This window comes from Pseudomonas sp. ARP3, from assembly GCF_001029595.1.
Taxonomy (GTDB): Bacteria; Pseudomonadota; Gammaproteobacteria; order Pseudomonadales; family Pseudomonadaceae; genus Aquipseudomonas; species Aquipseudomonas rhodesiae.
In genome coordinates this window covers 1-56,178 of record NZ_LEKF01000003.1, presented here as the reverse complement: position 1 = coordinate 56,178, position 56,178 = coordinate 1, and the positions used below count along the sequence as shown (strand labels likewise).

General features: G+C 61.0%; 54 protein-coding genes and 1 pseudogene (1 of these 55 only partly in view). 26 read left to right on the top strand and 29 right to left on the bottom strand.

Annotated elements, in window-relative coordinates:
* The 5 genes from ABX75_RS04570 to ABX75_RS04550 all read right to left on the bottom strand — a co-directional run.
* Nucleotides 1-1,250, bottom strand: the 5' portion of a protein-coding gene (locus ABX75_RS04570) for a penicillin acylase family protein (protein WP_047881532.1). It extends 1,192 nt beyond the left edge of the window; the window shows 1,250 of its 2,442 coding nt (coding positions 1-1,250); its start codon is at nt 1,248-1,250; its stop codon lies off the left edge, out of view.
* A 162-nt stretch (nt 1,251-1,412) separates the two neighbouring features.
* A complete protein-coding gene (locus ABX75_RS28265) occupies nt 1,413-1,613 on the bottom strand; it encodes an SEC-C metal-binding domain-containing protein (protein WP_003189235.1) in 201 nt (66 codons plus the stop codon).
* A complete protein-coding gene (locus tag ABX75_RS04560; protein ID WP_047881531.1) occupies nt 1,610-2,092 on the bottom strand; it encodes an LEA type 2 family protein in 483 nt (160 codons plus the stop codon). The genes ABX75_RS28265 and ABX75_RS04560 overlap by 4 nt, the downstream gene beginning before the upstream one ends.
* Before the next feature lie 19 nt (nt 2,093-2,111).
* Nucleotides 2,112-2,582, bottom strand: coding sequence for a YchJ family protein (locus ABX75_RS04555; protein ID WP_034137478.1), 471 nt, complete (start codon nt 2,580-2,582; stop codon nt 2,112-2,114).
* A gap of 5 nt (nt 2,583-2,587) precedes the next feature.
* On the bottom strand, nt 2,588-3,085 hold the full coding sequence (locus tag ABX75_RS04550) for a DUF6231 family protein (protein ID WP_034096276.1): 498 nt from the start codon (nt 3,083-3,085) through the stop codon (nt 2,588-2,590).
* 190 nt (nt 3,086-3,275) lie between these two features.
* Here ABX75_RS04550 and ABX75_RS04545 point away from each other — a divergent pair, with 190 nt between their 5' ends.
* Both ABX75_RS04545 and ABX75_RS04540 read left to right on the top strand, forming a co-directional pair.
* A complete protein-coding gene (locus tag ABX75_RS04545; RefSeq protein ID WP_034096277.1) occupies nt 3,276-3,971 on the top strand; it encodes an OmpA family protein in 696 nt (231 codons plus the stop codon).
* 147 nt (nt 3,972-4,118) lie between these two features.
* A complete protein-coding gene (locus ABX75_RS04540) occupies nt 4,119-4,877 on the top strand; it encodes a collagen-like triple helix repeat-containing protein (RefSeq protein ID WP_047881530.1) in 759 nt (252 codons plus the stop codon).
* A gap of 38 nt (nt 4,878-4,915) precedes the next feature.
* Here ABX75_RS04540 and ABX75_RS04535 read toward each other — a convergent pair whose 3' ends face one another.
* Complete coding sequence (locus ABX75_RS04535; protein ID WP_034137267.1) at nt 4,916-5,380, bottom strand: CopD family protein; 465 nt, start codon at nt 5,378-5,380, stop codon at nt 4,916-4,918.
* A gap of 99 nt (nt 5,381-5,479) precedes the next feature.
* On the opposite strand from ABX75_RS04535, the gene dinG reads away from it, so the two are divergent.
* From dinG to pdxH, 5 genes are all read left to right on the top strand, one after another.
* Nucleotides 5,480-7,624 carry an ATP-dependent DNA helicase DinG gene (dinG, locus tag ABX75_RS04530; protein WP_047881529.1) on the top strand — a complete coding sequence of 715 codons (2,145 nt, stop codon included), beginning with the start codon at nt 5,480-5,482 and terminating at the stop codon, nt 7,622-7,624.
* A 90-nt stretch (nt 7,625-7,714) separates the two neighbouring features.
* Nucleotides 7,715-10,012 (top strand): beta-galactosidase, encoded by a 2,298-nt coding sequence (locus tag ABX75_RS04525; RefSeq protein ID WP_047881528.1) that lies wholly within the window; start codon nt 7,715-7,717, stop codon nt 10,010-10,012.
* 82 nt (nt 10,013-10,094) lie between these two features.
* Nucleotides 10,095-11,240 (top strand): EstA family serine hydrolase, encoded by a 1,146-nt coding sequence (locus tag ABX75_RS04520; RefSeq protein ID WP_034096282.1) that lies wholly within the window; start codon nt 10,095-10,097, stop codon nt 11,238-11,240.
* A 142-nt stretch (nt 11,241-11,382) separates the two neighbouring features.
* A complete protein-coding gene (locus tag ABX75_RS04515) occupies nt 11,383-12,531 on the top strand; it encodes an OmpA family protein (protein WP_047881527.1) in 1,149 nt (382 codons plus the stop codon).
* A gap of 27 nt (nt 12,532-12,558) precedes the next feature.
* On the top strand, nt 12,559-13,206 hold the full coding sequence (gene pdxH, locus ABX75_RS04510; RefSeq protein ID WP_034112207.1) for a pyridoxamine 5'-phosphate oxidase: 648 nt from the start codon (nt 12,559-12,561) through the stop codon (nt 13,204-13,206).
* A gap of 36 nt (nt 13,207-13,242) precedes the next feature.
* Here the strand turns inward: pdxH and ABX75_RS04505 are convergent, their stop codons facing one another.
* Nucleotides 13,243-13,503, bottom strand: coding sequence for a hypothetical protein (locus ABX75_RS04505; RefSeq protein ID WP_034112208.1), 261 nt, complete (start codon nt 13,501-13,503; stop codon nt 13,243-13,245).
* Nucleotides 13,504-13,660: 157 nt separating this feature from the next.
* Here ABX75_RS04505 and ABX75_RS04500 point away from each other — a divergent pair, with 157 nt between their 5' ends.
* Complete coding sequence (locus tag ABX75_RS04500) at nt 13,661-14,125, top strand: glycine zipper 2TM domain-containing protein (protein WP_003189251.1); 465 nt, start codon at nt 13,661-13,663, stop codon at nt 14,123-14,125.
* A 77-nt stretch (nt 14,126-14,202) separates the two neighbouring features.
* Here the strand turns inward: ABX75_RS04500 and nhaA are convergent, their stop codons facing one another.
* Nucleotides 14,203-15,378, bottom strand: coding sequence for a Na+/H+ antiporter NhaA (nhaA, locus tag ABX75_RS04495; RefSeq protein WP_034096286.1), 1,176 nt, complete (start codon nt 15,376-15,378; stop codon nt 14,203-14,205).
* 218 nt (nt 15,379-15,596) lie between these two features.
* Between nhaA and ABX75_RS04490 the strand changes: the two genes are divergently transcribed.
* Nucleotides 15,597-16,691: a PLP-dependent cysteine synthase family protein gene (locus ABX75_RS04490; RefSeq protein WP_034112209.1), complete on the top strand. Its 1,095-nt coding sequence runs from the start codon at nt 15,597-15,599 to the stop codon at nt 16,689-16,691.
* A 52-nt stretch (nt 16,692-16,743) separates the two neighbouring features.
* On the opposite strand, the gene ABX75_RS04485 is transcribed toward ABX75_RS04490, so the two are convergent.
* The 3 genes from ABX75_RS04485 to ABX75_RS04475 all read right to left on the bottom strand — a co-directional run bounded on the left by ABX75_RS04485 (nt 16,744) and on the right by ABX75_RS04475 (nt 19,833).
* A complete protein-coding gene (locus ABX75_RS04485; protein ID WP_047881526.1) occupies nt 16,744-18,360 on the bottom strand; it encodes an NAD(P)/FAD-dependent oxidoreductase in 1,617 nt (538 codons plus the stop codon).
* A gap of 106 nt (nt 18,361-18,466) precedes the next feature.
* Nucleotides 18,467-19,138, bottom strand: coding sequence for a COG3650 family protein (locus ABX75_RS04480; protein ID WP_047881525.1), 672 nt, complete (start codon nt 19,136-19,138; stop codon nt 18,467-18,469).
* Between the two features lie 95 nt (nt 19,139-19,233).
* Nucleotides 19,234-19,833 carry a short chain dehydrogenase gene (locus ABX75_RS04475; RefSeq protein WP_034112210.1) on the bottom strand — a complete coding sequence of 200 codons (600 nt, stop codon included), beginning with the start codon at nt 19,831-19,833 and terminating at the stop codon, nt 19,234-19,236.
* 104 nt (nt 19,834-19,937) lie between these two features.
* Here ABX75_RS04475 and ABX75_RS04470 point away from each other — a divergent pair, with 104 nt between their 5' ends.
* Complete coding sequence (locus tag ABX75_RS04470) at nt 19,938-20,846, top strand: LysR family transcriptional regulator (protein WP_034096291.1); 909 nt, start codon at nt 19,938-19,940, stop codon at nt 20,844-20,846.
* Here the strand turns inward: ABX75_RS04470 and ABX75_RS04465 are convergent.
* The 9 genes from ABX75_RS04465 to ABX75_RS04425 all read right to left on the bottom strand — a co-directional run bounded on the left by ABX75_RS04465 (nt 20,843) and on the right by ABX75_RS04425 (nt 28,467).
* Nucleotides 20,843-21,328 carry a DoxX family protein gene (locus ABX75_RS04465; RefSeq protein ID WP_034096292.1) on the bottom strand — a complete coding sequence of 162 codons (486 nt, stop codon included), beginning with the start codon at nt 21,326-21,328 and terminating at the stop codon, nt 20,843-20,845. The genes ABX75_RS04470 and ABX75_RS04465 overlap by 4 nt on opposite strands.
* Entirely contained in the window at nt 21,325-22,101 is a 777-nt protein-coding gene (locus tag ABX75_RS04460; protein ID WP_047881524.1) for a DNA-binding domain-containing protein, read from the bottom strand. The genes ABX75_RS04465 and ABX75_RS04460 overlap by 4 nt, the downstream gene beginning before the upstream one ends.
* Nucleotides 22,098-22,973 carry a DUF692 domain-containing protein gene (locus tag ABX75_RS04455; RefSeq protein ID WP_034112213.1) on the bottom strand — a complete coding sequence of 292 codons (876 nt, stop codon included), beginning with the start codon at nt 22,971-22,973 and terminating at the stop codon, nt 22,098-22,100. Before ABX75_RS04455 ends, ABX75_RS04460 begins: the two co-directional genes overlap by 4 nt.
* 26 nt (nt 22,974-22,999) lie before the next feature.
* On the bottom strand, nt 23,000-23,293 hold the full coding sequence (locus ABX75_RS04450; RefSeq protein WP_034112215.1) for a DUF2282 domain-containing protein: 294 nt from the start codon (nt 23,291-23,293) through the stop codon (nt 23,000-23,002).
* A 176-nt stretch (nt 23,294-23,469) separates the two neighbouring features.
* Nucleotides 23,470-24,171 carry an ABC transporter ATP-binding protein gene (locus ABX75_RS04445; protein WP_034096296.1) on the bottom strand — a complete coding sequence of 234 codons (702 nt, stop codon included), beginning with the start codon at nt 24,169-24,171 and terminating at the stop codon, nt 23,470-23,472.
* A 1-nt stretch (nt 24,172) separates the two neighbouring features.
* Nucleotides 24,173-24,940, bottom strand: coding sequence for a high-affinity branched-chain amino acid ABC transporter ATP-binding protein LivG (livG, locus tag ABX75_RS04440; protein WP_034096297.1), 768 nt, complete (start codon nt 24,938-24,940; stop codon nt 24,173-24,175).
* On the bottom strand, nt 24,937-26,190 hold the full coding sequence (locus tag ABX75_RS04435) for a high-affinity branched-chain amino acid ABC transporter permease LivM (protein ID WP_034096298.1): 1,254 nt from the start codon (nt 26,188-26,190) through the stop codon (nt 24,937-24,939). The genes livG and ABX75_RS04435 overlap by 4 nt, the downstream gene beginning before the upstream one ends.
* Entirely contained in the window at nt 26,187-27,110 is a 924-nt protein-coding gene (livH, locus tag ABX75_RS04430) for a high-affinity branched-chain amino acid ABC transporter permease LivH (RefSeq protein ID WP_034096299.1), read from the bottom strand. Before livH ends, ABX75_RS04435 begins: the two co-directional genes overlap by 4 nt.
* 229 nt (nt 27,111-27,339) lie before the next feature.
* Complete coding sequence (locus ABX75_RS04425; protein WP_034096300.1) at nt 27,340-28,467, bottom strand: branched-chain amino acid ABC transporter substrate-binding protein; 1,128 nt, start codon at nt 28,465-28,467, stop codon at nt 27,340-27,342.
* Nucleotides 28,468-28,809: 342 nt separating this feature from the next.
* Between ABX75_RS04425 and ABX75_RS04420 the strand changes: the two genes are divergently transcribed.
* Nucleotides 28,810-29,112 (top strand): DUF2288 domain-containing protein, encoded by a 303-nt coding sequence (locus tag ABX75_RS04420; RefSeq protein WP_034096301.1) that lies wholly within the window; start codon nt 28,810-28,812, stop codon nt 29,110-29,112.
* 241 nt (nt 29,113-29,353) lie between these two features.
* On the opposite strand, the gene ABX75_RS04415 is transcribed toward ABX75_RS04420, so the two are convergent.
* The 3 genes from ABX75_RS04415 to ABX75_RS04405 form a co-directional block, all read right to left on the bottom strand.
* Nucleotides 29,354-31,531: a hypothetical protein gene (locus tag ABX75_RS04415; RefSeq protein ID WP_034096302.1), complete on the bottom strand. Its 2,178-nt coding sequence runs from the start codon at nt 31,529-31,531 to the stop codon at nt 29,354-29,356.
* Between the two features lie 205 nt (nt 31,532-31,736).
* Nucleotides 31,737-34,001 carry a bifunctional diguanylate cyclase/phosphodiesterase gene (locus ABX75_RS04410; protein ID WP_047881523.1) on the bottom strand — a complete coding sequence of 755 codons (2,265 nt, stop codon included), beginning with the start codon at nt 33,999-34,001 and terminating at the stop codon, nt 31,737-31,739.
* Nucleotides 34,002-34,139: 138 nt separating this feature from the next.
* Nucleotides 34,140-34,505, bottom strand: a complete 366-nt coding sequence (locus ABX75_RS04405) for a YkgJ family cysteine cluster protein (RefSeq protein WP_034096304.1) — start codon at nt 34,503-34,505, stop codon at nt 34,140-34,142.
* Between the two features lie 254 nt (nt 34,506-34,759).
* Between ABX75_RS04405 and ABX75_RS04400 the strand changes: the two genes are divergently transcribed.
* Nucleotides 34,760-36,106 (top strand): MFS transporter, encoded by a 1,347-nt coding sequence (locus ABX75_RS04400; RefSeq protein WP_034096305.1) that lies wholly within the window; start codon nt 34,760-34,762, stop codon nt 36,104-36,106.
* 120 nt (nt 36,107-36,226) lie between these two features.
* Here the strand turns inward: ABX75_RS04400 and rapA are convergent, their stop codons facing one another.
* Nucleotides 36,227-39,073 (bottom strand): RNA polymerase-associated protein RapA, encoded by a 2,847-nt coding sequence (rapA, locus tag ABX75_RS04395; RefSeq protein ID WP_047881522.1) that lies wholly within the window; start codon nt 39,071-39,073, stop codon nt 36,227-36,229.
* A gap of 218 nt (nt 39,074-39,291) precedes the next feature.
* Here rapA and ABX75_RS04390 point away from each other — a divergent pair, with 218 nt between their 5' ends.
* Nucleotides 39,292-39,633, top strand: a complete 342-nt coding sequence (locus ABX75_RS04390) for a hypothetical protein (RefSeq protein WP_034096307.1) — start codon at nt 39,292-39,294, stop codon at nt 39,631-39,633.
* 50 nt (nt 39,634-39,683) lie between these two features.
* On the opposite strand, the pseudogene ABX75_RS29610 reads toward ABX75_RS04390, so the two are convergent.
* Nucleotides 39,684-39,868 (bottom strand): annotated as a pseudogene (locus ABX75_RS29610) (aminotransferase); the annotation flags it as partial.
* A gap of 201 nt (nt 39,869-40,069) precedes the next feature.
* On the opposite strand from ABX75_RS29610, the gene ABX75_RS29335 reads away from it, so the two are divergent.
* The gene (locus tag ABX75_RS29335; RefSeq protein WP_094064713.1) at nt 40,070-40,231 is read left to right on the top strand and encodes a hypothetical protein; all 162 of its coding nucleotides are present in this window, start codon (nt 40,070-40,072) and stop codon (nt 40,229-40,231) included.
* A gap of 143 nt (nt 40,232-40,374) precedes the next feature.
* Complete coding sequence (ccoM, locus tag ABX75_RS29845) at nt 40,375-40,491, top strand: cytochrome c oxidase subunit CcoM (RefSeq protein WP_034096309.1); 117 nt, start codon at nt 40,375-40,377, stop codon at nt 40,489-40,491.
* Between the two features lie 154 nt (nt 40,492-40,645).
* Here ccoM and ABX75_RS04375 read toward each other — a convergent pair whose 3' ends face one another.
* Nucleotides 40,646-42,121: an inorganic phosphate transporter gene (locus ABX75_RS04375; protein WP_034096310.1), complete on the bottom strand. Its 1,476-nt coding sequence runs from the start codon at nt 42,119-42,121 to the stop codon at nt 40,646-40,648.
* Between the two features lie 311 nt (nt 42,122-42,432).
* Nucleotides 42,433-42,633, bottom strand: coding sequence for a hypothetical protein (locus ABX75_RS04370; protein ID WP_003172389.1), 201 nt, complete (start codon nt 42,631-42,633; stop codon nt 42,433-42,435).
* A gap of 557 nt (nt 42,634-43,190) precedes the next feature.
* On the opposite strand from ABX75_RS04370, the gene pcaR reads away from it, so the two are divergent.
* From pcaR to pcaC, 11 genes are all read left to right on the top strand, one after another.
* Nucleotides 43,191-44,033: a pca regulon transcriptional regulator PcaR gene (pcaR, locus tag ABX75_RS04365; RefSeq protein ID WP_034112318.1), complete on the top strand. Its 843-nt coding sequence runs from the start codon at nt 43,191-43,193 to the stop codon at nt 44,031-44,033.
* Nucleotides 44,034-44,178: 145 nt separating this feature from the next.
* The gene (locus ABX75_RS04360; protein ID WP_047881521.1) at nt 44,179-45,519 is read left to right on the top strand and encodes an MFS transporter; all 1,341 of its coding nucleotides are present in this window, start codon (nt 44,179-44,181) and stop codon (nt 45,517-45,519) included.
* 141 nt (nt 45,520-45,660) lie between these two features.
* Entirely contained in the window at nt 45,661-46,518 is an 858-nt protein-coding gene (locus tag ABX75_RS04355) for a CoA transferase subunit A (RefSeq protein ID WP_047881520.1), read from the top strand.
* Nucleotides 46,518-47,297, top strand: a complete 780-nt coding sequence (locus tag ABX75_RS04350) for a CoA-transferase subunit beta (RefSeq protein WP_047881519.1) — start codon at nt 46,518-46,520, stop codon at nt 47,295-47,297. Before ABX75_RS04355 ends, ABX75_RS04350 begins: the two co-directional genes overlap by 1 nt.
* A complete protein-coding gene (pcaF, locus tag ABX75_RS04345) occupies nt 47,294-48,496 on the top strand; it encodes a 3-oxoadipyl-CoA thiolase (protein ID WP_173603576.1) in 1,203 nt (400 codons plus the stop codon). The genes ABX75_RS04350 and pcaF overlap by 4 nt, the downstream gene beginning before the upstream one ends.
* A gap of 23 nt (nt 48,497-48,519) precedes the next feature.
* Nucleotides 48,520-49,224, top strand: coding sequence for a protocatechuate 3,4-dioxygenase subunit beta (gene pcaH / locus ABX75_RS04340; RefSeq protein ID WP_034096316.1), 705 nt, complete (start codon nt 48,520-48,522; stop codon nt 49,222-49,224).
* Nucleotide 49,225: 1 nt separating this feature from the next.
* Nucleotides 49,226-49,792, top strand: coding sequence for a protocatechuate 3,4-dioxygenase subunit alpha (gene pcaG / locus ABX75_RS04335; RefSeq protein WP_047881518.1), 567 nt, complete (start codon nt 49,226-49,228; stop codon nt 49,790-49,792).
* Nucleotides 49,793-49,965: 173 nt separating this feature from the next.
* Entirely contained in the window at nt 49,966-51,261 is a 1,296-nt protein-coding gene (locus tag ABX75_RS04330) for an MFS family transporter (RefSeq protein ID WP_034096318.1), read from the top strand.
* Between the two features lie 10 nt (nt 51,262-51,271).
* On the top strand, nt 51,272-52,636 hold the full coding sequence (locus ABX75_RS04325; protein ID WP_034112327.1) for a 3-carboxy-cis,cis-muconate cycloisomerase: 1,365 nt from the start codon (nt 51,272-51,274) through the stop codon (nt 52,634-52,636).
* Between the two features lie 10 nt (nt 52,637-52,646).
* Complete coding sequence (gene pcaD / locus ABX75_RS04320; protein ID WP_034096320.1) at nt 52,647-53,438, top strand: 3-oxoadipate enol-lactonase; 792 nt, start codon at nt 52,647-52,649, stop codon at nt 53,436-53,438.
* Nucleotides 53,439-53,448: 10 nt separating this feature from the next.
* Complete coding sequence (gene pcaC, locus ABX75_RS04315) at nt 53,449-53,844, top strand: 4-carboxymuconolactone decarboxylase (protein WP_034096321.1); 396 nt, start codon at nt 53,449-53,451, stop codon at nt 53,842-53,844.
* A gap of 20 nt (nt 53,845-53,864) precedes the next feature.
* On the opposite strand, the gene ABX75_RS04310 is transcribed toward pcaC, so the two are convergent.
* A complete protein-coding gene (locus tag ABX75_RS04310) occupies nt 53,865-54,764 on the bottom strand; it encodes a polysaccharide deacetylase family protein (RefSeq protein ID WP_047881517.1) in 900 nt (299 codons plus the stop codon).
* A gap of 84 nt (nt 54,765-54,848) precedes the next feature.
* Nucleotides 54,849-56,099 (bottom strand): OprD family porin, encoded by a 1,251-nt coding sequence (locus ABX75_RS04305; RefSeq protein ID WP_047881620.1) that lies wholly within the window; start codon nt 56,097-56,099, stop codon nt 54,849-54,851.
* Nucleotides 56,100-56,178 lie beyond the last annotated feature (79 nt).

Sequence of the window (56,178 nt, the reverse complement as noted above, 5' to 3'; positions counted from 1 at the left end):
AAGAAGGCGTCCAGGCTCTTGTCGTCTTTGAAGTCGGCGCTTTGCAAGGCCAGGCCCAAACCGCTGGTCAAGGCCTGGCTGCTATTGAGCAGGGCACCGTGGCGGGTTTCGTAGACGACTTCGCGAATCGAGCGTTGGCCCTTGATGAAGAAGGTTTCGTTACGCACCCCGGCAGGTAGCCATTTTCCGTTGTTTTCGTAGTAAAGCGCGCTGCCCTGGCGTTTGACCTTTTCCAGGAACAGGTCCTGGGTGTCGCCCTTGACCGCGCTCATGCTCCACGCCACTTTGCCGTTGAACCCGGACAGCAGCGTAGGCAGGCCGGCAATCGAGACACCCACGGCCTGGTACTTAGGTGCGCGGATCTGCACGTAGCTCCATGGCGACGGTGCCTGTGGCTGCGCCGCCAAGTCGTTGGCCAGCAGGCTTTTGCCGGCGCGGCTGCGTTGCGGGCCGATGGCCCAGTTGCTTGAAGTGGTGACCGCCAGTGCATTGAGGCTGTTCAACTGCTGACTGACCGCATCCAGCCCCGCCAGACCGGTGATCTGGCCCAGGTTGATGCCCTTGAGTTTGTCGGCTTCGGCCAGTGGGATCGGCTCGTCGGGCGCGCTTGGCGTGAGCCAGGCAAGTTTATCGACGCCGACTTTTTGCCCCAGCACCAAGGAGCCCAGTTCTTCCTGCAGGTTGGCCGACTCGCTGAAATTGAGCAGGCAGAACAGCAGCGCGGAATCTTCCGGTTTCCAGTACTCGGGCTTGTAGCCGGTGTGGGCCAGGTCCGGCGGCAGCTTGTCGCGATAACGGAACAGATAGGCGTTGACGCCGCGGGCGTACACCTCGAAGAAGCGCTTGAGGCGCGGCGATGAGGCGTTATACAACTCGCCGGCGCTTTTTTTCAGGTTGACCGCTCGCATAAAGCGGTCGACGTCCAGCACCTCAGCCCCCGACATTTCCGCCAGACGGCCCTGGGCCAGCAGGCGCAGGGTGACCATCTGCTGGATGCGGTCGCTGGCATGCACGTAACCGAGGCTGAACAGCGCATCGTGGAAGGTGTTGCTTTCGATCAGCGGCATACCTTGGGCATTGCGGCGCACCGACACATTCTGCGCCAGGCCCTTGATGGGCTGCACGCCGGCCACCGGCGGCAAGGTGTCTTGGGTGCTTTGGAGCTGGCAACCGGCCAGGCTCAATGCACTGGCAACTGCCGCGGCAACGCCGAACCGGGGAAGAAAATGTGAGAGGGCTGGCGAGGCCATGGCAAAGCTCCTGCGGGGGGTAGCGTCAGTAAAGGCGCTACGTTAGTGAGCGCGGTGAAACGACGCAAGCAGGAGTTGTGTAATTGCGTAAGCCTGGGGCAAAACAGTGTGGGAGGCGCTGGGCGTCCTCCCACAGGGTCAAGCGAATGTCATGCGTCGCGATCAGGCGCCGTGGCACTTCTTGAATTTTTTCTCGCTGCCGCACGGGCAAGGATCGTTGCGACCAACGTCCTTCAGGGCATTGCGCACCGGCTCTTGGTGAGCGTGGCCGCAGTTCGGGCCGTGGACATGGCCGTGGTCGTGATCATGGTGATCGTGATCGTGGTTGCAGTCAGGACCATGGACATGGGGTTGCTGAGTCATTGATGTCGCTCCGGAATAAAATCGCCGGGGATTATCTCGCCATTGTGGTTCACCTGCACGTCATAACCGATGAATAATCCGGTTTTCAGTTCGCCTTCGAGGCGGTAGGGCACAGGTCTGTCCGGGTTTTTCAGCATCTGCACCACATCGCGGATCTGCGGCCAGAGGTTGGTGCGCACCGTGACTTTGAACACCGCATGGCTGCGCGGCGGCACCGTCAACCATTCATTGGATTCGCCCTCGGTCAGCACAAAATCACTCAAGGTCACCTTGTAGATCAGGCCGCGCACGGTCAGGTCGTCGTCATCGCGGTTGTCCACGCGAAAGAACAGCTTGAATTTCTGCTCAAGCAGTTTGGCGCGCACCACCTCCACCTTCACCAGGGAAACATGAGGCGGTGGAGAATCGTCTTCGAACCACGATGCGCAACCGCTCAGGCCGAGGGTCAACGCCAGCATCAAGCTGTATATCCGGAGCATGGCGTCAGTCCTGTAAGGGTTAGAGGTAGCTGGAACAACACTTCTTGAATTTCTGCCCGCTGCCGCACAGGCAGGCGTCGTTGCGACTGGCTTTGATTTGCACCGTAGGATCGATGAAGTACCAGCGCCCGTCATTCTGTACGAAAGAAGACTGCTCGCGGTGGCTATGTTCGCCGGTGCTGTCGTGCCAGCGTGCGGTAAAGGTCACGAACGCGTGTTCCGGCTGGCCGCCGAACACTTCGGAGCTTTCCACTTCAAGGCCCAGCCAGGTGCTTTGGGCGCTCCACGCGGCGATGGCTTCGCGGTCCAGGCCGGCCTGTTGCGCAGGCAGAGTGGTGGCCACCAGATAGTCCACCAGGCCCAGGACGTAGGCGCTGTAGCGCGAACGCATCAACGCGGTGGCGCAAGGTGCCGGGTGGCCGGCGTGATAATGGCCGCAGCAGGCATCCAGCAGGTTGCCGCTACCGCAGGGGCAAATGGATGTACTCATCGGGATCACCACCAATACTTTCCGAAATTTTCCGGGTTGGCCCAGAACCGGGCGTTGAGCCAGTCGGGCACCTGTTTATAGTCAAGCAGATCGTAGGTGAACAGGGTCAACACCTGCTCGTCGCGCTGGAAACGCTCGCCGGCCTGTAGTGCCAGGGAGAAGAAGTCAGTGTCCTTCCAGTCGCAGGCGGCCAGGTCCACCAGCACGGCGATGCGGCTGGCATTGAGGTTGCGGATGCCGCCGAGCAGGGTCAGCCCTTGCGGTTTTGACAGGTGCTCCAGGCAATCGACCACCAGCGCCAGGTCAAAACGCTGGGCGGCCAGGTCTGCGGGCAGCGCGCCGGGCGCGGCGAAGGACACCTGGCTCTGCGGATGCGCCTTTTCAAAAGCGTCCAGTGCCGGGAACCGGCTGGCGCCCAGCACCAGCAGGCGTTGGGGCGAGTGCAGGTCGAGCAAGGCAGCCAGGGCTTGCTGGGGTGTACGGTCAGAATTACCAGCGGTCATCACAGATCCTCACATCAGAACCCTAGAGACTAGCGCGGCTGAACGTGCGGGCCTAGAGCGGGTGGTGGAGAAAAGTCCCGGCTGAGCCCTCATCCTTAATAAATACGGGGGTGTGACGCAGTGGCGCAGTTGAAAAGAGCGGTCTTAACTGCATCCATCGGCCTTCGCCGATCCCCTCAGGAGAAATCAGATGAGCATCATGCGGACAGCTCTACCCTTGGTTCTGCTAACCGGAGTATTGACAGGTTGCGCAGGCTTGCAAAAAACCGACTGGCCCACCTGTGCCGCCGTAGGCGGTGTGACAGGCGCGGCGTTGGGCGCCACCGAAAGTTCGTCATGGGCCGGCGGCGGTGCGTTGCTGGTCGGTGGTCTGGCCGGCGCCTATTGCTGGGTGCATGGCGATGGCGACGAGGATGGCGACGGCGTGCCGGACAGCCGCGACAAGTGCCCAGGCACCCCTAAAGGCGTGCAGGTCGATGCCAATGGCTGCCCGCCCGCGCCGCAAGCAGCAGTGGTCGAGGAAGTGGTGGTGGTCAAGGAAGAAACCATCGTGATTCGCGACGTACACTTCCAATTCGATTCGGCCAAGTTGACGGCAGCGGATAAAACCAAGCTCGACACCATTGCCACGCGCCTTAAACAGGAAGCACCTAACGCCCAGTTGCGTGTCAGCGGGCACACCGACAGTGTCGGTAAAGATGCCTACAACCAGAAACTCTCGGAACAACGCGCCCATTCGGTCACCGAATACCTGATCAGTGCCGGCGTGCCGCGCAGCAGTTTTGTCTCGGTCGCCGGGGCGGGCGAGAGCCATCCAGTCGCCGACAATAAAACGGCCGAAGGTCGTGCGCTGAATCGCCGTACGGAAATCCAAATCAACCGCTGACAGCCCTTGCCCCTGTGGGACCCACAGGGGCATTGCCGATCTGCATCGCTCCGTTCTCAAGTTTTTTGATCCTTCACTGGCAAAGCGCCGGTAGAAGTCGTTACTGTGCGTCCAAAGAAAAATTTGAAAACACTCAGGAGCCCCATGATGCGTAAGGTTTTTCTGTTGGCCCTGTTGGTCAGCCCCATTGCCCTGGCCCAGAGCGTTAGTGTGGAAACCAACTCATTGATGCGCCTGCCCAGCAGCACCAGTGTGTTGCAGTTGGAGCGCCTGGACGTGGCGGACTATGGCACCTTGCTGGTTCCGGCCACCATCAGCCAAGTCAGCGTGGACGAGCTGCACCTGGGCCGCGACGCGCGCATCGCCATTGTGCCCGGCAGCACCGCGCTGCAATTGCAGGTGCGCCATGCGCAATTGGATCACGGCAGTCAGATCACCTCGCGCGGCGCTCCCGGCACTCACGAAAAACCTGCTAAGCCCGGACGTGACCTGAATTTGCGCATCAATGCCCTGACGGCTGAAGAGCTCTCGGTGGATGCCCGTGGCGGTGCCGGAGCCCAAGGCTACGCCGGTCTGGATGGCGCCAACGGCGAAGACCCCGGCTGCACCTGGGGCGCGGCTGGGCGCGGCGCCAATGGCGATAACGGCGGCGATGGCTTGCCAGGCGCGGCAGGTGCGCAGGTGCGAGTGGAGGTGCCGAAAGACTTTCCGGCCCAGCAGATCAAGGTATGGGTCGACGGCGGCCCGGGCGGCCTGGCGGGCACGGCAGGCAAACCGGGTAAGGGCGGGCAATCCAAGGGCTGTTTGGTGTACCGCGCCGATGGTGGCGAAAAAGGCCGCCCAGGCTTGGAAGGGCAGCCAGGGCCGGCCGGGCCGGCGGGTGCCGTCACTATTGAACGGCTCTGACGTGCCCCCACCTCAATCGGCAAGCCCAGGCTTGCCGTTTAGAACATCGGTCGCGCTGAAGCAATCGCCACCACCAGCAGCCCCACGATCAAGTTGATCCCCACCAACGTGCGAATTTGCCCCAGGGCCGTGGCGCCCGCCGGCCAGTCCTCGGCCGCCACCGCCGTGCGCAGCGCCGGGAATTTCAACGCCTGGATGCGGATAAACAATGCGGTCATCACCAGATACAGGCCCATCATCACCTGCACATAACGTGGCGCGGTTTCAAACCCATTGAAGCGCAGATGCAACAGGCCGACACCGCTGATCGGCAAAATCAGCACCGCCACCCAGACCCACACGAAAAAACGTTGAAACACATTCGCCCACAACTTGAGCCGGGCAGGGCCTTCAAGTGCCGCCACAGCGGCGGGGCGCAGGATCATCCAGGCGAAAAACATACCGCCGACCCACACCAGGGCGGCCAGGACATGCAGGGTGTAAGCGAGGCTAAAGACGGTCATTGCGGTACTCCGTTCTGCGCGGGATTAATTAGCGGGGTATGATAGCCGCCGATCCGAACCACTGAAAATTTATCCAGCGTTTTTTGCGCCCGACTATTCATGATCAGCACTGAACTCAAAACCACGATCCAGGGCGCCTACACGCGTTTTCTCGAAGCCAAGAGCTTGAAACCGCGCTACGGCCAACGCCTGATGATCGCCGAAGTGGCAAAAGTCCTCGGGGATATCGACACCGACGACGAAGGCCGCCGCGAAGGCGAACCGGCGGTCGTGGCCGTCGAGGCCGGCACCGGCACCGGCAAGACCGTGGCCTACAGCTTGGCCGCGATCCCTACTGCCAAGGCCGCCGGTAAACGCCTGGTAATCGCTACCGCCACGGTCGCCCTGCAAGAGCAAATCGTCTACAAGGACCTGCCCGACCTGATGCGCAACAGCGGCCTGAACTTCACGTTCGCCCTGGCCAAAGGGCGTGGCCGCTATATGTGCCTGTCCAAGCTCGACGTGCTGTTGCAGGAAGGTCACGCGCAAACCGCCACCGCGCAGCTGTTCGAAGAAGAAGGCTTCAAGACCGAAGTCGATGAGGCCAGCCAGAAGCTATTTACCAGCATGATCGAAAAACTGGCCGGCAATAAGTGGGACGGCGACCGCGACAGTTGGCCCACTGCCCTGGAGGATGCCGATTGGGCACGCCTGACCACCGATCACAGCCAGTGCACCAACCGTCATTGCCCGAACTTCGGTCAATGCGCCTTCTATAAGGCTCGCGAGGGCATGGGCAAGGTCGACGTGATCGTCACCAACCACGACATGGTGCTGGCCGACCTGGCATTGGGCGGCGGTGCGGTGTTGCCCGATCCGCGCGACACGCTGTACGTCTTCGACGAAGGCCACCACCTGCCCGACAAGGCCATCGGCCACTTCGCCCATTACACGCGGCTGCGTTCCACTGCCGATTGGCTGGAATCCACCGCCAAGAACCTCACCAAGCTGCTGGCCCAACACCCGCTGCCCGGCGACCTGGGCAAGCTGATCGAACAGGTGCCGGAGCTGGCGCGGGAGATCAAGACCCAGCAGCAGTTCATGTTCAGCGCCTGCGAACAGGTGGCCGACTTCAAGCCCGGCGAAGACGTGGAAGGCCGCGAGCGGCCACGCCACCGCTTCGTCGGCGGTCTGATTCCCGAGCACATGCGCGAAATGGGCATCGAGTTGAAGAAGGGCTTTTCACGCCTGACCGATCTGTTCACCCGACTCACCGACCTGCTCAAGGAGGGCATGGATGGCGAGGTCAATATCGGCATCGCCAGCAACCAGGCCGAGGAGTGGTACCCGTTGTTCGGCAGCCTGCTGTCCCGTGCCCAGGGCAACTGGGAGTTGTGGACCGCCTTCACCGTCGAAGACCCGGAAGACAACCCGCCCATGGCGCGTTGGCTGACCCTGGCCGAAAGCGGCGCCCTGTTCGATATCGAGGTCAACGCCAGCCCGATCCTGGCGGCCGAGATGCTGCGGCGCAACCTGTGGAATGTGGCCTACGGTGCCTTGGTGACATCGGCCACCCTGACTGCGCTGGGCACGTTCGATCGTTTCCGCATGCGCGCCGGTTTGCCGAAAAAGGCCGTGACTGCCGTGGTGCCGAGCCCGTTCCACCATGCCGACGCCGGCGTGCTGCGGGTGCCGGACCTCAGGGCCGACCCACGGGACGCGGCGGCCCACACCGCGGCGATCATCCGCGACCTGCCGGAGCTGGTCGAAGGCTCCCGGGGCACCCTGGTGCTGTTTTCATCGCGCAAGCAGATGCAGGACGTGTTCGACGGCCTGGACCGCGACTGGCGCAAGCAGGTGTTTATCCAGGGCAACCTGTCCAAGCAGGAAACCCTCAACAAGCACAAGGCGCGGGTGGACGGTGGTGATTCCAGCGTGTTGTTCGGCCTGGCGAGTTTCGCCGAGGGTGTGGACTTGCCGGGGGCCTATTGCGAGCACGTCGTGATCGCCAAGATCCCGTTCTCGGTGCCGGACGATCCGGTCGAAGCGGCGCTGGCCGAGTGGATCGAAGCGCGGGGCGGCAACCCGTTCATGGAGATCTCGGTGCCGGATGCCTCGCTGAAGTTGGTGCAGGCCTGCGGTCGTCTGCTGCGAACCGAACAGGACCGGGGCACCATCACCTTGCTCGACCGGCGTTTGGTCACCCAACGCTATGGCAAGGCTATCCTCAATGCGTTGCCGCCGTTCCGGCGCGAAATTTCTTAAGCCACTGTGGGCGAATTCGCCCACTTTGTGGTCTATCTCGTCACCGTCATCACAGGCCATTCATCGGCCGTCAGGGAGAACCTTGCTCGTATGATTCGCACGCTGCCCGCTCTTTTTGCCTTGCTGTTCGCGGCGCCTTTAATGGCCGCGCCAGATGGGCAACAAACACTGTTCAACTTCGTCCGGCCTGCCGATGTGGTCAAGGTGGCGACCCAGGACGCCAGCCTGCCCCAATACAATGCCGAGCAAACGCCCGAAGGCGAGGTGCTGCGCCGCGTCACCTTCAACCCCGCGGCCGAACCGAGCCTGGTGCTCAGCCCGCAAAGCGGAGCCTGGGATTGGTCGCAGTCCGGAGCCTTGAGCCTGCGTATCCAGAGCGCCATGGACTGGGCGTTGACCCTGTACGTCAAGGTGCAAAGCAATGATGGGCGCACGTTGACCAGCCGCATCGACCTGCCGGCCGGCCCTGCCCAGACCTTGCTGATCCCGCTGCAAGCCAATTCCCCACTGAGCCAGGGCATGAAGGCCGGCCCACCGATGCCGATCAGTGTGAACGGCCAACGCGTGCTGCTGGCCAGCAGCGCCGGCGAAATCGACCGCAGCCAGGTGGTCTCTGTGACCGTGTCGATGCACAACCCCAACGTGGCTCAGAGCATCCTGGTGGAGCGCTTCGGCGTGCAGGATGTGGAGCCGGTGATCAAAGCGGCCTACAGCGAACTGGTGGATGCCTATGGTCAGTCCACCCGTGCGCGCTGGCCGGAAAAGGTCAGCGGCGACGAACAGCTCAAGGCTGCCGCCGTCAAGGAGCAGCAACAATTGCAGGGTTGGCTGGCCATCCGGGACAAATCCGCACTGGACCCTTACGGCGGCTGGAACAAAGGCCCGGCTTTCACCGCCAGCGGCTTTTTCCGCACCGAAAAACGCGACGGCCGCTGGTACCTGGTGACGCCCCAGGGGCATCCGTTCTATTCCCTCGGTGTGAACACCGTAGCCCCGGATAACAGCCAGACTTACGTGGCCGGCCGCGAATGGATGTTCGCCGCCTTGCCCAAGGCCGGCGAGCCTTTCGACAAGTATTACGGCAGCGCGGATCACCGCACCGGCAACGGCTCGGGCGAGGGTCGCAGTTTCGGCGCTGGGCGTTGGTACGATTTTTATGGCGCCAACCTGGAACGCGCCTACGGCACGGCAGGGTTCGACCAGAAACGCTGGGTCAGCCATACCCTAGACCGACTGCAGGCCTGGGGCTTTAACACCGTAGGCAACTGGAGCGACCCGGACCTGGCCACCGCCGACCGTGTGCCGTACACCTTGCCGCTGTCCATCGTCGGCGACTACACCAGTATCAGTACTGGCACCGACTGGTGGGGCGGCATGCCCGATCCGTTCGACCCGCGCTTTGCCATGGCCACCGAACGTGCCGTGGCCATCGCAGCCCGCGACCATCGCGACGACCCCTGGCTGATTGGCTTCTTCGCCGATAACGAACTGGCCTGGGCCGGCCCCGGTGACGATCCGAAGGCCCGCTATGCCCTGGCCTACGGCACCTTGCGCATGACCACCGATGTGCCGGCCAAGCGGGCGTTCCTAAAGCAATTGCGCGACAAATACCGCAACGAGCAAGGCCTCTCGAAAGCCTGGGGGATCGAACTGGCCGGTTGGGAGCTGATGGAAGACCCTGGCTTCGAGCCGCCGATGCCCAACCCAGCGCATCCCGAAATCAAGGCCGACTTCAAATACTTCCAGAAAACCTTCGCCGATGCGTACTTCAAGACCATCTCCGACTCGCTGAAATGGCACGCCCCCAATCAACTGTTGCTGGGCGGTCGCTTTGCGGTCAGTACGCCGGAGGCCGTGGCGTCCTGCGCCCAGTATTGCGATGTGTTGAGTTTCAATATGTACACCCTCAAACCCCAGGACGGTTACGACTTCGCCGCCTTGCGTGCGCTGGATAAACCGGTGCTGATCACCGAATTCAACTTCGGCTCGGCCGATCGCGGGCCGTTCTGGGGCGGTGTGACGCAACTGACCAGGGAAGAGGATCGCGGCGCGGCGTATGCCAACTTCCTCAAGCATGCCATCGCCGAGCCGTCGATTGTCGGCGTGCATTGGTTTCAGTACCTGGACCAACCCGTGACTGGGCGTTTGCTGGACGGTGAAAACGGCCATTTCGGTCTGGTGGGTATCACCGATATGCCGTTCCAGGGCTTTGTCGAGAGCGTGCGCAAGAGCAACCTGGCGGCGGTCGAGCAACTGGGCAAGGAAGCGGAAAAGGCCTCTGCCGCCGCAAGTGCTCAGGAGAAGGGGGGCGGGCGCTCGGGGCATGAAGGCAAAGGCCCGGGGCAGGGCGCCGGGCATGCCGGCGGTCATGCTGGAAACGGTCATTGATTCGAGGCTGACGGGTTCACAAACCCCACAAGGGCTGGAACAATGTCGGCCACTTTTTATGGCGCTTTACGAGGGGACTTAGGTGCAGATTCAGGGTCATTACGAGCTCCAGTTCGAAGCGGTACGTGAAGCCTTTGCCGCACTGTTCGATGACCCGCAAGAGCGTGGCGCGGCGCTGTGCATTCAGATCGGCGGAGAGAGCGTCGTCGACCTGTGGGCCGGTACCGCCGACAAGGATGGGGCTGAGGCTTGGCACAGCGACACGCTCGTCAACCTGTTCTCCTGCACCAAAACCTTTACCGCCGTCACGGCCCTGCAATTGGTGGCCGAGGGCAAGTTGCAATTGGACGTACCGGTCGCCCGGTACTGGCCGGAGTTCGCGGCGGCCGGCAAAGAAAGCATCACCCTGCGCCAACTGCTCTGCCATCAGGCCGGGCTGCCGGCGATCCGCGACATGCTGCCGGCCGAAGCGCTGTATGACTGGAACCTGATGGTCGACACCCTGGCCGCCGAGGCCCCTTGGTGGACACCGGGCCAGGGCCATGGCTATGCGGCAATTACCTACGGCTGGCTGGTGGGCGAACTGCTGCGCCGTGCCGATGGCCGTGGGCCGGGCGAGTCCATTGTGGCGCGGGTCGCGCAGCCGCTGGGGCTGGACTTTCATGTGGGGCTGGCCGATGACCAGTTTCACCGTGTTGCCCATATAGCGCGTAGCAAAGGCAATATGGGCGATGAAGCCGCGCAACGTTTACTGCAAGTAATGATGCGTGAACCTACCTCCATGACCGCGCGGGCATTTGCCAACCCACCGTCTATTCTGACCAGCACTAATAAACCCGAATGGCGGCGAATGCAGCAACCAGCGGCAAATGGTCACGGTAATGCACGTAGCCTGGCTGGTTTTTATAGTGGTTTGTTGGACGGTAGTTTATTGGAAGCCGATATGCTCGAACAATTGACTCGCGAACACAGTATCGGACCGGATAAAACTTTATTGACCCAAACCCGCTTCGGCCTGGGCTGCATGTTGGATCAACCCCAACTGCCCAATGCTACATTCGGCCTTGGCGCTCATGCTTTTGGTCATCCTGGGGCTGGCGGCTCGGTGGGTTTTGCCGATCCGGAACATGATGTAGCGTTTGGTTTCGTGACTAATACACTCGGCCCTTATGTACTTATGGACCCGCGTGCCCAGAAGTTGGTCAGAATATTGGCCGGTTGTCTGTAAAACCCTTGCCGTTTCACAATTTTTTGTTACAAAGGCAACTATAAAAGGCGCTGAACGAAATCATGTAACTTTAATGTTCTGTAAGCGTCTGTTTAACGGGTCACCCAGACCCCCGTTTCTTTTCTCATTTTGTGGATATCTCATGTTATCGAACAAGTCCTTGGCTCTGGCGCTCTGCCTCACTATTACCGGATGTGCACAAACTCCACAAAATGATGCCGAAGGCGGGCATTGGTGGTCATTTGGATCGGATAAGACGGCTGCCAAGGACGCAGTAAGCCAGACCGATGCCAAACCGGACGCTAAACCCGCCGCCGGCGCCAAGCCTGCCGCTCCAGCTACCGCGGCTGCCCCTGCGCCGGCACCTGCCACTGCGGCACCGGTTGCCAAGGCCGACACCGGTTCCAGCTGGTGGCCATTTTCGTCGAAGAACGCTGATGCCAAGGCCGACTTGAAAGCCGATCTCAAAGCCGCAGATCCGGCCCCGGCGCCAGCCGTCGCCAAGACCGACACCGAAACTCACTGGTGGTGGCCGTTCGAAAGCAAGCCCAAGCCACTGGCCAAGGTCGATGTGACCAACGTGCAGATGCCCGATCCGAAAATCACCCAGGCTTGGTTGGACGACTATGAGCCGCGCCTGCGTGCCGCCATCAAGGACAGCAACCTGCAACTGGAACGTCGCGACAACGTGCTGGTGGTCATTGCCCCGGTGGATGGTTCCTACAATCCTAAACGCCCGGCGATGTTGTTGCCGGTGACCCTGGGGCCTTTTACCCGTGTGGCCAAAGCGGTTGAATCCGATCCCAAAACCGCCGTTCTGGTGCTGGGTCACGTTGATGCTACCGGCAGCGCCCCGGCCAGCCAGGCATTGACCAAGGAACGTGCGCAGTCCATCGCTTCGATCTTCAGCCTCAGCGGCCTCAAGCAGGACCGCTTGATGCTGCGTGGCATGGGCGACCTGATGCCGCGTGCCGCCAACGACAGCAATCAGGGCCGCGCTCTGAACCGTCGCATGGAAATCATGTTCACTCAACGCACCACCATGCTGGCTCTGTTGAGCAAGTACAACTCGGGCAAAACCCCGCCTGTGGCTGAAATGGTCGCAGTGCAGAACGCGCCAGCCCCGGCCGCTCCTGCTGCCAAGGCTCCGGCCAAGAAAGCACCAGCTGCCAAGAAGGCTGCCGCCAAGCCGGCTGCAAAAAAGGCTCCCGCCAAGCCGGCCGCGAAGAAGCCAGCGCCGGCCAAAGCCAAGGCTGCTGCCCCGGCTACCAACGACCAGGCAAAAAACTGATCCGCTGAACCAGAAGGATAAAGCCGCATGACCCAGGCACTGGCCGATATGCGTCGTGACTACACACGGGACGGTTTGAGCGAGGCCCAGGCCCCGAGCGAGCCGTTTGCGCTGTTTCACCAGTGGTTTGCCGATGCGGTGAAGACCGAGCAGCCACCGGTGGAGGCCAATGCCATGACCCTGGCCACGGTCGATCAGGATGGGCGGCCGCACTGCCGTATCCTGTTGCTCAAGGGCCTGGATACCCAGGGCTTTACCTTCTTTACCAACTACGAAAGTGCCAAGGGTCAGCAGCTCGCGGCGCGGCCGTTCGCGGCAATGACGTTTTTCTGGCCGAGCCTGGAGCGCCAAGTGCGTATCGAAGGGCGGGTGGTCAAGGTCACGCCGCAAGAATCGGACGCGTACTTCCAGGTCCGCCCTCTGGGCAGCCGCTTAGGTGCCTGGGCCTCGCCCCAGAGCCGGGTGATCCGTGACCGTGAAGAACTACAAGAACTGCTCAAGGTCACCGAGCAGCGCTTCAGCGATACCCAACCCGATTGCCCCGAGCATTGGGGCGGCTATCGCCTGCTGCCCGAGCGCATCGAGTTCTGGCAGGGCCGCGCCAGCCGCCTGCACGACCGCCTGAACTACCGCCTGCAAGATACTCAGTGGATCCGCGAGCGTCTGGCGCCCTGAGTTTCACCTTTCGTCACTTACGCTGAATGATGCCCTTCACCCCGCAGTCTCTGTTAAAGAGGCTTCGGGCGTGTAGTGCTGGGCGGCGTTCTTCAACCAGTCAGCCAAGTCGCGGCGTTTGATCTTCAGTTGGCGGGCGCTTTCCAGCTGTTGCAGCATAAAACTGCGTTTGTGCGGATCGTCACCGGCCAGCGACAGTGCCAGGTCGCGGTCAGTCCAGCGCCTGATTCGCACGTAGAGCCAGGCGTGGAAATACAGGCCGGCAAGGGTTGTGACTAGAATAATGAAATAGTCCATGGATGTCCTGAGACGGAGGGCAGTGCTACCGTTCGTCGAGTTGTCTGGTGCGGGCTGTCTGTACTCAGGCTGAATGAAAGCAGTTTTTTGCCGGGCTTGCCGTGACAGGCGTCAAGCGGCAGCGTTTAATGAATACCTGTCCTTTGGAGTTGATGCTATGCGTAAGTCTGTTTTACTGGTTGCCTGCTTTACCACCTTGTCTCTGCTGTTGGGTGGCTGCGCCTCGAGTCTGACCGGCGACTCGTACTCCCGTGATGAAGCGCGTCGTGTACAGACCGTTCGCATGGGTACCATCGAATCCCTGCGTCCGGTGAAAATCGAAGGCACCAAAACCCCTATCGGCGGCGCAGCGGGTGCAGTCATCGGCGGCGTGGGTGGCAGCGCCATCGGCGGCGGTCGCGGCAGTATCGTCACGGCGGTGATCGGTGCTGTGGCCGGTGGCCTGTTGGGTTCGGCTACGGAAGAAGGTCTGACCCGTACCCAAGGTGTCGAAATCACCGTGCGCGAAGACGATGGCAGCATGCGCGCCTACGTCCAGGCCGTGCAGGAAAATGAAATCTTCCGCATCGGCGACCGTGTGCGCATCATGACTGTTGACGGTACCAGCCGTGTTACCCGCTAAGGCGTAATCAGCAGGTAAAGAAAAACCCCAACCGGGTCACCGGTTGGGGTTTTTTTGTACGCCGTGTACCTGGGTAATCAGGCTTTCTTGCGGCTCGCCATCGCGGTCACGGCATAGCCGATGCAGGCCGCCAGGATCGACCCGGTCAGAATGCCCATGCGGTCTTCACCGGCAAATTCGCTGGCTCCTGGTACGAACGCCAGGGAGCCGACGAACAGGCTCATGGTGAAGCCAATACCGCACAGGATCGCCACACCGAATACCTGGCCCCAGTTGGCCCCTTCCGGCAGCGCGGCCAGGCCGGTCTTGATGGCCAGCCAGGTCAAGCCGAACACGCCGACGGTCTTACCGATCAACAGCCCGGTGGCGATGCCCATCGGCACATGGTGGGTAAAGCTTTCCAGGCTGACACCAGTGAGGGAGACGCCGGCATTGGCAAAGGCGAACAGCGGCAGAATGCCGTAAGCCACCCACGGGTGCAGGGCGTGTTCCAGGGTCAGCAACGGCGAAGGCTCGGCGTTCTTGGTGCGCATCGGAATGCAGAATGCCAGGGTCACACCGGCCAGCGTGGCGTGTACGCCGCTCTTGAGTACGCATACCCATAGGATCAGCCCGACGATCAGGTAAGGCGCGAGCTTGATCACGCCTAGACGGTTCATCGCAATCAACGCCAGCAGACATGCGCCCGCACCGGCCAGGGCGGCACCGGACAGGTCGGTGGAATAGAACACGGCGATCACAATGATCGCGCCCAGGTCATCGATGATGGCCAAGGTCATCAAAAACAGTTTCAACGACACGGGTACACGCTTGCCGAGCAGGGCCAGTACGCCAAGGGCGAAGGCAATGTCGGTGGCCATCGGGATCGCCCAGCCAGAAAGTGCGGCGGGGTAGTCCTTGTTAATGGCCCAGTAAATCAGCGCCGGCACCACCATGCCACCAATCGCCGCGGCGCCCGGCAGCACCACTTGGGAGGGCTTGGACAGGTGGCCGTCGAGCAGCTCGCGCTTGACCTCAAGGCCGATCAGCAGAAAGAACAGGGCCATCAGCCCGTCGTTGATCCACAGCAGGGCCGGCTTGGCGATTTGCAAGGCACCGACCTGCGCCACCACGGGCACGTCGAGAAACGCGGCGTAAAGGTGCGACAACGGCGAGTTGTTGACGATCAGCGCCAACGCCGCAGCGGCGATCAGCAGCAGGCCACTGGCGGCTTCGAGCTGAAAGAAACGGGTAAACGTGCTACGCAGAGCCAAGGGATGCTCTCCAATCCAAGTTCAATAGGTGGCTACCCTAACCCGTACCGATAGTTGTTAAAACAAAAGTTATATTCTTATTTGTTATAAGCAGCGGTCGACAAAGGCATCGCGCCAAACACTAGCAATTGTGTGTCTGATTGCGTCCTCACTGTATCTGTGTGGAGTGTAGGAAACATCCTAAGATTGCGTTCAAAATCCTTGAGAGATCACCCCCGATGAGTGACCACCGCCCCTGGGCTCGCGAAGCCATTCGCATCATTGAAGCGGATTTCCAGCGCAGCGCCGACACCCACCTGATTCCCCTGCCGTTACCGGGCTTGCCGGGAATTGAGTTGTACTTCAAAGATGAGTCCAGCCACCCCACCGGCAGCCTGAAACATCGCTTGGCGCGCTCGTTGTTTCTGTATGCCTTGTGTAACGGCTGGCTTAAACCAGGCGCGCCGGTGATCGAAGCGTCCAGCGGCTCCACGGCGATTTCGGAGGCGTACTTTGCGCGGCTGCTCGGCTTGCCGTTCATTGCGGTCATGCCCGCCACCACCTCCCAGGAAAAAATCGCGCAGATCGCGTTCTACGGTGGCAAGAGCCATTTGGTGCAGGATCCGACCCAGATTTACGCCGAGTCCGAACGCTTGGCGCAGGAAAGCGGCGGTCACTTCATGGACCAGTTCACCTATGCCGAGCGTGCCACCGACTGGCGCGCGAACAACAACATTGCCGAGTCGATCTTCCAGCAGATGCGCTTTGAGCAGCACCCCGAGCCGAGCTGGCTGATTTCCAGCCCCGGCACCGGCGGCACCACCGCCACCCTGGGGCGTTATGTGCGCTATCGCCAGCATTGCACCCGCGTGTTATGCGCCGATGCCGAACGCTCGGTGTTCTTCGACTTCTATCAGAGCGGCGACGCCAGCCTGCGCCTGGATTGCGGTTCGCGCATCGAAGGCATCGGCCGGCCACGAGTGGAAGCGTCGTTTCTGCCGAAAGTCATCGACGCGATGGTCAAGGTGCCGGATGCGCTGTCCTTGGCTGCCATGCATTACCTGGCCGAGCGCCTGGGACGACGCGTCGGCGGGTCCAGCGGGACCAATCTGATCGGCGCGCTGATGGCCGCGCAGCAGATGAAAGCGGCGGGGGAATCGGGCTCGATCGTAGCGATCCTATGTGACGGTGGCGAGCGCTATGCCACCACCTATTACGATCACGCGTGGCTGGCGGGGCAGGGGTATGAACTGGGTGCTTTGATATCGGCCGTTGCCGCCAGTGTGGAGCGCGGCGAACCGCTGCCCGCCAGCGTACTGCGGGCGAATATTTAAGAGAGCAGCGGCAAGTCAGAGCAAACGCACTTGCCGCTTACCGCTTGCCGCTTCAGCCCCGTCTGGCCAACATATCCCGCGCCAATGCCTCGGCAATCCGGATCCCGTCCACGCCCGCCGACAGAATTCCACCGGCATAACCCGCGCCTTCGCCGGCCGGAAACAGACCTTTTACGTTCAGGCTCTGCATCGATTCGTTACGAGTAATCCGCAGCGGCGATGAGGTGCGGGTCTCGATACCGGTCAACACGGCATCGTGCAGCGAGTAGCCCTTGATCTGCTTCTCGAACGCCGGCAACGCTTCCCGAATCGCTTCGATGGCGAAGTCCGGCAGTGCCAAGGCCAGATCGCCCAGGGACACCCCCGGTTTGTAGGACGGTTCCACGCTGCCCAGGGCGGTGGACGGCTTGCCCGCAATGAAGTCGCCGACCAGTTGCGCCGGTGCCTCGTAGTTGCTGCCACCGAGGACATAAGCGTGGGATTCCAGGCGCTCCTGCAGCTCGATACCGGCCAGCGGGCCGCCGGGGTAGTCCACTTCCGGCGTGATGCCGACCACGATGCCGGAGTTGGCATTGCGTTCGTTACGCGAGTACTGGCTCATGCCGTTGGTCACCACGCGGTGCGGCTCGGACGTAGCGGCGACCACCGTACCGCCCGGGCACATGCAGAAGCTGTAGACCGAACGGCCGTTCTTGGCGTGGTGCACCAATTTGTAGTCGGCGGCGCCGAGTTTCGGGTGACCGGCGTACTTACCCAGGCGTGCGGCGTCGATCAACGACTGCGGGTGTTCGATACGAAAGCCCACCGAAAACGGCTTGGCTTCCATGTACACACCACGGCTGTGCAGCATGCGGAACGTATCGCGCGCGCTGTGGCCGAGGGCGAGGATCACATGCTTGGACAAAATCTGCTCGCCGCCATCGAGCACCACGCCGTTCAATTGGCCGTCTTCGATCAGCACGTCGGTTACCCGTTGCTCGAAGCGCACTTCACCGCCGAGGGCGATGATCTGCTGACGCATATTTTCCACCACGCCGGTCAGGCGGAAGGTGCCGATATGGGGCTTGCTGACGTAGAGGATCTCTTCCGGCGCACCGGCCTTGACGAACTCGTGCAGCACTTTGCGGCCGTGGAACTGCGGGTCTTTGATCTGGCTGTACAGCTTGCCGTCGGAAAACGTCCCGGCGCCGCCTTCACCGAACTGCACGTTGGACTCGGGGTTGAGCACGCTTTTGCGCCATAGGCCCCAGGTGTCCTTGGTGCGTTGGCGCACTTCCTTGCCGCGTTCGAGGATGATCGGCTTGAAGCCCATCTGCGCCAGCAACAGCCCGGCAAAGATGCCGCATGGGCCGAACCCGACCACTACTGGTCGTTCCACCAGATCGGCCGGGGCATGGCCGACCACTTTGTAGCTGACATCCGGCGCCGGGTTGACGTTGCGGTCATCGGCAAACTTGCGCAGTAGCGCGGCTTCGTCACCTTTGACGGTCAGGTCGATGGTGTAAATAAAGCACAGTTCCGACGATTTCTTGCGCGCATCGTAGCTGCGTTTGAAGAGGGTGAAATCGAGCAGGTCATCACTGGCGATGCCCAGGCGCTGCACGATGGCGGGCCGCAGGTCTTCTTCGGGATGGTCGATGGGCAGCTTGAGTTCGGTGATTCGTAACATGACGGGATCCGGTGTGCGGCGTCTGGTAAGGCCGGCGGTTTTGCAAACCGGCGATTATAAGCCCCAACCTGGGTATCCCGTCATGCTAAAACAGCGCGGGCGCCGATCAATCGTCCCGCGAACCGCCGAAAGCCGCGCAGCCACGCTGGACTTTACCGTTGATCCGCAATTCGGCGCTCATGTGCTGCAGGCTGCCGCTGACGCTGTCCACGCAGCGTTGCGGGGCCACCCACAGTTCGATGTGTTCGTTATTGGCTTCGGTCATCAGGTTGAAACGGCCGTCGCCCAACTGTTCTTCCACATAGGGCACCGCCAGCGGTGGTTGGCCTTCGCGTTCGAGCACCATGCCCTTGGCCGCCACGTTCAGGGCCCAGGCCGGCTTGTGGCCGTTGGCGCGCAGGATCATGCGTTTGAAGTCCGGGTCGTTGCAGGCGTCGGTGGAACGTTCCACGCGGTACAGCTGCTGCAGCTCCACTTCGCCCTGGGCGCCGGCCGCCACGCCGGAAAACTTGCCACGCAAGTCGGCAAACAAAGCCCCTTGCTGTCCGGCCAGCGCTGCCGCTTCCTGCAGGATACTGGTACCTCCGGTGTCCTTGACCACGTAGGTGCGCTTGTCGTTGCACGGCTGGAACAGCAGTTTGCCGCCATCGGCCGTGATTTCGCCCTGCATGCGGGTCAACCCGGCGAGGGAGGGTTTGGCTGGCTCGCTTTCAAACATCTGGCAAGCGGCGAACAAAGGAAGCAAGGCGAACAGGGCAAAGGTACGGGCGGCACGCATAAAGGGTCTCCAGGCAAGTGCCGCCACGTTACGCAGGCTGGCGTTGCATCACAAGCCCACTCGCCAGCTTCAGGCAGTTCTGACAGACGCTACAGTCAACCCACGATAAAGGTCTGGCCGGTCTGCAAGCCTTCGACACTTTTTGCGTAGGCCAATGCCACATCGGCACCGGTGACCGGCTTGTAGCCACGGAAGTACGGGGCATAGCTGCCCATGGCTTCCACCAGCACCGTCGGGCTCACGGAGTTGACGCGAAGACCGCGCGGCAATTCGATCGCGGCGGCTTTGACAAACCCATCGATTGCGCCGTTGACCAAGGCCGCCGAAGCGCCGGTACGAATCGGGTCGCGGTTGAGAATGCCGCTGGTGAACGTAAAGGAGGCGCCATCGTTGGCGTACTCGCGACCGATCAGCAGCAGATTGACCTGGCCCATGAGCTTGTCACGCAGGCCCAGTTCGAAGTCGCTGTCCTGCATCTCGCCCAGCGCCACGAAGTTCACGCTGCCGGCGGCGCAGATCAGGGCGTCGAAGTTGCCGGTCTGTTCGAACAGCTTGCGGATGGAAGCGCTGTCGCTGATGTCCACCTGGAAATCGCCGCTGTTGCGACCGATGCTGATCACCTCGTGACGCTGAGCCAGCTCCGCCTTGACGGCTGAACCGACGGTGCCGTTGGCGCCAATCAATAGGATTTTCATGTTGCTATTCCTTCAAGGGCTGATTGAAGGGCCAGTCTAGGCTGGCTTTTGCATGGGATAAACGCGCTAATAGGCAACCTTTGGTTTTCAAATGGAAACAATCCATGAGCGAAATGGATGACCTGGCGGCCTTCGCCGTGTTGATCGAAGCGGGCAGTTTTACGTTGGCTGCCGAACAACTGGGTTGCAGCAAGGGGCAACTGTCCAAGCGCATCAGCCAGCTGGAAGCGCAGTTCAGCGTGGTGTTGCTGCACCGCACCACACGCCGGCTCAGCCTGACGGCCGCCGGCGCGGCGTTGCTACCTCAGGCCCAGGCCTTGGTGGTGCAGGTGGAGCGGGCGCGTCAGGCCCTGGCGCGACTCAAGGACGACCTGGCGGGGCCGGTGCGCATGACGGTGCCTGTTTCCCTGGGGGAAACCTTCTTCGATGGCGTGCTGCTGGAGTTCACTGAGCGCTATCCGCAGGTCCAGATCGAGCTGGAGCTGAACAACCGCTACCGGGATCTGGCGCGGGACGGTTTCGATCTGGGCGTGCGCTCGGGGGCGATTGAAGATGAGCGCCTTGTCGCCAAACCATTGCTGGCCTGGCACGAAATGACCTGCGCCAGCCCGGCCTACCTGGAGCAGCACGGCGAACCGCGAACCCCGGCGGACTTGGCCACGCACCGTTGCCTGCTCAACAGCCACTACAGCGGCCGCGAAGAGTGGCTGTACCACCAGCAACACGAATTGCTGCGGGTGCGGGTCAGCGGCACCTTCGCCTCCAATCACTACAACCTGCTGAAAAAAGCCGCGCTGGTGGGGGCGGGGATCGCCCGTCTGCCGTCCTACGTACTGCCGGCTGAGCTGGCTGACGGACGTTTACGCTGGCTGTTGCGCGATTATCAAACGCGAAGTCAGCCGATGTATCTGGTTCACCCTTACCAGGGCGGCCTGCCGCGCCGCACCCAGGTGCTGGCCGATTACCTGGTGGAGTGGTTCAAGCGCAGCGGCGAGGCTTTGGACCGGCTTTAACGGTAGCGCCGTGCAATCAGGTGATCGATGGACAGACGCCCCGGCCCCTTGGCAACCAGCAGCAAAAGTACGGTGAGCCAGGTGCCGTGGGTTGGATAAGCGTCCGGGTAGACGAACAGTTGAATCACCAGGGTCATGCCGATCAGGGCCAGTGCGGAGAACCGCGTGGCCAATCCCAGCAGGATCAGCAGTGGGAAAAAGTGCTCGGCGAAGGCGGCCAGGTGCGCGGCCACTTCCGGCGACAGCAATGGCACCTTGTATTCGCTGCGAAACAGCGGCAGCGTCGAAGCCGCCAGGCGCGGCTCTCCCAGCTCGAAGGTGCCGTTGATCAGGTCAATGGCAAAACCCTGGACCTTGGTCTGCCCGGATTTCCAGAACACGGCGGCGATGGAAAAACGCGCGAGGAAGGCGATCAGGCTGTAAGGGATTTGTTCAAAAAGCTGGATGGCCCGTTTGATCAGGCACTGTGCGCTGGTGTTCATGGCGATACCTTTGAGTCCAGGTGTAAATGAGTGATGGCGTGATGGCTGATCAACAGCGTCAGGCATTGGTGCAGGTCGAAGTCATTGCTGGCCTCCAGGGCCCGTTCTACGGCGGTCTGCAAGGCTTCGCCCTGGGCAAGGCGCTGGATAAAGGCCACTGAACCTGCGTCGATGGCGAACACTTTGACTTCCAGGCCCTGGCGCAGGACCAATGCGCTTTGGGCATGCCCGGGATCAAGGGCGGCCAGGCCGCCTTCGGTCTGATGCGCCGCCCACACCGCGACCACGGCATACGCCGAGGCCAGGGTGGCGACGCTGGGGTGCAGCCGTAGGCGCACCGTGCCGAGGTCGGCGCGGGCCTGCAGGGCAGCAAGTACGGTGTGCGGCTCCAGCGGGCGGTCATCGGCGGCGTGGTAAGCGCGGACCCGCAGGCGTTCCAAGCGTGCGATATCCGCCAGGTAAGGCACGCTCGCCGCCGGTTCGAAGCCCTGGATAAAGTTGGCGAATGTGCTGCCGTATTCGCTGATCAGCGGGCTGGTGGGCGGGCACGCCTGCACATAAAGACCGGCCATGGCTCGAAAGAACGCTTCGCCCACCAGGAGCTGCGTCACCGGGTACGCCACTGCCAGCGCGTTGATCAACCCGTTGTGCACTGTGTTGCGATGCACCGCGAAACAGCTGGCCGGGTCGGCGCCGTTGCCACTGAACAGGCCGTCTGGGCAGATTTGGTCGGGCGCGAGCAAGGCCTTGGCGAAGGTGGCTTGATGGTTCATGGGCGCACCTGCGTTAACAGCCCATCGGCATGCTGGGCTTCAGCCAGCAGCACCGACAATGCGGGCACCTGATTGTCGCGTTCGATCAGTGTCGGTATCGGGCCGATGCGCGCCAGCACCTGTTCATACAACTGCCACACGGCGTTATCGACGGGCGCGCCGTGATCGTCGATCAGCAGGCGATCGCCGAGGCTGTCGCTGTCTTCGGCAAACCCGGCCAGATGAATCTCGCCCACGGCCTGTAATGGCAGTGCATCGATGTAGGCAGACGGATCACGTTGGTGGTTGATGCATGAGACGTAGACATTGTTGACGTCCAACAGCAGCCCACAACCGGTGCGACGGATGACCTCGGTGATGAAGTCGGTTTCATCCAGGGTGGAACGCTCGAATTGCAGATAAGTCGATGGGTTTTCCAGCAGCATGGGCCGCTTGAGTGTGCTTTGTACCTGGTCAATATGTTCACAGACGCGGTGCAGGGTGGCGCTGTCGTAAGCCAGTGGCAGCAGGTCATTGAGAAACACCGAGCCATGACTGGACCAAGCCAGGTGTTCGGAAAAGGCTTGAGGTTGATAGCGCTCGATCAGCGCGGCCAAGCGCGCCAGGTGCTCGCGATTGAGCGAACCTTCGCCGCCGATGGACAGGCCCACGCCGTGCAAGGACAGCGGGTACCGGTCACGGATCAGCCCTAAATAGTGATGAAACGGGCCGCCGGCCATCATGTAGTTCTCGGCGTGTACTTCAAAAAAACCGAGGTCGGGTGAGGTTTCGAGCACTTCGATGAAGTGCTCGTGTTTCAGCCCCAGCCCGGCTCGATCTGGCAGGCCGGGCGCCTGAGCCGGTGAGGACGTGTGCGCGAATATAGGTGTCATCGTCAGTACTCAGGCGCGGCCAGGTTTCAGGACTTGGCGTCGAATGCGGCTTCCTGGCCGAAACCGGTCGGCGAGGTGGTGCTAGGGGTTTGGGTACAGGTGCCGGCAGGTACCAGTTTCCAGGCATTGGCCTGATCCTTGGTTTTCGAGGTGCCGGCGCAGGAAGTGCCGGGGCCTGCGGCGCAATCGTTCTTGCCGGCTTCTGCGATGCCATAGCATTTCACGTCGTCGGCGGCGTGGGCGGTGGTGGTCAGGGCGGACAGGCTCAGGGACGAGCCCAGGGCGAGGATCAGGGCGGTAGCGGACAGTTTGGTGGTCATTGAATTATCTCCAGCAGTGGGTTGAGGAGCGGGCTTGAATGCCTGCTTGCACCACTAGAGGCGGGACGACGCAGTTCGTTACAGGGGCGGGAGAATTAACTTCGAATAATGCAAAAAAATGTGGGAGGGGTTGCCCCATCCCACATTGATAGCCCGGTTCATTTAGCAACCGGGTGTTAACCGCCCAGGTACGCCTCGCGCACTTTCGGATCGGTCAACAACTGCTCGCCCGAGCCCTCCATCACCACCCGGCCGTTTTCCAGCACATAGGCACGGTCGGCGATTTTCAGTGCCTGGTTGGCGTTCTGTTCCACCAGGAACACGGTCACACCGTCCTTGCGCAGTTGTTCGATGATGTCGAAGATCTGCTGGATGATAATCGGTGCCAGGCCCAGGGACGGTTCGTCCAACAGCAGCAACTTGGGCTTGCTCATCAGCGCCCGACCGATGGCGAGCATTTGTTGCTCGCCGCCGGACATGGTGCCACCGCGCTGGCTGAAGCGCTCCTTGAGCCGGGGGAACAGGTGCAGCACCTTGTCCATCTGCTCTTGGTAGTCGCCCTTGTCGGTGAAGAACCCGCCCATGGCCAGGTTTTCTTCCACGGTCAGGCGCGAAAACACCCGGCGGCCTTCCGGCACCACGGCAATGCTCTTGCGCATGATGTGTGATGACTGCTGGCCCACCAGTTCCTCACCCATATAGCGGATGCTGCCGCTGTAGGCCTGTGGTGAACCGCACAAAGTCATCAGCAGGGTGGATTTGCCGGCACCGTTGGCGCCGATCAGGGTGACGATTTCGCCCTGGCGTACCTCCACGTTGACGCTGTGCAGGGCCTGGATCTTGCCGTAGAAAGTGGAAACGTTTTCGAATTGCAGCATTTTACGCTTCCCCCAAATAGGCTTTGATCACTTCGGGATTGTCGCGGATCTGCTCCGGGGTCCCGTCAGCCAGCGGCGTACCCTGGTTGATCACCACGATATGGTCGGAGATGCTCATGACCAGTTTCATGTCGTGCTCGATCAGCAGCACCGTCACGTTGTTTTCCTCGCGCAGCACGCTGATCAGCGCCTTGAGGTCTTCGGTTTCCTTGGGGTTCAGGCCGGCGGCCGGTTCGTCGAGCATGAGAATCCGCGGGCGGGTCATCATGCAGCGGGCGATTTCCAGGCGACGTTGCTGACCGTAGGCCAGGGTGCCAGCGGGACGGTTGGCAAACTCGGTGAGGTTGACCTTGTCCAGCCAATACGCGGCGTATTCCATGGCCTCGCGTTCGCTTTTGCGGAACCCCGGGGTCTTGAACAGGCCGGCAAAGAAGTTGGTGTTCAGGTGACGGTGCTGGGCAATCAACAGGTTCTCTACGGCGGTCATGTCCTTGAACAGCCGCACGTTTTGGAACGTACGCACCACGCCTTTGCGGGCGATCTCGTGGCCGGCCAGGCCCTGGATCGGTTGGCCGTCCAGCAGGATGCTGCCGCCGCTCGGTTTGTAGAAACCGGTAAGGCAGTTGAACACCGTGGTCTTGCCGGCGCCGTTGGGGCCGATCAAGGCCACGACCTGTTTCTCTTTGACGGTTAGGGCTACGCCGTTGACCGCCAGCAAGCCGCCGAAGCGCATGCTCAAGTTTTCGACTTTCAGGATCTCGCGGCTCATTTGCGCAGCTCCATGTGTGGACGTTGCATGGGCAGCAGGCCTTGAGGTCGCCAGATCATCATCAGCACCATCAGGGCGCCGAACATCAACATGCGGTATTCGCTGAACTCACGCATCATTTCCGGCAGCAGGATCATCACGATCGCCGCCAGGATCACGCCCAACTGCGAGCCCATGCCACCCAGTACCACGATGGCGAGAATGATCGCCGACTCGATAAAGGTGAACGACTCCGGCGTCACCAAGCCTTGGCGCGCGGCGAAGAAGCTGCCGGCGAAACCGGCGAACGCAGCACCCAGGGTGAACGCGGAGAGCTTGATGATGGTCGGGTTCAGCCCGAGGGCACGGCAGGCGATTTCATCTTCGCGCAGCGCTTCCCAGGCACGACCGATCGGCATGCGCAACAGGCGGTTGATCACGAACAGCGCGGCCAGAGCCAGCAGCAGGGCGACCAGGTAGAGGAACACCACTTTGCTCACCGGGTTGTAGTCGATCCCGAAGTATTCGTGGAACGTCTGCAGGCCTTCGGCGGCGTTACGGTCGAACGTCAGCCCGAAGAACGTCGGCTTTGGGATGCTGCTGATGCCGTTGGGGCCGCCGGTGATGTCGGTGAGGTTACGCAGGAACAAGCGGATGATTTCACCGAAGCCCAGGGTCACGATGGCCAGGTAGTCACCGCGCAGGCGCAGCACCGGGAAGCCCAGCAGGAAGCCGAACGTCGCCGCCGCCATGCCCGCCAACGGCAGGCAGATCCAGAAGCTCCAGCCCAGATAGTGCGACAGCAGCGCATAGGTGTAAGCACCCACCGCGTAGAAGCCCACATAGCCCAGGTCGAGCAGACCAGCCAGGCCCACCACGATGTTCAGGCCCAGGCCCAGCAACACGTAGATCAGGATCAGGGTGGCGATGTCCACCGCGCCGCGCGAGCCGAAGAATGGCCAGATCAATGCGGCCACGATCAGGCCGACGATGATGTAGCGCTGGGTACGCGGCAAGGTTAGGAATTGACTGACCTTGGGCGATACCAGTGGGCCACGGTTGCCTTTGAACAAGGCGCCCACCTGCTGGGTGAACAGCACGCGCAGGAACATCAGCACCGAGCACAGGGCAATGATGGTCAGGGTCACGGGACCGGTGCCATGCACTTCCAGGTTGATGCCGACAATGCTCAGCTTGAGGCCGAGGACCGGGAACGCCACGGCCCATACCAACAGGGCGCTGAAAAACGCCGATTTAAGATATCTGCTCATACTTTCTCAACCTCCGGACGGCCCAGGATGCCGGTCGGACGGAACAACAACACCAGGACCAACAGGCCGAACGCCACGACGTCCTTGTACTGGTCGCCGAAGATATCGGCGCCAAACGCTTCGGCCACACCCAGCACCAACCCGCCGAGCATCGCGCCCGGAATACTGCCGATGCCGCCCAATACCGCCGCAGTGAAGGCCTTGAGGCCCACCAGGAATCCGGCGTTGGGGTTGATCACGCCGTACTGCATGCTCAGCAGCACCGCCGCGACGGCAGCCAGCGCGGCACCGATCACGAAGGTCAGGGCGATGATGTTGTTGGTATTGATGCCCAACAGGTTGGCCATCTTGATGTCTTCGGCGCAGGCCCGGCAGGCGCGCCCCAGACGGGAGCGAGAGATAAACACGGTCAGGCCCAGCATGGCCACCAGCGTGACCACGAAGACCAGAATCTGCATGTAGGAAATCAGGACTTCTTCCGCGCCGCCCGGGCCGAAGGAGATGCTCCCCGGGATCAGGTTGGGGATGGATTTATCCTTGGAGTCCTGGGACAGCAATACAGTGTTCTGCAGGAAAATCGACATGCCGATGGCGGAAATCAGCGGGATCAAACGGTTGCTGCCGCGCAAGGGGCGGTACGCGACGCGTTCGATACTGTAGCCATAGGCACTGGTTACGACGATCGATGCAATAAAGGCAGCGGTCATCAACAGCGGCAGGGAGTGGATACCCATCATGGCCAGCCCGGCAAGGGCGATGAAGGCCACGTAGGAACCAATCATGTACACCTCGCCATGGGCGAAGTTGATCATTCCAATGATGCCGTAAACCATTGTGTAGCCAATAGCTATCAAGGCATAGGTGCTGCCAATGGTCAGGCCATTAACCAGCTGTTGGAAAAAATGATAGATCTCAGGCATTACAGCGCTCCTAAAAACCCGATACGCATTTCACTGGTGGAGTCATGTTCCGGCCCCGTGCTGTGTTCTGTGAGCACATTTGCACGTTGCGTTTGCCAGCGAACCGCTGGTGACGGTTTTAAGATTTTCAGGTGAGCCAGCGCCCGGATCGCGGGTGACATGGCCCATAAACCTCGTAAAACAAAGCCCACTGCTTTCACAGTGGGCTTGTTGACCAGTAACGCCTGGCTTACTGAGGGGATACTTCGGTTTTAGGTTTGCCGAAGTGCCACTGGTAGACCACGAACTTGAAGTCCTTCAGGTCGCCGTTTTTGTCGAAGCTCAGGTCGCCGGTAGGCGTCTTGAAAGTGCCCGCGTGGATGGCTGCAGCCACTTTGGCGGTGTCTTCGCTCTCGGCGGCTTTGATGCCACCCGCGATGACTTCGATGGCCGAGTAGGCTGGGAACACGAACGGACCGGTTGGATCCTGCTTGTTCTTGGTGAACTCTTCCACGATGGCTTTGTTGGCAGGGTCGGTGTCGAAGGACTTCGGCAGGGTCACCAGCAGGCCTTCGGAAGCGTCCTGGGCGATCTGCGAGATGGAGTCGTTGCCGACGCCTTCCGGACCCATGAACTTGGCGTTCAGGCCTTTTTCCTTGGACTGGCGCAGGATCAGGCCCAGCTCTGGGTGGTAGCCGCCGTAGTAGACGAAGTCGACGTTGGCTTGCTTGAGCTTCTGGATGATCGAGGAGAAGTCTTTATCGCCAGCGTTCAGGCCTTCGAAGACGGCTACTTTTACGCCTTTCTTCTCGAGGGTCTGCTTGACGGCGGTGGCGATGCCTTCACCGTATTGCTGTTTGTCGTGCAGTACCGCAACGACTTTCGGTTTCACGTGGTCGGCGATGTAGTTACCGGCCGCAGGGCCCTGGGCGCTGTCCAGACCGATGGTACGGAAGATCATCTTGTAGCCACGGGTGGTGATTTCCGGGCTGGTGGCTGCCGGGGTAATCATGATGACGCCTTCGTCTTCATAAATATCCGAGGCGGGTTGGGTGGAGCTGGAGCACAGGTGGCCGACTACGAATTTGACGCCGTCGTTGACCACTTTGTTGGCTACGGCCACGGCTTGCTTAGGATCGCAGGCGTCGTCGTATTCCTTGGCTTCGAGCATCTTGCCGTCGACACCGCCTTTGGCGTTGATATCGGCGATGGCCTGCTTGGCACCCATGAACTGCATGTCGCCGTACTGAGTCACAGGGCCGGTTTTAGGGCCGGCGATGCCGATCTTGATGGTGTCGGCTGCGAACGAATGGCCGGCAACCCCAGCCAGGACCATAGCGGCAAACAGTTTGGAAATCTGCTTAGTAGCCTTATTCATAGTGCTCCACTCTTACTGTTGTATTTTTTATAGTTCTGGCGGCCTTGTGAGCTGCTGAACCGGATCGGATATCTCGGATATCCCCCCGGCAACCGCCTGGCAACTGTACCGGTACAGTGTAGAGCGCCGGTTGATCGCTTGAAAAGCTGGCTGCCAGGGGCAAATCCGGGGGTGTCGCTTAAATGAAAGAAAAAGACAGAATTGCGGCGGGGGTGATACCTGTATCTCGCGCATTCCTTGGCTTTCCTGACACTTTTCAATCGTTGACGCATTTGCAACTGGGTTTTTCTGCCTGAAGCGTGACGTTATGATTGCGCCGATTTTTTCTTCAGGTGAACTCCCATGACGCAAGAACCTAGCACCCTCTATGCCAAGCTGCTCGGCGAAACCGCCGAAATCTCCTGGAAGGAGCTTGAACCGTTCTTTGCCAAGGGTGCCCTATTGTGGGTCGACCCCAGCCTGGATTTGATCGAAGCCGCAGAGGGAATGGCCGAGGACAATCGCGACAAAGTCGCTGCCTGGCTGGCCGCGGGCAGCCTCGGCGAAGTGTCTGCCCCGCGGGCATTGGACTTGGTGGAGCGTGATCCAAGCCTATGGGCGGTGGTGGTTTCGCCGTGGATTCTGATCCAGGAAAGGGCGTCGTAAGAAAATTCTGCACGAGAATGGTGCGTGATTTCTGCTCGAAGAAGTGTGTAGCGGAGTAACCGCTGGCGGCGTGATGGCATCTTGCCGTAGAGAAAGGTCACAGCCGAAGGTGACGTGCACGTCACGGGAACAGTTTCAGAGGGCGAGGAAGGCCTGGGCAATTGTTTCGAAGTATGCCAATGAAATGAAGGCCTTCATTCAAAGCGCCATCGCGGACCCGCCGCGATGGCATCGCCTCACGTCAGCCGGTCTTGCCCGTATGGTTGTTCAACGAGATCACCTTGGTCTTCCCGATACGGTGACGGTAAATCTCACGCAGGTACTTGATCGCCTTTTTCACGCAATCCCGTGACAGGCGAATGTCATTGATCGACACGAACTTCTCTTTGTCGTTGATCAGCTCGCGGTACTTCTTCTCATACATCGGTTTGATCGCGTACCAGTTGGTATCGAGGATCTTCGCCGGGTTTTCAAACTCATTGAGCAACTCGTCGATACGGTCTTCGTCGAAGTCCTCGTGGATGATGAAGTCCAGGATCGAGTTGTCCAGAGTGTCGTCGAAGCGATACGGGTTGCGCGCAAAGCAGCGTTTGATAAACGCCACGATCAAGGTGAGGAAGTCGTCCGACAGGCACGGGCTCTTGGCGATCAAGGTGGTCAGCGACAGGTTGGCCGACGCGCCGATCACCAGGGCATAGCGCTTGAGCGTGGTGTTGGGGAACAGGCTGTTGAGGTGAGTCTTGAGCCGATTCAGGTCCATATAGGACAGCTTGTAGTCCTTGGGCAGCGAGACGATCGACACCACCGACGAGCAGTTCTTGAAGAAGTGCAGGTCGTGCAGCGCCGCCGCGTCATAGCCGGAGTTCTTGTATTGTTCCAGGGACGCCTTGTAACGCTTGGACTCGATGGGCAATAGGCTGATGCCTTCGATGGCCTGGGTGACTTTATTGAAGTGCGGCAAATCGATGGAGCGGAAGAACAGGTCGTCGATGTTCAGGCGCTGAGGTTCTTTTTCGAACACCTTGAACTTGTCATTCGACGGCGCCGGGGTTTCCGGGACCACGGATTCGGCGTAGGCAATCGCCACCGGGCCGGCCAGGCTCATAAACAGGTCGTTGGCATCCAGGCGAATGGTTTCGCCGATGTCGATACCGGCGCGGCGGAAATAGTTCTGGTCGTAGTCGGTGGTCACCGCCTGGGCCGTGAGGATGTTGAAAATCTGCTGGGAGATGTACTGGTTGGCGTGTTTCTCCATGGCATTGACATCAATGTTCTGGATATTGCCGTCGTCGCTCTCTTCGGCGTAACGCATGATGTCGTTGGAGATCAGCATCATAGCGTTCCACGGCCGGATACGGCCCTTCACGCTGGCTTCGCTGCTGTCTTCATTGGCGAAGTTGTACGAGAAGTCCCATTCTTCGGAAAGGTATTTGCACAGCAGGCGCCCGGCGTTGATGTGCAAGGCCTCGGACATTTCGCTGCGGTGGTCGGAAATATTCGGCAGTACGCAAATGCCGCTGGTAAAGATCGGCTCGAACACAAAGGCATGACCGCTCTTGCTGTCGTGCTCGTCGGCGGGTTTGGTATCGAACGTTTTGTTCATGTACGAGTGTTGTTGAGCCAGGCCGAATTCGGACGCCATCCCCGAGCCGGTGCCGCCGCCGGCGCTGAAAATCGAAAAGTACAGGCGCGACTGGTTGGCTTTGATGCCGCAGGAGTCGATGAGGTACGAGTGGATCATCTTCCAGTCGGGGCTGGAGAAACGCTGGGTATCTTTGTTGAGGATGATCTTGGCCAGGTACTGGCCGAGGATCGGGGCGTTACCGGCGCCGCCGGCATGCACTTCCGACAGGTCCATGATTTTCATTTTGCTGTAATCGCGCAGGAAGCCGCTCTTTTCGTTTTTGCGCGAGAAGCGGATACGCCCGGCGATGTCTTTATCCAGGTCGCCCAGCATCACCAGCGGCTCCACCAGGAACACCGGTTTGCTGGCCTTGCCGCTGCCCAGCCGCAAGTTGTTGCGAATCCATTGGGCCGGGCTGTAACCCTTATCGATCGACTTGTCTTCAGTGCTGAACTCGTTCAGGTAAAACTTGCGCGCGTTGTACACCAGTTCTGCCACGTCCAGAGCGATGTTGGAACCGCAACGGCCCAGGCCGATCAGGCACACCGAGGGGAATTCCTGGTCGCTGTGCTGTTCGCCATCGCCTTCGGCGTGGGGTGGGCGCGGGAACACCATGTCGCGCAGGCCGTCGAGGTTATCGAGAATGCGGTCGGTGTTGGTTTCGGTGAAGTACAAATACTGCTGAGTGGCCAGCGCAGAGGGGGTGCTCAATGACTTTGAACCTGAGGTTTTTTCCGCAGGAGCTGTGAGCAACACGTCGGATACCACGTTGGCAGAGTTATTTTTAGAAGTCATTGTGCGCCATGTGCCTGGGCGGATGGCTGAAGTGCATCAAAAGGCCATCACGGAATGGGAGTTCGCGACTTTACAGTGCGTCGTTGTCCTGCGCCGTTGAGCTTGAGGCTGAAGCACTCAAGAAAACGCTGATGCGGACTCTGATGAATCGGCCGTTCGTCGGCGATCTTTAGGGAAATGATGGCGAAATGCCAAAGATTGATGATCAACGGATGGGCCTTACGATCGAACCGGCGCCGCTGCGGCTGGCCGAAGGCTCCTTCAAAAGTGCCGACTCCTTGCTGGCGGCGGCGCGCATCCGGTGGAGAGGGTTGCGCCGCTCAATGCCCTGAACCACGCCAATGATGTCGCTGACGGCCACCGCCGGACTTAACAGGTAGCCCTGGATGAAATCGCAGCCCAGGCCGTGCAGCAGTTCGAATTGGCTCTGGGTTTCCACGCCTTCGGTCACTACTTGGAGGTGAAGGGTATGGCCCATGCCAATGATCGCCTGGACGATCTCCATATCGGCGGTGGACTTGGGAATATCTTGGATAAACGAGCAATCGATCTTCAATGTGTTGAGCGGCAAGCGTTTGAGATAGGCGAGGGACGAATAGCCTGTGCCGAAATCATCAATCGCCAGCGACACGCCCAGTGAGCGAATTTGCCGCAGCAGCGCCAGAGTGCTACTGATATTGCCCATCAGCGCGTTCTCGGTCACTTCCAGCTCCAGTCGATTGGCGGCCAGGCCGCTGAAGCGCAGAGCGTCTTCGATTTCATCCGCCAGCTCATCCCGCTCCAGGTTCAGGGCTGAGCAGTTCACCGAGAGGGTCAAGTCGGTGTAGCCCCGGTCCGTGAGCAGGCTCAGGTCATGGCAGGCTTGGCGCAGCACCCAGTGGTCCAAGTCGGCGATCAAGCCGTTGTTTTCGGCAATCTCGATAAACCGATCGGGGGCTAGCAGCCCGTGCTGTGGATGCTGCCAGCGCACCAGGGCTTCCAGGCGACTGACTTTGCCCAGTTTCATGTCGAAGATCGGTTGGTAGAACAGCACCAATTGGGTTCCGGTACGCAGGGCACTGCGCAGTTCTTCTTCCAATTGCAATTCGAGGGTGGCGCGGGTCTTCAAGTTGGAACTGAAGAAATTCAGGCTGTTGCGCCCCGCATCTTTGGACTGATAAAGCGCCAGGTCGGCGGTTTTGAGCAGCTCTTCGCATGTCTGACCGTCATCGGGAAACAGGCTGATGCCGATGCTGGTGGTCATCACCATCCGACGGCCCGCCAGTTCCACTGGTTCTTTCATTTTCTGCATGATGCGTTGGGCCAGATGCCGCGCTTCATCGCGGTGGTGAATGCTGATGAGGATGCAGAACTCGTCGCCGCCGAACCGGGCGACCACGTCGGCATGGCTGCGTACCGAGCCTTTGATATGGCTGGCCAGCACTGTCAGGAGCTGGTCGCCGGCGTCATGGCCGAGGCTATCGTTGATACGCTTGAAATGATCGATATCGAGGAAGATCACCGCCATCATGCCGTGGTTAACGGTGTTTTCTGCAACTTTCTCCGCAAAGACCTGGTTGAACCCGCGACGATTGAGCAGGCTGGTCAGCGCATCGTAATGGGCCACCTGCTGCAGGGAGGCGCGAGCTTGGTCCAGTTCGCTGAGCAATGCGTTGACTCGGCGCAAATCGCGTTCCTTGTGCTGCAGCTTCTTGTCCGCCAGGGCCGCGCTGATGCTGCTGCTGATGACCAGCAGGGTGATGACAGCCACCGACAGACCCAATTGGATGGGATTGTTGTCCAGCCGTAGCGAAAGGTCTGCACCCGTTGGCACCACCAATTGCAGGGCTGCCATTCCGGTGAAATGCATGCTGATAATGCCCGCGCCCAGCACCAGGCTGGCGGCGTATTTGAGCAGTTGATGGAATATTCCGGCGCCGGTGCGCAGGTAACTCGACAGCAACAACGCCGCCAGGCTGGCGCCCATGGCAATGCCGATTGAGGCCAGCAGCAGCCATGAGTCGAAATACATTTGGGCCTGAGAGCGCATGGCCGACATGCCGACGTAATGCATCAGGGCGATGCCGATGCCTATCCACACAGCTGCGAGCAGGTATTGATGCAGTCGCACCTTCGTATGGCTGAGGGTTTTCATTGCGAACAGCGAAGCGACGAGGGCGATCAACAGGGACGTGAAGGTTGTGAGCAGTTCGTAGTGAAACGCGATGGGAGCCTGGAAGGCCAGCATGCTGATGAAGTGAGTCGACCAAATGCCGCCGGCCAGGCAACCGGCACCAAGCCAGCGCCAGTGGCGGCGGGCGGTAGGGTTTTCGACATGGCCGACCCGTTCAGCCATATCCAGCGTGCCGAACCCCGCCGCGCAGGCGACCAAATAAGCCAGCAGCACCAGGAATGGGTTATGACTGCAGTTGAGTAATAAGTGCCCGTTCGCTGGAAGGTCGGTAAAAAAGTGCAGACCTAGCCATTCCATAGCATGTCCTGTCATAGGGTCACGTCACTGCCTACGGCGATGACCTATGAGGTCGAGTATAGAAGCCTCGCGGGATTTTCCATGGCTAATGGCACTTTGCTCTGGACCATTTCGGCATGCCGTTCATAGCGTTTGATGCTAAGCGCTGATGGGAAGCTCCACTTCGAACGGTGCTGGCAACGGCGCCAGGCCGAACGCAGCGCGCGCAGCATCGCAGTCGACGTTCTGCACGCCCTGGCTCCAAGACGATTCAAACTCGCGGCAGACGCTGGAGCGTTGTTCGTAGATCGTGCAACGGGTGCCTTCGCCCACCTGGCCCTCTAGGCTGCAGCAACGCGCGGGCTTTTGGTCGGTGCCGATCATCGCCACGCGGGTGGGGTTGATCTGTACCACCAGATCATCGGGCACCGTGCCCCCCGACGAGGCGCACTCGCCCCAGAAGAATGACACGCGAAAATAGGAACAGCAGGCACCGCAACTCAGACACGGACTGGCTTCGGACATGGGCGTCATCGATACGAAAAGTGGGATAGGGGCACTACAGGAAGGCTCGCCATTCTATCCACGCCATCGCCATTGGGAAGAGGGGGGCGCACATATATTTTGCGTACGCAAAGTCCCGCAGCGCCGGGTGAAATTACGTCCTATCAGCTTTACGAATCATTACAGACAACCACCGCCAGCGTGACTATGTTGCAGGAACCTGAGCAGGATGCAGCGGGCATCGCAGCTCTCATAACAATAAAAGAGACGGACCCATGCAGAACTCGACCCAAGCGGCGAATGCCTGGCGCATTCTGTTCCTGCTGTTCCTCGCCAACCTGTTCAATTTCTTTGATCGCACTATCCCGGCGATCATCATCGAACCCATTCGCATGGAATGGCACCTGAGCGACTTCCAGCTCGGCATCATCGGCACCGCCTTCACCATCGTCTATGCCATCGCCGGCCTGCCCCTGGGGCGTCTGGCCGATACCGGTTCGCGCAGCAAATTGATGGGCTGGGGCCTGTTTGCCTGGAGCGGGCTGACGGCGGTCAACGGCTTGGTAGGTAGTTTCTGGAGTTTTCTGCTGGTGCGCATGGGCATCGGCATCGGCGAAGCCAGCTACGCACCGGCCGCTAACTCGCTGATTGGCGACCTGTTCCCAGCGCACCGCCGCGCCCGCGCCATGGGGATATTCATGCTCGGTCTACCGTTGGGCCTGCTATTGGCGTTCTTTACCATCGGGGCGATGGTCAAGGCGTTCGACAGCTGGCGCGCGCCGTTCTTTATTGCCGCAGTGCCGGGGCTGATCCTGGCGGTGTTCATGTTCTATATCAAAGAGCCCAAGCGTGGCGCGGCCGAGACTGTGCAGGTGTCGCAGACGCGTGTCGACCGCCCGATCCGCCGTGTGCTGGCGGTGCCGACATTCCTGTGGCTGGTACTGGCCGGGCTGTGCTTCAACTTCGCGACTTACGCGTGCAATTCCTTTCTGGTGCCGATGTTGCAGCGCTATTTTCTGCTGCCGTTGCAAGACGCGGCGGTGGCCACTGGGGTTATCGTCGGTGTGACCGGCCTGGTCGGTCTGACCCTGGGCGGCTGGATCGCCGATAAGATTCACCAGCGGATTGCCAATGGTCGGCTGTTGTTCGCCGCCTGCAGTTTGATTATTTCCACCGTCACTACCGCCTGGGCCCTGCATGCCGGGCGCATTGAAATCGGCGTGTTTATCGCGCTGTTCAGCGTTGGCTGGTTGTTTGCGTACAACTTCTACACCTGTGTCTACACCGCGATTCAAGACGTGGTGGAACCGCGCCTGCGGGCTACGGCGATGGCGCTGTTTTTTGCTGGGTTGTACCTGCTGGGCGGCGGCATGGGGCCTATTGTGGTTGGCGGCTTGTCCGACTACTTTGCCCATTCGGCGATGTATGCGGACGGGGCGCAACAGATGACGGAAGCCTACAAGGCCGTGGGGTTGCACGACGCCATGTACCTGATTCCGGTGGCGCTGTTGTTGACGATGCTGTTTCTGTTCCAGGCCTCGCGCAGTTTTGTGCGGGATGCCAAGCGGATGAAAGAGGGGTTAAGTGCGGTTGAAGTGCCGGCTGTTGCCGCGACCGCTTGAGACTGAGGTGATGCCATCGGGGGCAAGCCCCCTCCCACAGTTGACCGAATTGTCATGTCGATCACAGATCAATGTGGGAGGGGGCTTGCCCCCGATAAGGTCACCAGGGCAGGAGAGTCATCAACCCGCCACCAGCACCCGAATCGCTTCCAGACGCAGCGCAGCTTTGTCGAGCATGGCCAGGCCTTGCTCGCGCTGCTGGCGCAGGGCAACCAGTTCGCTGTCGCGTACGGTCGGGTTGACCGCTTGCAAGGCGGTCAGGCGCGCCAGTTCTTCATCGGTATCCGCCGCCAGGCGACGTTTGGCTTCGGCCACGCGTTCGGCATGGCGCGGGGTGATCTTCTCTTCACCGGCGCTGATGCGCGGGGTGAGTTGATCACGCTGGGCCTGTACGAACTTGTTGGCGCTGGCCCGTGGCACGCTTTCCAATTGATCGTTGAGGGTTTCGAACGACACTCGACCGGCCAGGTCGTTGCCATTGGTGTCCAGCAGGCAGCGCAGGGCCGCCGGTGGCAGGTAGCGACCCAGTTGCAGCGAACGCGGCGCCACCACCTCACTGACATACAAAAGTTCAAGCAGCACGGTGCCGGGTTTGAGCGCCTTGTTCTTGATCAGCGCCACGGCGGTGTTGCCCATGGAACCGGACAGCACCAGGTCCATGCCGCCTTGCACCATCGGGTGTTCCCAGGTGATGAACTGCATGTCTTCGCGCGACAGCGCCTGGTCGCGATCGTAGGTGATGGTCACGCCTTCGTCGTCGCCCAAGGGGAAACTGGCGTCGAGCATCTTTTCGCTGGGCTTGAGGATCAGTGCATTTTCCGAATGATCTTCGCTGTCGATACCGAACGCATCGAACAGGGTTTCCATATAGATCGGCAGTGCGAACTGATCGTCCTGCTCCAGGATGGCTTCCACCAGCGCATCGCCTTCACCTGCACCGCCGGAGTTGAGTTCCAGCAGGCGGTCGCGACCGGTGTGCAGTTCCTCTTCCAGACGCTCGCGCTCGGCACGGGCCTCGTCGATCAGCGCTTGCCACTCGCCATCGTCGGCGTTTTCCAGCAGCGGCAGCAGACGCGGGCCGAACTGATGCTGCAAGGCGTTGCCGGTCGGGCAGGTGTTGAGGAAGGCGTTCAGCGCTTCGTGGTACCACTGGAACAGCCGCTCCTGCGGGCTGGTTTCCAGGTACGGCACATGCAGTTCGATCACATGTTTCTGGCCGATCCGGTCCAGACGGCCGATCCGCTGCTCCAGCAGGTCCGGGTGGGACGGCAGATCGAACAGCACCAGGTGGTGGGCGAACTGGAAGTTGCGGCCTTCACTGCCGATTTCCGAACAAATCAACACCTGGGCGCCGAATTCCTCATCGGCGAAGTAGGCGGCGGCGCGGTCACGCTCAAGAATGTTCATACCTTCGTGGAACACCGTGGCCGGAATACCGGAACGCACGCGTAGGGCGTCCTCCAGGTCCATGGCGGTTTCAGCGTGGGCGCAGATCACCAGGACCTTGGTGCGCTTGAGCATTTTCAACTGGTCGATCAGCCACTCGACCCGTGGGTCGAAACGCCACCAGCGGTTTTCTTCGTCGATATCCGGCTGCGACTGGAAGCTGACTTCCGGGTACAACTCGGCGTGCTCGCCCAGGGGCAGTTCGAGGTATTCGTCCGGGTTCGGCAGCGGGTAGGCGTGCAGCTTGCGCTCCGGGAACCCCTGCACCGCGGCGCGGGTGTTGCGGAACAGCACGCGGCCGGTGCCGTGGCGGTCCAGCAGCTCACGCACCAGACGGGCGCTGGCATCGGTGTCGCCATCGTTGACGGCGGTGAGCAGCGCTTCGCCTTCGTTGCCGAGGAAGCCGTGGATGGTCTGGTGTGCGGCCGGCGACAGACGACCCTTGTCCAGCAGTTCCTGCACGGCTTCGGCCACCGGGCGATAGTTTTCGCTCTCGGCACGGAAGGCTTGCAGGTCATGGAAGCGGTTCGGGTCAAGCAGGCGCAGGCGCGCGAAGTGGCTGTCCTGGCCCAGTTGCTCCGGGGTTGCGGTCAGCAGCAGCACGCCGGGAATGACCTCGGCCAGTTGCTCGACCAGCGCGTATTCCGGGCTGACCTTGTCTTCATGCCACACCAGGTGATGGGCTTCGTCGACCACCAGCAGGTCCCAGCCGGCGGCGAACAGCGCGTCCTGGGCTTTCTCGTCGTCCACCAGCCATTCCAGGGCCACCAGTGCGAGCTGGGTGTCTTCGAAGGGGTTGGTGGCATCGCTTTCGATAAAGCGTTCTTCGTCGAACAGCGCAACCTGCAGGTTGAAGCGGCGGCGCATTTCCACCAGCCATTGGTGCTGCAGGTTTTCCGGAACCAGGATCAGCACGCGATTGGCGCGGCCCGACAGCAGTTGGCGATGGATCACCAGGCCGGCTTCGATGGTTTTGCCCAAGCCCACTTCGTCGGCCAGCAATACCCGCGGCGCGATACGGTCAGCGACTTCACGGGCGATATGCAGTTGGTGCGCGATAGGTTGCGCACGTACGCCGCCCAGGCCCCATAGCGAAGATTGCAGTTGGCGGCTGGTGTGTTCCAGGGTGTGGTAGCGCAGCGAGAACCAGGCCAGCGGGTCGATCTGCCCGGCGAACAACCGGTCGCTGGCCAGGCGGAACTGAATGAAATTGGAGAGTTGGGTTTCCGGCAGGGTGACCTGCTCGTTCTGCCCATTGAGGCCGTGATACACCAGCAGACCGTCGACGTCGTCGACTTCCTGCACGGTCATTTTCCAGCCTTCGAAATGGGTGATGGAGTCGCCCGGCGAGAACCGCACACGGGTCAGAGGCGCATTCCGTAGCGCATACTGGCGGGTGTCGCCAGTGGCCGGATAGAGCACGGTCAACAAGCGGCCGTCCTGTGCCAGAACGGTGCCTAACCCCAGCTCTGCTTCGCTGTCACTAATCCAGCGTTGCCCCGGTTGATACTGCTGCGCCATGCTGCCTGACTCCCGCCGTGAAAAAGCCGACTATCTTAACGGAACAAGGTCCACCGCCCAAGGACTCTGACAAAAACTACGCCGTTTGCATGCCGCCTTGGGCGCTGAATCGACGGGTGGCGGGCACTTGCGAGTGTCGACTGGGTCACAGCTTCAAACCGTGGCGCTCAAGTCGCTCCGCACTACGCCGACAGCCTGAGATCAGGAGATGAAAACTTATGCTGCCACCCATGTTGCCCGTCAGCGTTGTGCCGGTCACGTCACAACTCGATCCGGTGCGCCAGAAGCCGGATATCCCGCCCGTGGTGCCCGTGCAACAAGGCTCCAACGAAAGCACGATCGATCTGAAAAAGGGCGATGCGGAACAATCCACTTTTCTGCTGCGCGAGGAACAACGTCGTCAGCAGGAGCAGCAGAAGCGTCGGCGCGAGGCGGATGAAGATCCCGAGCAGCACCTGGCCATCCCCGGCGATCTGCTCAACGCCGATAACACTGTGCCGGTAGTGCCGCTGATTGAGGACGCGCCGCGCCAGGGCCTGTGGGTGGACGTCGAAGTCTAGCGACGCAACGCCCGCAGGGCGTTTAGCAGGGCATCGATATCGTCATCGTCTTAGAGCGGGCAGACGCAGATGCGCGCAATGCTGGACAGGCCCCGTGCCTGCATGTCCCACGGCTGTAGGCCACGCCGTTGGCGCCGATGTTGATGCCCTGTAAGCCCAACCGCCGTTTGAGTTCGAACCCATCCCAGTCGACGAGCGTGAAGGCGATCAAGCCCGATTGATGCTCGCCCAAGTCAACTTCCGTGCCACGGCTTCGAACGCGCGCAGGGCCAGCAACGGCGGAGGGTCTTTGTGCAGTGCCACCTGAATGCACCTCGAACGGTTGGGCAGATGCGCCGATCTTGGTCGATGGCCTGCCTTTTGTCGTTCGCTGATTTGCCGTGGGGCGGGGTTGGCCGCATTATTGGGGCATTCCCGCCACCACAAAAGCCAAGCCATGAGTGATGAACCCAAGCTGATCGACCTGAATGCCGAACGCGCCAAGCGGGTGCATGACCTTAACGAGAAACGTCTGAATGAAGTTCGCCAGGCATTCGAACAGGCCATGCCCCTTGGAAAAGCCAAGAAGAAACCAAAAAACAAACCTAAAAAGCGTTGAAATGGCCTGCATCTATTGATGCAGGTCAGTTATTTCCCTCCTTTACGCCCCGTTGCGGGCGACATTGATCCCCGTCAATTTTCCAATGTGCCTTCTCCATTAACTTAGCCCCATCGCAACAGGGCAAGCACAGGAGGCCGGTCATGTTTATCGATAATGTGGTGTTTGCCGGAGTGCTGACGGTCAGCCTCATGGTGTTGTTCTTTGTAGGGTTTGGAATTTTTATCTGGAAAGACGCGCATAAGCGTAAAAAACCTTAGGTCTTTCCGGGTTACATGAGCACGCAAGGCATTTTGGGCGACTTCGGTCGCCCTTTTTTTTTGCCTGTTATTTATGCCTGGCATTAATGCGCAGCCATAAAAAAAGGTGCGGTCCTCCTGCGAGGCCGCACCTTCTTTATTCAGCGCAGGGCGATCAGCTACCCAGCGCCTTGGACGCCAGCCAGAACAACCCGGCCGACAACGCCACCGTCGCCGGCAAGGTCAGCACCCAGGCCATCAGGATGGTCTTGACCGTGCCGCCTTGCAGGCCGCTTTTGTTGGCAACCATGGTGCCGGCAACGCCGGACGACAGCACATGGGTAGTCGACACCGGCAGGCTAAAGATGTTGGCCAGGCCAATCATGCTCGCCGTGGTGATCTGCGCCGACATGCCTTGGGCGTAGGTCATGCCTTGCTTGCCGATCTTCTCGCCGATGGTCAGCACTACGCGCTTCCAACCAACCATGGTGCCCAGGCCCAGAGCCAATGCAACGGCCAGGATCACCCAGAACGGTGCGTACTCGGTGGTGGCGGTCAGGTCTTTGCGCAGCTTGTCGAGGTCGGATTTCTCACGGGCATCCAGGCCTGGCAGCTTGCCGACTTTCTTCGCGGTGTCGTCCAGGCAAAGCAGGTAGCGACGCACTTCGATACGTTGATCGGCGCTCAGCGAATGGTAGTCAGACACACCTTTCAAGGTGTTGACCAACGCGTTGATGGTCGGCTCGGTCTGTTGCGGGTTGCACTGGAACTTGCCCGGCAGGTCGTCCTTCATGCTTTTGCCCAGGGCTAGGAACTCGCCGAGGGTTTCGTTATTGCGCTGATAGAACTGACTCAAATGCACGGTGGCGTCGCGGGTGCGTTCGATCTGGTATGTGGTGCTGCCCAGGTCGAGTACGAACTGCGCCGGCACGATACCGATCAGCACCAGCATGATCAGGCCGATACCCTTCTGACCGTCGTTGGAACCGTGCACGAAGCTTACGGCCATGGCCGAGATCACCAGTACCAGACGGTTCCAGAACGGCGGATGCTTCTTGTCGTCGAGCTTGCGGCGCTGGTCCGGCGTCTTGTGCATCTTCGACAGCGGGCGCCACCACTTCAGGCCGATCAGCACCAGGGCCGCGACCAGGAACCCGGCCATCGGCGAGAACACCAGGGAGGCACCGATATCGATCGCTTTCTGCCAGTTCACACCGTCAGCCAGGGGAATATCGTTGATCAGTGCGTTGGCCAGGCCGACACCGAGGATCGAGCCGATCAAGGTGTGGGAACTGGAAGCAGGGATGCCGAAATACCAAGTGCCGAGGTTCCAGGTGATCGCCGCCGCCAATAATGAGAAGACCATGGCCAGACCATGGCCGGTATTCACATTGATCAGCAGCTCCACCGGCAGCAGATGCACGATGGCGTAAGCGACACCCACACCGCCGAGCAACACGCCGAGGAAGTTGAACACCCCAGAGAAGAACACGGCCAGGTGTGGCGGCATGGCTTTGGTATAGATGACTGTGGCCACCGCGTTAGCGGTGTCATGAAAGCCATTGATGAACTCGAAGGCGAGGACAAAGGCCAGGGCGAGCAACAGGCTCACTAGAACCCACGCATCCAGTCCGCTGAATAAATCGATCATGAAGGTTTTCTGACCCGGTCGTAAGGGGGCGCGATTATGCCAGAAAACCTCGGTAATCGATGCACTAGCTGCTCATCGGTAACATTCATCAATGAAAAAATACCCAGGGACGGCGTGTATCCCAGGGATTCCGGGGCTTTGGCAAGTGTTTGATTTATAAAGCAGAGGGCGTGCGAGGAGGGGATATGTCACCAAAATGTCATGTCGGAAACATTTGTATGAAATTTTACTGTGAGTGGTGAGATGCCAAGAAGCCGGCTGCTAGCCATACGCCAGCAGCCAATGCCACACCCAGGCTGTAACCGAATCGCTTATGGCTCTTCGGCCTTGAGTTCCTGTTCTATCTTTTGGATTTCCTGGGCAAACGCCTGATCCAGCAGGCTGGCGCGCTTGCGCCACGGTTTGCGCTCAGGTTCAGGCTGGGCGGCGTAGGTGGTGACTTCCCCGCCGTAAACGTCCTTGTAACGTTGTTCCTGGCGCTCAAGTTCCGCGCGCAGTTCATCTTTCGTCACATTGTTACCTAAATGAGTTGAGTGTATTTAAGTTCAAGCGTCATGCCTGATGGCCGTCCCGGATTGTTCAAAGTTGAACCGTTGTCGTGTTCAAGTTTGAAAATACAGAAGACAGACGCGGCGGTCATTCAGGCAAGTAGTTGCGCTCGGTCATGCACTGCCTGTGCACGGTTTCGGGCCCGGTTGCGCTAGCAACGTCGAATGGGCCTGAGCACAGGGTGCATTATAGCGGCGCATCTGAATAACACTATCGGTATGAAGTTAAAAAGCTTCAAAGGTGTGTGAGTGTTTTGTTACACCCACGTGTGAGTATTAATAAATGTCTGGCGTCAGAAAGTCCGCATTTGCTTTAACGGCCAAGATCATTTGTATAAGTCTTTGCAGAACCATCAGGTTGAGCGCGGAACCCCCGGGGGAGGCGCGGCGAATTGCGATAATCGAATACTCGTTCGATAATCGCACGATGTCGTCGGCCCTACCTTGTATCACGCGGCCGGCGCGGCTTGTAATACCCGGCAAACCTCCCCGTGCGGCTGACAATAAGAGAAGGCATCGAGATGAACGATCAATTGCGCAATTCTTTCGCGTCCGTAGCCCCTCCGATCGTTGCCTCGCCGGCAAAACGCATCCAGGCGTTTACCGGTGATCCCGACTTCATGACCTCCCTGGCCCGCGGCCTCGCCGTGGTGCAAGCCTTCCAGGAGCGCAAACGCCACCTGACCATCGCCCAGATCAGCCATCGCACCGAAATCCCGCGTGCCGCCGTGCGCCGTTGCTTGCACACCCTGATCAAGCTTGGCTATGCCACCACTGACGGACGCACCTATTCGTTGCTGCCCAAGGTGCTGACCCTGGGCCACGCTTATCTGTCGTCCACGCCGCTGGCGGTATCGGCACAGCCCTATCTGGATCGCATGAGCGAGCAACTCCATGAAGCCTGCAACATGGCAACCCTCGAAGGCGACGACATCCTCTATATCGCCCGTTCGGCCACCACTCAGCGCCTGATCTCTGTGGACCTCTCCGTCGGCGGGCGTTTGCCGGCGTATTGCACCTCCATGGGTCGCATCCTGCTGGCAGCGCTGGACGACGCATCGCTACAGGATTATCTCGACCACGCCGACCTGCAAACCAAAACCAGCCGTACCCTTACCACGCCTCAAGCCTTGTTCGAATGCCTTCAACAGGTGCGTCAGCAGGGCTGGTGCATCGTCGATCAGGAACTCGAACAAGGCCTGCGCTCCATCGCCGTGCCGGTGTATGACGCCTCCGGCCAAGTGCTCGCGGCGCTGAATGTGAGCACCCACGCCGGGCGGGTCAGTCGCAGCGAGCTGGAGCAGCGTTTCTTGCCCAATATGCTCAGCGCCAGCCGCGAGCTGAGTGCGCAGCTGTTTGCCTAAGTGTTCGGTGACCGCACAGATCCCGGTCTGATCAATTGACGGTGTTTCCCCCGGCTTATTAATGTGCGGCAGCGCTGTTCCAGCGCCCTTTAATAAGAATGACGGCCCCAGGCCGTCAGCCCGCCATCGGTGTGGAATAAAAATAATGAATCAGCCTTCTGTCGGTACTTCTCTGGACGTGCAGTCCTTTATCAATAGCCAGCCACTGTCGCGCTATCAGTGGCGCGTGGTCATCCTATGTTTCCTGATCGTGTTTCTCGATGGCCTCGATACAGCGGCCATGGGCTTTATCGCGCCGGCTTTGTCCCAGGACTGGGGCATCGACCGCGCCAGCCTTGGCCCGGTGATGAGCGCCGCGTTGATCGGCATGGTGTTCGGTGCCCTGGGCTCCGGCCCGCTGGCCGACCGTTTCGGGCGCAAAGTCGTGCTGGTAGGCGCGGTGCTGGTGTTCGGTGCATTCAGCCTGGCTTCGGCCTACAGCAGCAGCGTCGATCAGTTGCTGGTGTTGCGTTTTCTCACCGGCTTGGGCCTGGGCGCGGGTATGCCCAATGCCACCACCTTGCTCTCCGAATACACCCCTGAGCGCCACAAATCGCTGCTGGTGACCAGCATGTTCTGCGGCTTCAACCTGGGCATGGCCGGCGGCGGATTTATCTCGGCCAAGCTGATCCCCGCGTTTGGCTGGCATAGCCTGTTGTTGATCGGCGGCATTCTGCCGTTGATCCTGGCCGTGGTGCTGCTGGTGTGGTTGCCGGAATCGGCGCGTTATCTGGTGGTACGCAACCGTGGCACCGACAAAGTGCGCCGGACCCTCTCGCCCATCGAACCCAATCTCGTCTCCCAGGCCACCCATTTCAGTGTGCCCGAACAAAAAACCGTGAAGGCACGCAACGTGTTCGCGGTGATCTTTTCCGGCACCTACAGCGCCGGCACCTTGTTGCTATGGCTGACCTACTTCATGGGCCTGGTGATCGTGTACCTGCTGACCAGTTGGCTGCCGACCCTGATGCGCGACAGCGGCGCGAGCATGGAGCAGGCCGCGTTTATCGGCGCGCTGTTCCAGTTCGGCGGTGTATTGAGCGCGGTCGGCGTGGGCTGGGCAATGGACCGGTTCAACCCGCACAAGGTCATCGGTACGTTTTACCTGCTGGCCGGTGTGTTTGCTTACGCGGTCGGGCAGAGCCTGGGCAACATCACGCTACTGGCAACCCTGGTGCTGATCGCCGGGATGTGCGTCAACGGCGCGCAATCGGCGATGCCTTCCCTGGCGGCGCGCTTCTACCCGACCCAAGGCCGCGCCACTGGGGTGTCGTGGATGCTCGGCATCGGGCGTTTCGGCGCGATTCTCGGGGCCTGGATGGGCGCCACGCTGCTGGGCCTGGGCTGGAACTTCGAGCAAGTGCTCACCGCCCTGGTGATTCCCGCCGCACTGGCCACCACTGCGGTTGTGATCAAAGGCATGGTCAGCCATGCCGACGCGACCTGATCGATAGCCTGCCAACAATCAGTTCGATAATCGAACGCTTAGTCGATTATCGGATTGTTCGGCCCATTTGCCCGGCTTAATCTGCAAGCACTCGGCGCGCCCTCAGCGCCTTTTTCGATCAACACCGGGAGCCCGACCCCCATGGCTGAAATCCTTGCCCTGCGTGATGCGGTAAAGCAATTCGTCAACGACGGCGACACCGTCGCACTGGAAGGTTTTACCCACCTCATTCCTACGGCAGCGGGTCATGAAATCATTCGTCAAGGCAAGAAAGACCTGACGCTGGTACGCATGACGCCTGACCTGATCTACGACCAATTGATCGGTGCCGGTTGTGCCCGCAAGCTGATTTTTTCCTGGGGCGGCAACCCCGGCGTAGGCTCCCTGCATCGTCTGCGGGACGCGGTCGAAAAGCAGTGGCCGCAACCGCTGGAGATCGAAGAACACAGCCACGCCGACCTGGCCAATGCTTACGTAGCCGGGGCCTCCGGCCTACCGTTCGCGGTGCTGCGCGCTTACGCCGGTTCCGACTTGCCCAAGGTCAACCCGCTGATCAAGAGCGTGACTTGCCCATTCACCGGCGAAGTGCTGGCAGCGGTGCCGTCGGTGCGCCCGGATGTCACGGTGATTCACGCGCAGAAGGCCGACCGCAAGGGCAACGTGTTGCTCTGGGGCATTCTCGGTGTGCAGAAAGAAGCCGCGCTGGCCGCCAAGCGTTGCATCGTCACCGTGGAAGAAATCGTCGACGACCTGAACGCGCCGATGAACAGCTGTGTGCTGCCGACCTGGGCCCTGACATCGGTGTGCCATGTGCCCGGCGGCGCACACCCGTCCTACGCCCATGGCTACAACGAGCGGGATAACCGTTTCTATCAGGCGTGGGACCCAATCGCTCGCGACCGTGAGACCTTTACCGCATGGATCGACGACTACATCCGCGGCACTGCCGATTTCACTGAGTTCCAGGCCAAGCTGGCCGCCGCACCGGAGGCCAAGTAATGACCTATTCGACCAATGAGATGATGACCGTCGCCGCCGCGCGCCGCCTCAACAACGGTTCGGTGTGCTTCGTCGGCATCGGCCTGCCCTCCAAGGCCGCCAACCTGGCGCGCCTGACCTCATCGCCGGACGTGGTGCTGATCTACGAATCCGGCCCGATCGGCGCCAAGCCGTCCGTGCTGCCGCTGTCCATCGGTGATGGCGAGCTGGCGGAAACCGCCGACACCGTGGTGCCCACTGGGGAAATTTTCCGTTACTGGCTGCAAGGCGGGCGCATTGACGTGGGCTTCCTCGGCGCGGCCCAGGTCGACCGTTTCGGCAATATCAACACGACCGTGGTCGGCGATTACCACCAGCCCAAGGTGCGTTTGCCGGGGGCCGGGGGGGCGCCGGAAATCGCCGGCTCGGCCAAGAGCGTGTTGATCATTCTCAAGCAGTCGGCGCGCTCGTTCGTCGACAAGCTGGACTTCATCACCTCGGTCGGCCATGGCGAAGGCGGCGACTCGCGTAAACGCCTGGGTCTGCCAGGCGCAGGGCCTGTAGGGATTATTACTGACCTGTGCGTCATGGAGCCGGAGGAGGGCACCCATGAGTTCGTGGTCACCGCGCTGCACCCCGGCGTGACCCGTGAACAGGTGGTGGCCGCCACCGGTTGGGCGATTCGTTTCGCCGAACAGGTCAGCACCACCGCCGAACCCACTGAGGTCGAGCTGACCGCGCTGCGCGACCTTGAAGCCCGCACCGCCGCCGCCCATGGCCAAGCCCCGGGAGAAGTCTGATGCGCGAGGTATTTATCTGCGACGCCATTCGCACCCCCATCGGCCGCTTTGGCGGTGGTTTATCCAGCGTACGCGCCGACGACCTGGCGGCGCTGCCGATCAAGGCGCTGATGGCGCGCAACCCGTCGGTGCAATGGGACGCGGTCGATGAGGTGTTCCTCGGCTGTGCCAACCAGGCCGGCGAAGACAACCGCAATGTGGCGCGCATGGCGTTGCTGCTGGCCGGCCTGCCGGAGAGCGTGCCGGGCGTGACCCTCAACCGTTTGTGCGCCTCGGGCATGGAGGCCATCGGCACTGCGTTTCGTGCCATTGCCAGCGGCGAGATGGAGCTGGTGATTGCCGGTGGCGTCGAGTCGATGTCCCGTGCGCCCTTTGTGATGGGCAAGGCCGATGCCGCGTTTTCGCGCAACATGACGCTGGAAGACACCACCATCGGCTGGCGCTTTATCAACCCGTTGATGAAAGCCCAATACGGCGTGGATGCGATGCCGCAAACCGCCGATAACGTGGCCGACGATTACAACGTCTCCCGCGCCGACCAGGACGCGTTCGCCCTGCGCAGCCAGCAACGCACGGCTGCCGCGCAGGCCGCCGGTTACTTTGCCGAGGAAATCGTGCCGGTGCGGGTCGCCCATAAAAAAGGCGAAACCGTGGTGGAACGCGATGAGCATCCACGGGACACCACCCTGGAAGCCCTGGCCAAACTCAAGCCGGTCAACGGCCCCGACAAGAGCGTCACCGCCGGCAATGCCTCGGGGGTGAACGACGGCGCGGCGGCTCTGATTCTGGCGTCCGCCGAGGCTGTGCGCCAACACGGTTTGACGGCCCGCGCCCGCGTATTGGGCATGGCCAGTGCCGGTGTGGCCCCGCGCGTAATGGGCATCGGCCCGGTGCCGGCGGTGCGCAAACTGTTGGCCCGTCTGGACCTGGCAGTAAGCGATTTCGATGTGATCGAGCTCAACGAAGCCTTCGCCAGCCAAGGCCTGGCCGTGCTGCGTGAATTGGGCCTGGCCGACGATGCGCCGCAGGTCAACCCGAACGGCGGCGCTATTGCCCTTGGCCATCCATTGGGCATGAGCGGCGCGCGGCTGGTCTTGACGGCCCTGCATCAATTGGAAAAAACCGGCGGCCGCAAAGGCCTGACCACCCTATGCGTGGGCGTCGGCCAAGGCCTGGCCCTGGCGATCGAACGCGTCTGAGTCTAATAAGAGAGGATGGCTCCATGAGTGATAAGCCCGGTTACCGGCGCCCCCAGGCGGGCACCCAGCCTGAATACCTGCATCCGGCGTACCAGTCGACGAACCTGCGTTCGCCGTCCAAGCCGTTGGTGTTTCTGCCCCATTCCTTGTCGGAAATCACCGGCCCGACCATCGGTGCCGAGCGGGTCGGTGAGAAGGACAACGACCTCACCGCCCAGCATGACGGCGAGCCCCAGGGCGAACGTATCATCATCCATGGCCGCGTGCTGGATGAAAACGGCCTGCCGGTGCCAGGCATTCTGGTGGAGATCTGGCAAGCCAACGCGGCCGGGCGCTACAACCACCCGCGCGACCTGCACGATGCGCCGCTGGACCCCAACTTCACCGGTACCGGGCGTACCGTTACCGACGCCGACGGGTGGTACCAGTTCCAGACCATCAAGCCCGGCGCCTACCCGTGGGGCAACCACCACAACGCGTGGCGTCCGGCCCATATCCACTTTTCGCTGTTCGGCCCCAGCGTGCTGACGCGTTTGGTGACCCAGATGTATTTCCCCGGCGACCCGCTGCTCGAATACGACCCGATCTACAACTGCGTGCCGGACACCCGTGCCAAGGAACGCCTGATCGCGCGTTTCGATCTGGAAAAAACCATTCCGTCCTATGCCCTCGGCTACCGCTGGGACATCGTCCTGCGCGGCCGCGATGCCACGCCGATGGAGAAATAAGATGACACCCAACGCAACCACGTCCCACACCGTCGGGCCGTACTACCACATTGGTCTGACCTGGCTGAACCGCGAAGACCTGACCACCCCGGCCACCCTTGGCGAGCGCGTGGCGATCAGCGGGCAAGTGGTGGATGGCAAGGGCGAGGTCGTCAATGACGCCATGCTGGAAGTCTGGCAGGCCAACGCGGCCGGCAAGTACGACCACCCCGAGGACGAGCAGGACAAAGCCCTCGACCCGAGTTTTGAAGGCTTCGGCCGCGTGCCGGTGGACGCCGAAGGGCGGTTTCGCTTCACCACCATCAAGCCGGGCAGTGTGCCGGGGCTCAACGGCACGACCCAGGCACCGCACTTGGTGATATTGGTGTTTGCCCGTGGTCTGGTGAAGCACTTGCTTACGCGGATTTATTTCGAAGGCGAGGCACTGAATGGGGATGACCCTTTGCTGGCCTGTGTGCCCGCGGAGCGCCGGAGCACCTTGGTGGCCAAGCCGGACGCGCACGGTGTGTATCAGTGGAATGTGATTTTGCAGGGGACCGATAAGGAAACGGTGTTCTTCGATTATTGATTCGTTTGGTAGGGCCTGATCGGGGGTAAGCCCCCTCCCACAGTTGATAGGCGGTGCGGTCAAGATGTGGGAGGGGCTTGCCCCCCGATCAGGCCGTCTCAGGCACCGCTTTCGGAACATGGCTGTTGCAAAGTGTGTCTAGGCTATAACCGTTCCCACTGAGTGAAAACACTATGACCACCACCACCAGTCATTACACCGGCGAAGAACGCAGCAAGCGCATCTTTGCGATTGTCGGTGCCTCTTCCGGCAACCTGGTCGAATGGTTCGACTTTTACGTCTATGCCTTCTGCGCCATTTATTTCGCTCCGGCGTTTTTCCCATCGGATGATCCCACCGTTCAACTGCTTAACACCGCCGGTGTGTTCGCCGCCGGGTTCCTGATGCGGCCGATCGGCGGCTGGCTGTTTGGTCGAGTGGCCGATAAGCACGGGCGCAAGAACTCGATGATGATCTCGGTGCTGATGATGTGCGCCGGGTCGCTAGTTATCGCCTTTCTGCCCACCTACAAGGATATCGGCGCCTGGGCCCCGGCATTGCTGCTGGTGGCGCGGTTGTTCCAGGGGTTGTCGGTGGGCGGCGAATACGGCACCACGGCCACTTATATGAGTGAGGTGGCGCTCAAGGGGCAGCGCGGCTTCTTCGCCTCGTTCCAATACGTGACGCTGATCGGCGGGCAATTGCTGGCCGTGCTGGTGGTGGTGATCCTGCAACAGTTGCTCAGCGAAGAGGAACTGCGCGCCTGGGGCTGGCGCATTCCGTTCGTGATCGGCGCGATTGCGGCGCTGATCTCCTTGTTGCTGCGTCGCACCCTGAAAGAAACCACCAGCCAGGAAACCCGCCAGGACAAAAACGCCGGCAGTGTGGCCGCGCTGTTCCGTCATCACAAAGCCGCGTTTATCACCGTGCTGGGCTACACCGCCGGCGGTTCGCTGATTTTCTACACATTCACCACCTACATGCAGAAGTACCTGGTGAACACCGCCGGCCTGCACGCCAAGACGGCCAGCTTCATCATGACCGGCGCGCTGTTCTTGTACATGTGCATGCAGCCGTTGTTCGGCATGCTCTCGGACAAGATCGGCCGACGTAACTCGATGCTTTGGTTCGGCGCACTCGGCACGCTGTGCACGGTGCCGATCCTGTTGACGTTGAAAACCGTGACCAGTCCGTTTCTGGCATTTGTGTTGATTTCTCTGGCGCTGGCGATTGTGAGTTTCTACACCTCCATCAGCGGCCTGGTGAAAGCCGAAATGTTCCCGCCCCATGTTCGCGCCCTCGGCGTCGGGCTGGCTTACGCCGTGGCCAATGCGCTGTTCGGCGGCTCGGCGGAATATGTGGCGTTGGGCTTGAAGTCCATGGGCATGGAAAACACTTTCTACTGGTACGTGACTGGCATGATGGCGGTGGCGTTCCTGTTCAGCTTGCGTCTGCCGAAACAGGCGGAATACCTGCATCACGATCTGTAAGGACTGAGTTATGACGTTGCGCACGAGCAACCAACTGTTCGACGCCTATTTCACCGCCGACAGCATGGCCGAGGTGTTCTGCGACCAGGGGCGCTTGCAGGGCATGCTGGATTTCGAAGCCGCTCTGGCCCGGGCGCAGGCGCGCGTTGGGTTGATTCCGCCAGCGGCCGTGGCACCGATTGCCCAGGCGTGCCTGGCATCGCTGTACGACGTGGATGCCCTCGGCATGGCCATTGCCTCGGCAGGCAACTCGGCGATCCCATTGGTGAAAGCCTTGGGCAAATTGATTGCCAGCGAGGACGCCGACGCCGAGCGCTATGTGCACCTGGGCGCCACCAGCCAGGACGTGATGGACACCGGCCTGGTCCTGCAACTGCGGCGTGCCTTGGTGTTGATCGAAAGCGACCTGGCGCAATTGGGGGATGTGCTGGCCGCGCAAGCCCAGCGCTATGCCACGGTGCCATTGGCCGGGCGCACCTGGTTGCAACATGCGACACCCGTGACCCTGGGCATGAAAATCGCCGGATGGCTGGGCGCGGTGACGCGCAGCCGGCAACGTCTGGCCGAACTCAAACCGCGTTTGCTGGTGCTGCAATTCGGCGGCGCCTCCGGCACGTTGGCGGCGTTGGGCGAACAGGCCATGCCGGTGGCCGAAGCCTTGGCCGCCGAACTGCACCTGAGCCTGCCCGATCAACCCTGGCACACCCAGCGTGATCGCCTGGTGGAGTTCGCCAGTGTGCTGGGCCTGATCGCCGGCAGCCTCGGCAAGCTGGGGCGGGACATCAGCCTGCTGATGCAGACCGAAGCGGCGGAAGTGTTCGAACCTGCCGCGCCGGGCAAGGGCGGTTCTTCCACCATGCCGCACAAACGCAACCCGGTGGGCGCCGCCGTCCTGATCAGCGCCGCCACTCGTGTCCCGGGGCTGGTGGCCACGATGCTCAGCGCCATGCCCCAGGAACACGAGCGCAGCCTGGGCCTGTGGCATGCCGAGTGGGAAACCTTGCCGCAGATTTGCCGGTTGGTTTCCGGTGCCTTGCAGCAGGCGGTATTGCTGAGCCAGGGCTTGGAGGTCGACCCGGCGCGCATGGCACGCAACCTCGAATTGACCCAGGGCCTGGTGCTGGCCGAAGCGGTGAGCATTGTGCTCGCCCAGCGCCTGGGCCGCGAAACCGCGCACCATCTGCTGGAGCAATGCTGTCAGCGGGCGGTCGCTGAGGGGCGCCATCTGCGCGCGGTATTGGCGGACGAACCACAGATCACCGCCGAACTGTCCGCCACGGAGCTGGATCGCTTGCTCGACCCGGCCCATTACCTGGGGCAGGCGCACACTTGGGTCAGCCGCGCCGTGACCGATCATTTTGCATTGACTGCCTGAGGAGACTGCTGTGGCTTTTGTACAACTCGCCGAGGGCGACCTGCACTACCAACTGGAAGGCCCGGTGGATGCGCCGGTGTTGGTGCTGTCCAATTCGTTGGGCACCAACCTACGTATGTGGGATACCCAGATCCCGGCGTTCACCGAGCATTTTCGCGTGTTGCGCTATGACACCCGTGGGCATGGCAAGTCGCTGGTGACCGAGGGGCCGTACAGCATCGAGCAATTGGGGCGCGATGTGCTCGCGCTGCTGGATGCGTTGCAGATTCGCCGCGCGCATTTTTGCGGGTTGTCCATGGGCGGGCTGATCGGCCAATGGCTGGGCATTAACGCCGGTGAGCGCTTGCAGCGTCTGGTGGTGTGCAACACCGCCGCCAAAATCGGCACGCCCGAGGTGTGGAACCCACGCATCGAGACGGTGCTGCGCGATGGCGCGGACGCGATGGTGGCCTTGCGCGATGCGTCGATTGCGCGCTGGTTCACCCCCGACTTCGCCGCCGCCAACCCACACCAGGCCAAACTGATCACCGACATGCTTGCCGCCACCTCGCCCCAGGGCTACGCGGCCAACTGCGCGGCGGTACGGGATGCGGATTTGCGCGCAAACCTAGGGTCGATCCAGGTGCCGACCCTGGTCATCGCCGGCAGTGAAGATGCCGTCACGCCGCCAGCGGGTGGGCACTTTATCCAGCAACAGGTCAAGGCTGCCGAGTACGCCGAGTTCTACGCCGCGCACCTGTCCAATGTGCAGGCCGGTGCTGCTTTCAGTGACCGGGTGATTAAATTCCTGTTGTGCCGCTAAGGAGCTTTTCGTGGACGAGAAACAACGTTACGCCGACGGCCTGCAAGTGCGTCGTGAAGTGCTGGGCGATGCCCATGTCGACCGCAGCCTCAACGCGTTGACCGAATTCAACAGCGAGTTCCAGGAGATGATCACCCGTCATGCCTGGGGCGATATCTGGACCCGACCGGGCTTGCCCAGGCACACCCGCAGCCTGATCACCATCGCCATGCTGATCGGCATGAACCGCAGCGAAGAACTCAAGCTGCACCTGCGCGCCGCCGCCAGCAACGGCGTGACTCGCGCCGAGATCAAGGAGGTGCTGATGCAGAGCGCTATCTACTGCGGGATTCCGGCGGCGAATGCCACCTTTCACCTGGCCGAGTCGGTGTGGGATGAGCTGGGCGTTGAATCCCGCCAAGGTTGAAGTTCGCTCGCCACACGGGGTCAGTGCGAGTCCGCATCCCACACCCAATTCCACACGCCCGGCAGGTGTACGGTGTCATTCACGTCCTTGACCGTACGGGCCAGGGCGGCGCGTTCCAGTGCTGGGTGGTCGGTGTAGAAAGGCTCTGCGGCGGTTTTCATGCCGTTGATGCGGGCGCTGTCCAACAGGATCTGCAAGTACTCCTGCAGGTGCCGCGCGGTGTAGCGGTTGATGTCGTGGAAGGTCACCACCACCGGGATCACGCCGTCCACCGTGGGCAATTCGCCGAGGGCGATGCGCTCGCGCACCACCGACAGTTGCCGATACAGATTGGCGCGGCGGCGTGGGCTGGCATTGAAACCCCAGATCTTGCCGTCATTGGCGCTCAGGTCCGTGAGCAGTACCTGCATGCCGTGGCGCTGATAGGCAGCAAAAGTGCGGCGGTCGTAGTTCCAGAACGGTGGGCGCACCAGGCGCGGCGGTGCGCCGGTGATGGCGGCAATATCGGCCGCACCCTGGGTGAGAGTGCGCTCCAGTTCGGCATCGTTGAGCCAGCGGTGATTGGTGTGGAAGGTGGTGGCGGTGTGAAACGCCAGCACATGCCCGCCGGCGTACTCGCGTTCCATGGTCTTGCGACCCCGTGAACTGCCGCCTGAGCGCGCGGATTCGGTCTGTAAAAAGAACACGGCCTTGATGCCCGGCAGCACCGGGTTGTGTGCCAGGTCGGCGATCACCGAGCGGGTCGGGTTGTTATAGCCCGAAGCACTGGGACCGTCATCGAAGGTCAACAGAAAGCGGATTGGCGCCTGGGCTTGCAGGCGTTGCTCGGTCTGGGGCGTCAAGGCGATTGGCGCGCTGATGCAGCCGCCGAGGCTCAGGGCCAGGGCCAGCACGGCAGCGGCGAAAGCATAGAGTTTCATGGTGGGCACGGGCTCGGCAAAGAGGCCGCTGCTGGGCGGATCAGCAGCGGCAGGCGCGCACCATACAGCAAGTGCCGCGCCGGTTTACAGCAGGCTGATCGGGTAACTGACGATCAACCGGTTTTCATCGAACTCGTTGTTGCTGTAGTCGCGACGCATGCTGGAATTGCGCCAGCGAACCGTCAGGTTTTTCGCCGCGCCGCTTTGCACCGTGTAACCCACTTCGCTTTCGCGACCCCATTCCTTGCCATCGGTGACGGTGCCGCTGTGCACATTGCTGCCGCTGATATAGCGGTTCATCAGGGTCAGGCCCGGCACGCCGAGGGCGGCGAAGTTGTAGTCGTGGCGCACTTGCCAGGATTTCTCCCGGGCGTTGTCGTAGCTTGAGTTGTAGCTGTCGTTGGCCAGGGTGCCGCCGCTGGTGCCGTTGACGCGCATCCATGCACTGTCGCCGCTGAGCTTTTGCAGGCCCACATAGAACGTGTTGCCGCCGTATTTGGCCGAGAGCAGGCCGGACCAGGTTTTATTGTCCAACTCGCCGGCGCGGGCGCTGCCGTCTTCTTTGCCATAGAAGAACCCGAGGTTGGCGCCCAAGGTCCAGTCGCCCACAGGCTGGCTGTGGATCAGGTTGACGAACTGTTGGCGGTAAATGTCCTTGAGCTGGGCGTTCCACAGGCCGATCTGGGTGCGCTTGTCGTTGAATACGTATTCGGCGCCCTGGAAGTTGAAGCGGTCCGAGGTGAAGGCCGTTTTGCCCACCATCGACATGTCCGACAGACTGCTGTCGTCGCGGGGGCTATTAGCGCGGAATTGGCCGCCGTAGAGGGTCAGGCCCTCGATTTCCTTGGATGTGATCTGCCCACCGCGCAAGGTTTGCGGCAGGGAGCGGCCATCGTCGGCGCGCAGGATCGGCAGCACCGGCATCCACTCGCCCACCTTCAGCTCGGTCTTGGACAGCCGTGCCTTGAACGCCACGCCCAAACGCCCGAAGTCATCCGCCGGGCGGCCGTCGTGATCCAACGGCAACAACTGCGTGCCGCCGGTGCCGCGTCCGCCGTCGAGCTTGAGCGAATACAGCCCCAGTACATCCACGCCGAACCCCACCGTGCCCTGAGTGAAACCGGATTTGGCGTCGAGAATAAAACTCTGCGTCCACTCCTGGGCGCCGCCCTGGGTTTTGCTCGGGTTGGTGAAGTTACGGTTGAAGAAGAAGTTACGCAGGTTGAGGTTGGCGCTGGCGTCTTCGAAAAAACCGTGGTCTTCGGCGACAGCAGGCAAGGCAAGACTGGCGACAGCGGTGGCCAGCAACAGCCGGCGCGGGTGGAAAGTGCTCATGGTATCGAACCTGTTGTTATTGGGGTTATGCAGGTGGCGGCCATGGTGCGCGGCGGTGCGTGGGCGGTTCAATCGGGGG

Excerpts from the sequence above, each read along its gene's own strand:
- ABX75_RS04545 (WP_034096277.1), top strand. The coding sequence starts at position 3,276 with ATGAGCATCATGCGGACAGCTCTACCCTTGGTTCTGCTAACCGGAGTA.
- ABX75_RS04450 (WP_034112215.1), bottom strand. The coding sequence starts at position 23,293 with ATGACCACCAAACTGTCCGCTACCGCCCTGATCCTCGCCCTGGGCTCG.
- rapA (WP_047881522.1), bottom strand. The coding sequence starts at position 39,073 with ATGGCGCAGCAGTATCAACCGGGGCAACGCTGGATTAGTGACAGCGAA.
- dinG (WP_047881529.1), top strand. The coding sequence starts at position 5,480 with ATGATCAGCACTGAACTCAAAACCACGATCCAGGGCGCCTACACGCGT.
- ABX75_RS04485 (WP_047881526.1), bottom strand. The coding sequence starts at position 18,360 with ATGTTACGAATCACCGAACTCAAGCTGCCCATCGACCATCCCGAAGAA.
- ABX75_RS04415 (WP_034096302.1), bottom strand. The coding sequence starts at position 31,531 with ATGACTTCTAAAAATAACTCTGCCAACGTGGTATCCGACGTGTTGCTC.
- ABX75_RS04305 (WP_047881620.1), bottom strand. The coding sequence starts at position 56,099 with ATGAGCACTTTCCACCCGCGCCGGCTGTTGCTGGCCACCGCTGTCGCC.
- ABX75_RS04435 (WP_034096298.1), bottom strand. The coding sequence starts at position 26,190 with ATGAGCAGATATCTTAAATCGGCGTTTTTCAGCGCCCTGTTGGTATGG.
- ABX75_RS04525 (WP_047881528.1), top strand. The coding sequence starts at position 7,715 with ATGATTCGCACGCTGCCCGCTCTTTTTGCCTTGCTGTTCGCGGCGCCT.
- ABX75_RS04445 (WP_034096296.1), bottom strand. The coding sequence starts at position 24,171 with ATGCTGCAATTCGAAAACGTTTCCACTTTCTACGGCAAGATCCAGGCC.
- ABX75_RS04475 (WP_034112210.1), bottom strand. The coding sequence starts at position 19,833 with ATGAAAATCCTATTGATTGGCGCCAACGGCACCGTCGGTTCAGCCGTC.
- ABX75_RS04470 (WP_034096291.1), top strand. The coding sequence starts at position 19,938 with ATGAGCGAAATGGATGACCTGGCGGCCTTCGCCGTGTTGATCGAAGCG.
- ABX75_RS04535 (WP_034137267.1), bottom strand. The coding sequence starts at position 5,380 with ATGACCGTCTTTAGCCTCGCTTACACCCTGCATGTCCTGGCCGCCCTG.
- ABX75_RS04350 (WP_047881519.1), top strand. The coding sequence starts at position 46,518 with ATGACCTATTCGACCAATGAGATGATGACCGTCGCCGCCGCGCGCCGC.
- ABX75_RS04390 (WP_034096307.1), top strand. The coding sequence starts at position 39,292 with ATGCTGCCACCCATGTTGCCCGTCAGCGTTGTGCCGGTCACGTCACAA.
- ABX75_RS04490 (WP_034112209.1), top strand. The coding sequence starts at position 15,597 with ATGAGTGACCACCGCCCCTGGGCTCGCGAAGCCATTCGCATCATTGAA.
- ABX75_RS04420 (WP_034096301.1), top strand. The coding sequence starts at position 28,810 with ATGACGCAAGAACCTAGCACCCTCTATGCCAAGCTGCTCGGCGAAACC.
- ABX75_RS04460 (WP_047881524.1), bottom strand. The coding sequence starts at position 22,101 with ATGAACCATCAAGCCACCTTCGCCAAGGCCTTGCTCGCGCCCGACCAA.
- ABX75_RS04500 (WP_003189251.1), top strand. The coding sequence starts at position 13,661 with ATGCGTAAGTCTGTTTTACTGGTTGCCTGCTTTACCACCTTGTCTCTG.
- ABX75_RS04405 (WP_034096304.1), bottom strand. The coding sequence starts at position 34,505 with ATGTCCGAAGCCAGTCCGTGTCTGAGTTGCGGTGCCTGCTGTTCCTAT.
- ABX75_RS04360 (WP_047881521.1), top strand. The coding sequence starts at position 44,179 with ATGAATCAGCCTTCTGTCGGTACTTCTCTGGACGTGCAGTCCTTTATC.
- ABX75_RS04480 (WP_047881525.1), bottom strand. The coding sequence starts at position 19,138 with ATGCGTGCCGCCCGTACCTTTGCCCTGTTCGCCTTGCTTCCTTTGTTC.
- ABX75_RS04540 (WP_047881530.1), top strand. The coding sequence starts at position 4,119 with ATGCGTAAGGTTTTTCTGTTGGCCCTGTTGGTCAGCCCCATTGCCCTG.
- ABX75_RS04310 (WP_047881517.1), bottom strand. The coding sequence starts at position 54,764 with ATGAAACTCTATGCTTTCGCCGCTGCCGTGCTGGCCCTGGCCCTGAGC.
- ccoM (WP_034096309.1), top strand. The coding sequence starts at position 40,375 with ATGTTTATCGATAATGTGGTGTTTGCCGGAGTGCTGACGGTCAGCCTC.
- ABX75_RS04410 (WP_047881523.1), bottom strand. The coding sequence starts at position 34,001 with ATGGAATGGCTAGGTCTGCACTTTTTTACCGACCTTCCAGCGAACGGG.
- pcaH (WP_034096316.1), top strand. The coding sequence starts at position 48,520 with ATGAGTGATAAGCCCGGTTACCGGCGCCCCCAGGCGGGCACCCAGCCT.
- pcaG (WP_047881518.1), top strand. The coding sequence starts at position 49,226 with ATGACACCCAACGCAACCACGTCCCACACCGTCGGGCCGTACTACCAC.
- ABX75_RS04375 (WP_034096310.1), bottom strand. The coding sequence starts at position 42,121 with ATGATCGATTTATTCAGCGGACTGGATGCGTGGGTTCTAGTGAGCCTG.
- ABX75_RS04560 (WP_047881531.1), bottom strand. The coding sequence starts at position 2,092 with ATGCTCCGGATATACAGCTTGATGCTGGCGTTGACCCTCGGCCTGAGC.
- livG (WP_034096297.1), bottom strand. The coding sequence starts at position 24,940 with ATGAGCCGCGAGATCCTGAAAGTCGAAAACTTGAGCATGCGCTTCGGC.
- ABX75_RS04325 (WP_034112327.1), top strand. The coding sequence starts at position 51,272 with ATGACGTTGCGCACGAGCAACCAACTGTTCGACGCCTATTTCACCGCC.
- pcaR (WP_034112318.1), top strand. The coding sequence starts at position 43,191 with ATGAACGATCAATTGCGCAATTCTTTCGCGTCCGTAGCCCCTCCGATC.
- ABX75_RS04515 (WP_047881527.1), top strand. The coding sequence starts at position 11,383 with ATGTTATCGAACAAGTCCTTGGCTCTGGCGCTCTGCCTCACTATTACC.
- ABX75_RS04330 (WP_034096318.1), top strand. The coding sequence starts at position 49,966 with ATGACCACCACCACCAGTCATTACACCGGCGAAGAACGCAGCAAGCGC.
- ABX75_RS04355 (WP_047881520.1), top strand. The coding sequence starts at position 45,661 with ATGGCTGAAATCCTTGCCCTGCGTGATGCGGTAAAGCAATTCGTCAAC.
- pdxH (WP_034112207.1), top strand. The coding sequence starts at position 12,559 with ATGACCCAGGCACTGGCCGATATGCGTCGTGACTACACACGGGACGGT.
- ABX75_RS29335 (WP_094064713.1), top strand. The coding sequence starts at position 40,070 with ATGAGTGATGAACCCAAGCTGATCGACCTGAATGCCGAACGCGCCAAG.
- ABX75_RS04555 (WP_034137478.1), bottom strand. The coding sequence starts at position 2,582 with ATGAGTACATCCATTTGCCCCTGCGGTAGCGGCAACCTGCTGGATGCC.
- ABX75_RS04425 (WP_034096300.1), bottom strand. The coding sequence starts at position 28,467 with ATGAATAAGGCTACTAAGCAGATTTCCAAACTGTTTGCCGCTATGGTC.
- ABX75_RS04550 (WP_034096276.1), bottom strand. The coding sequence starts at position 3,085 with ATGACCGCTGGTAATTCTGACCGTACACCCCAGCAAGCCCTGGCTGCC.
- ABX75_RS04505 (WP_034112208.1), bottom strand. The coding sequence starts at position 13,503 with ATGGACTATTTCATTATTCTAGTCACAACCCTTGCCGGCCTGTATTTC.
- ABX75_RS04455 (WP_034112213.1), bottom strand. The coding sequence starts at position 22,973 with ATGACACCTATATTCGCGCACACGTCCTCACCGGCTCAGGCGCCCGGC.
- ABX75_RS04465 (WP_034096292.1), bottom strand. The coding sequence starts at position 21,328 with ATGAACACCAGCGCACAGTGCCTGATCAAACGGGCCATCCAGCTTTTT.
- livH (WP_034096299.1), bottom strand. The coding sequence starts at position 27,110 with ATGCCTGAGATCTATCATTTTTTCCAACAGCTGGTTAATGGCCTGACC.
- ABX75_RS28265 (WP_003189235.1), bottom strand. The coding sequence starts at position 1,613 with ATGACTCAGCAACCCCATGTCCATGGTCCTGACTGCAACCACGATCAC.
- ABX75_RS04400 (WP_034096305.1), top strand. The coding sequence starts at position 34,760 with ATGCAGAACTCGACCCAAGCGGCGAATGCCTGGCGCATTCTGTTCCTG.